Consider the following 55468-nt stretch of genomic DNA (forward strand, 5'->3'; position numbering starts at 1 on the left):
TCCGCAGATCGCCAATCCCCACTGGATCTATCCCGGTGACGTGCTGCACCTGAGCTGGGTCAATGGTGAGCCTCGGCTCGGCAAAGCCAGTCAGGGGGGCAAGCAGGTCATCCGTCTCTCGCCCAAGAACCGCTATGAAAACAAGGCCAATCCCATACCGACCCTGCCTCTGAGCGAAATAGCGCCCTTCCTGCAGACCGACCACATTCTGGCCAACAGCCAGCAGAGCAAGGACCTGCCCTATGTGCTCGGCAACAATGACAAGCATGTCGGGATGCTGGAGGGCGACATTCTCTATGTGAAAGGAGCCCTGAATCCGGGCCAGAGTTATGGCCTCTATCGCCCGGGGGTGGCATACAAGGACAAGCACACCGGCGAGTCGCTCGGTCAGGAGGCAATTTTTGTCGGCACGGTGCGGGCAGAGGAGTACCTTGCCCACGACACCACCAAAGTGACGCTGACCCATAACCGGCGTGAGGTGTATCAGGGCGACAAGGTGATGCCGCTGCCGTCGCAGGAGAGCATCTCTGCCGTGTTCATGCCAAAGGCGGCACCCTCCATTTCTCCCGGCTATGTGATCGAGCTGCCGAGCAAGGTGCATGGTGGGGGCAAATTTGATGTGGTACTCATCAACAAGGGGGAGCGTGATCAGGTGGCCCCGGGCGATGTGCTCGAGATCCTGCGCCCGGGAGCCGAGATGGTGGACAAGAATGGCAAGGTGTCATACCGGGAATATTCATCCGTCTATGACAAGGCGTTCTATTCTGCCGGCAAGTCATCGCTGCCTGCCGAGGCCGTTGCCAGAGTCATGCTGTTCAAGGTCTACGACAAATTGAGTTACGGTCTTATCCTGCAGAGTCAGGATCTGGTCGGCTCTGGTTATCAGGTCAGTAATTTCTGACGTGTCCTTGCCACTGGAGCGGTTGTCGCTATGGCTGACGCTGGATGCCGTTACAGGCATAGGCCCGGTCACCGCCGCTCGCCTGTTGGCGCATGTGGGTGGTGACATCACAACTCTGTTTGACTCAGACGATGGCGCCCTGCGAGCTCTTGGTCTGCAGAGTGCCCAGATTCAGCAGATGAGATGGCCTCTTCCTGTCGTGGAGCAGGGATTGAGCTGGGCCGCCGAGCCCGGCAATCACCTCCTCTGTCCCGATGACCCCGCATATCCTGCCCTGCTCAAAGAGATCCCCGGTGCCCCGCTCTTGCTCTACTGCCGCGGGAACGTCTCATCCCTCTCCCTGCCACAGTTGGCGATGGTGGGTACCCGCCACCCCACCTATGCCGGCAAAGACAATGCGACACGCTTGTGTGCCGAGTTGGTGGGCTGTGGTCTGGCGATCACCTCCGGCCTCGCGTTGGGCATCGATGGCGTCTGCCATCAGCAGGCGCTGGCATCGGGCGGAATCACCCTGGCGGTGCTGGGATCCGGTCTGGATTGTCTCTACCCCAAGCGTCATCAGGGGTTGGCGATGCAGATCCTCGAGCAGGAAGGTCTGCTTGTCTCCGAGTTGGCGCCCCAGCAAGGCCCCCTGGCTGAACACTTCCCTCGCCGCAACCGTATCATCAGTGGTCTGTCGCTGGGGACACTGGTGGTGGAAGCGGCAGAACAGAGTGGTTCGCTCATCACGGCCCGTTATGCGCTGGAGCAGGGCCGCGAGGTCTTTGCCGTTCCCGGCGCCCCGCAAAATGCACAGGCAGCAGGGTGCAACCGTCTGCTTCAACAGGGTGCCAAGCTGGTCTTGAATGCCGCCGATATCCTGGAAGAGTTTCCAAGGCTGGTCTTGCCCCCCGGACCCGCCAACGGTTCTTCCGAGGCGCAGCATAATAGCGAATTGCCTTATGCCGATTTGTTGGATAACGTAGATTATGAGACCACGAGCGTGGATACCGTTGCCGAACGGGCCCGGCTTCCTGTCGATGTCGTACTGGGCAGGTTGGTAGAGCTGGAGCTGGTTGGTGCAGTGATGGCGGTAGCCGGTGGATACGTCAGAGCGAGGAGGGCGAATCATGTTTGATGTATTGATGTACCTTTTCGAGACCTACATCCACAGCGATGCAGATGTGATGGTCGAGCAGGATGAACTCACCGACGAACTGAGCCGGGCCGGTTTCGACAAGGACGAGATCGAGAAAGCGCTCAACTGGCTGGAGCGACTGGCCAACCTGCACGACAGCGAGCGGGAAGTCTATGTCACCGCAAGCCAGCAGGGCTCTATGCGGATCTATGCGCCGCAGGAGCTGGTTCGCCTCAGTACTGAATGTCGCGGTTTCCTGCTGTTCCTGGAGCAGGCGCAAGTGCTGAATGCCGAAACCCGTGAAATCTGCATCGAACGGTTGCTCGAGCTGGACAAGCCGGACATCGAGCTGGACGATCTGAAGTGGGTCGTCATGATGGTGCTGTTCAATGTGCCAGGCAGCGAAAACGCCTACCAGCAGATGGAAGAGCTGGTGTTTGACGAGTCGGACGGCGTCATCCACTGACAGCCCGGTGCCGCGCTGGTAGAATTCAGGCCATCTGGATTTCAAGGCGCGGCCCATGTCAAAGATCGATCACCACCTCTTCTCTGCCCACGAACATGCCTTCGAGCGCGAGCCGTGCCCGCAGTGTGGTGCTGAACTGGTGATCCGCCAGGGCAAGCACGGTCCCTTCCTTGGTTGTTCAGCCTATCCCGCTTGCGATTACATTCGCTCCCTCACCCCCTCTGGCCGCGACATAGAGAAAGTGCTCGAGGGGTCGTCCTGTCCGGATTGTGGCCATCCACTGGCCATCAAGAAGGGTCGTTACGGTCTGTTTGTGGGATGTACCCAGTACCCGGCCTGTCAGCATATCGAATCCCTTCAGGAGAGTGACGATACCCAAATCCTCTGCCCGGAGTGTGGCAAAGGTCATCTGGTGAGCCGCACATCCCGTTATGGCAAACAGTTCTACTCGTGTGACGCCTATCCTCACTGCAAGTATGTGGTGAATGACAAGCCGGTTCCCATGCCCTGTCCCGAGTGTGGCTGGGGCATCATGGTCGAGAAGAAGGTGCGGGGAAACCTGCGCTGGGTCTGCCCGCAAAAGAAATGCTCCCACCAGATTGAGCGGGTATAATCTCGCCGCCCGTGATCAGGCAGGCGGATTGCTGGTCAGCGTGAGGTTGTGAGCAGATGCGCATCGCCCAAGTCGCCCTGCTCCTGATCGCCATCTCAAGCTCCCTGCGGTTGTTCGGTTCACTGATGCACGCAAGCGTCTGAGCCGAAATGCATGACTGAAGAGGAGCAGGGATATAGCCCATATCGCAGCAGTGATGGCCCCGATGCCGTCATGTCGGTTCAACATACAATCCAGTGATGAGAGGCGGCAGCGTGGCTGTCGCATGTGCTTATGCCAAATGAATTTGAACAAGCGGTTGCCGCCCTTCAAGGAGAAGGGGTTATCGCCTATGCCACCGAAGCCGTGTTTGGTCTGGGGTGTGATCCTGATTCCGAAGCCGCCGTGCAGCGGCTGCTGGCCATCAAGCAGCGGCCGGTGGAGAAGGGATTGATCCTGATCGCGGCAGATCTGGCGCAATTGCAGGACTACATCGACCTGAGCCAGCTCAGCGATGAGCAGCTTGCTCGCGTGCAGGCGAGCTGGCCTGGTCCCTTCACCTGGATCATGCCCGCTCGCGCGACGACGCCGTCCTGGTTGACCGGTCAGTTCGAGACCCTGGCGGTGCGGGTCACAGGCCATCCCCAGGTGCAAGGGCTTTGCCGGGCATTTGGCAAACCGCTGGTGTCCACCAGTGCCAATCTCACCGGTGAGGAGCCCGCTCGCCGGGTGGCTGATATTGGCGATCTGCTGGCAAGCCAGCTGGCTTACATTCTGCCCGGCGAAGTCGGGGGGCAAGCCAACCCGTCCGAAATCAAGGACGCCCGCACCGGGGCCATCATTCGCCCATCCTGAGTTGGGCGCGGCCCTGTTTCATGCAGGTTGTGCGATGAGGTCATGACATTACGAGAAGTGCAGGCAGTGCATGCATGATGCCTGTCTGACTGGAGATAAAATGAGCAAACCGGATGTGGCCCAGGTTAAAGCCTTCCTGCTGCAATTGCAGGATGATATCTGCCGTGGCCTGGAGCAGGCCGATGGATGCGGGCGCTTTGTGGAAGATGCCTGGAGTCGCGAAGGTGGTGGTGGCGGTATTACACGGGTGCTGCGCCAGGGGGCGGTGATCGAGCAAGGTGGGGTCAACTTCTCCCATGTCTATGGCGATGCCATGCCGGCATCCGCGACCGCACATCGTCCCGAACTTGCTGGGCGCAGATTTGAGGCCATGGGGGTGTCGCTGGTGATCCACCCGCATAATCCCTATGTACCGACCAGCCATGCGAATGTGCGGTTCTTCATCGCCGAGAAAGAGGGGGAGGAGCCGATCTGGTGGTTTGGTGGCGGCTTCGACCTGACGCCCTTCTATCCGTTCGAAGAGGACGTGAGGCATTGGCACCAGGTCTCCCGTGAGCTCTGTCAGCCGTTCGGCACCGACATTTATCCCGAGTTCAAATCTTGGTGCGATCGTTACTTCTTCCTCAAGCATCGGGGCGAGACGCGCGGGGTGGGCGGTCTTTTCTTCGATGACCTGAACCGCTGGCCCTTTGCCGACAGCTTTGCCTTTATGCGTGCAGTGGGTGAGGGTTACCTCGCGGCCTACTTGCCGATTGTCGAGCGACGCAAGGAGCTTGCTTATGGGGAGCGGGAACGGGCGTTCCAGCTTTATCGCCGTGGCCGCTACGTGGAGTTCAATCTGGTCTACGACCGCGGGACCCTGTTCGGACTGCAGACGGGGGGGCGCACCGAATCCATCCTGATGTCGATGCCGCCGCTGGCGCGCTGGGAGTACGACTGGCAGCCGGAGGCTGGCAGCCCGGAGGCATTGCTCTACAGCGAATACCTCAAACCGCGCGAGTGGTTGTGACCAGAGGGGCCACGATGGCCCCTTCTTATTGGCCGATATTCGGCTTGTTCCTTCATGAGAAAACCCGTTAAATCGGGATATTGCCCTCAAAAGGAACGCCTTGATGGATCGTTATCTGGTTTTTGGCCACCCCGTGCGCCACAGCAAATCTCCCTTCATTCATACCCTGTTTGCCAGGCAGACCCAGCAAGAGCTGGAGTATGGTCTGGCAGAACCGGCCGTCGATGAGTTTGCCAGCGCTCTGAACCACTTCTTCGCCGAAGGAGGGAAGGGGTGCAACGTGACTGTACCTTTCAAGGAGCAAGCCTTCGGGCTGGTGGAGCGGCTGAGCCCCAGGGCCAAGCGGGCGGGAGCGGTCAACACCATCAAACTGACTGATGATGGCGTGTTGCTGGGTGACAATACCGACGGCGCCGGGCTGGTCGCCGATCTCAAGGCTCACGGAGTGAACCTTGCCGGTAGCAGGATCCTGCTTCTGGGGGCCGGTGGCGCTGCTCGTGGCGCCCTGGCCCCCCTGCTGGCGGAAGCGCCGGGCGAGATTGTCGTGGTCAACCGTACCCATGCCAAGGCGGAACAGCTGGCTGTGGAATTCAAGGATCTGGGCAGCATCACTGCTCAATCCTATGAACAGCTGGTGGGGCCGTTCGATCTCATCATCAATTCCACCTCAGCCAGTCTGCAAGGTGAGTTGCCACCTTTGGCTCCAACCCTCATCCACCCGGACATCGCGATCTACGACATGATGTATGGCGCAACGGACACAGCCTTCATCGGCTGGGCCAAACAACATGGCGCGCGCCATACCATGGATGGATTGGGCATGCTGGTCGAACAGGCTGCGGAGGCTTTTACCGTATGGCGAGGGATCCGGCCCGGCACCAAGCAGGTATTGAGAGAGTTGCAGCGCAATCTGGGCGTCGTGTGAACCAGCTAGTGTGCTCTATTGGGCTGTCGGCAGATCTGATGTAGAGATTCTGCATCGCTGGATAGGGGGCATCCATCAGGATGTGGCACGACACGTGTGACGTGAAACGGTTGTTCTGTGGTGGGGGTGTGGCAGAACAGGCACCATTTTATAAAATCATTATCTAACAATAGGTTACTTTTAATTTGCCGTAGCGCGCAGAATTTTTTTGAGTTTTTTCTCAAAGCAGCGGAACTTCTGTAACGGACTGCTGACTAACTGGATAGTTGAGGAAGTGCTAGCTAGTCACCTTTATAACTCCCCGGTATTCGTACTGGGGATTTTTTTATCTGCATGAAAATTATGAATATTTTTTCTTTTTCCTACCCTTGAAACTAAATTACATAAATTACTTTCACTTTCTGCTGCTTTGCTGTACAGTTGTCGGCGTAGGGTACAGAGGTAAGATGTTCTATCTTTCAGACCTTTTATTTCACGTAATTGAATGTGGCTGAATAGCAGCCCCGATGAGTCATCGTCGGGGCGTTTTTTTATGAGTAACGTTTAGAGTAAATGCTTTAATTGTTGCCGTTCTTTGTTAGAATGAAGGCGTTTCTTGAGGAAAACCAATCGTCTTTGTTCTCGAGAACTCGCTTTTTCCCAAATTTTTGAACTCATTTCTTCAGGCCGGTTTGCAATGGCAAGACCGGCCTCATTTTTATCCCTATATTGCCTCATCGTGTAATTAAATTTCAGTTTCGTTTGTTACAGCCTTCAATTCTGATTTTTTACTCGATATCCATGAAAACGGTATCAGGTTGATGATTAGTTAATTCTTTTCGCGTCTAAACATGCTATCAGTATGATTTAAATATATTTTTTGAGGTTTTTCTTCAGAGGTGGCGAAGGCGGGGAGGGAGGGCTCGGAGATGGGGGGATCATGAAAGCCTTTCAATCAGCGGAGGTCCAACTCCGCCAATTGCAGCCAGGGAGAGGAGTTGTTTACTCCTCGTTCTGATGATCTTCGTCGTCTATCTGGGCGTTGTCTGCTTCGGACAGGTACCAGCCGCTCAGGGTCTGGGCCAGCTTCTCGACGCCGATATTGGTCAGAGAAGAGAATGCTTCAACCTGGATCTGTGGGCCCAGTTCTGCCACCGCCTGACGAACCTTGATCACCTGGTTGTTGCGGGGCCCCGGGCTTAACTTGTCCGCCTTGGTCAGCAACAGCATCACCGGCAGTTCACGGTGTGAACTCCATTCCAGCATGTTCATGTCGGTTTCCTTGAGCGGATGGCGGATGTCCATCAGGATTACCAGCCCTTTCAGGGACTCCCGTCGCTGCAGGTATTCAGCCAGTGACTTTTGCCACTTGAGCTTCATTTCCAGCGGAACCTGGGCATATCCATAGCCAGGCAAGTCAACCAGGCGTTTGCCCGGTTCCAGCTCAAACAGGTTGATCAGCTGAGTACGGCCAGGGGTCTTACTGGTACGCGCCAGGTTCTTGTGTTTGGTCAAGGTATTCAATGCAGACGATTTGCCAGCGTTGGAACGACCGGCAAACGCAATCTCGACACCCCCATCATTTGGCAGGTGGCGGATGTCGGGTGCGCTGGTCACAAAATGCACCTTATTGAAATTCAGAGTTTGTGTATCCAACGTAAATTCCCCATAGAGATAGAGGGTTATAGAGTTACTTTTTTGTGAAATAGTGTAAAATGGCGTCGCTTGAACGCGTTTATTTTAACATGCCTTCAGCGGCATGGGATCTGGAAGCCTAATAACGAGAAAGTTGGAACGCCATGAAGAACCTAGTCATTACACTTGCTCTGATGGTTGGCGTAACTGGGATGGCACAAGCCAAGGGCGATGCCGCTGCGGGACAAACCAAGGCTGCCGTCTGTGCGGCCTGTCATGGACCGGACGGCAACAGCCCAGTCGACATGTATCCCAAGATTGCTGGTCAGCACGCATCATATATCAAAAAACAATTAGTTGAACTGAAGGCTGCAGCTTCTGGCCAAACTGGTCGGGTTGCGCCCGTCATGGGACCCATGGCGTTGCCGTTGTCCGAGCAGGATATGGACGATCTTGCCGCCTATTTCTCCAGCCAGAAGGTGACGCCGGTTGCCGTGCCCGATGATGTGGTTGCCGCAGGCAAGGCGCTTTATATGGGGGGAGACATGGAGCGAGGCCTGGCCGCCTGTACCGCCTGTCATGGCCCACGGGGTTCCGGCGTCGAGCAAGCGAAGTATCCCAGCCTGTCAGGGCAGCATCCCGCCTATATCAAGGCCCAGCTCAGCGCTTTTCGTTCGGCGACCCGCGACAACGATCCCAATGGCATGATGCGGGATGTGGCCAAGAAGCTGACGGATCAGGACATCGAGGCGCTCTCCAAGTATGTGGCGGGGCTTCACTGATATAGCCTGTTAGTTATCTTGTTGAAAAGAACAGGGAACCATTGTGTTCCCTGTTCTTTTTTGAGGTTGTAGCGATCGCCCGTAAACAGCCTGCATTGCTGTAAGAGATCTTCTATATACGGGGCTGGTCGTGTCTGAAAGATTGCTCATGTATATTTAATTATTTTTTGTTTTTCAATGAATTAAGAAATAAAAAATCACTTTGTACCAGTTCGAAATGTGCTTTGGTTGATTGAGTCATCCAGCGAAGAAGTTACAGTAGGCAGCAAGGATTGGCCGGAGAGAGGGTGCAAGACCCGTCTTCGGTTTGACAGGATGTCGGCTCGGAGCATGCGATGAGCAATAGATGCAAAAAGCCAGGATGGTGACCGCCAGGGATGAGCGGGGCTGCGGGAGGCAACCACCCCGATGGGAGGCAGGATGTCGCCGGTTTGGGTTAGACAAACAAACACACGCACACTCAGGACTGGTCAATAAGGATCAGGATGATCCAACGAAATGATGCGCCGTGGTTCGCCCAGGGATAAGGCGATTGGCTACCAGGGAATGGAACTCGCATGATGGAAAAAGGCAGCTTCGGCTGCCTTTTTTCTATTGGGTCATTAACCCGCCAAGACATTCTGTGTCAAAATACCAGCAACATGCCCAGAGGATGCCGATCCTGCGGTGTTCAGCGACCCAAAGTGGTCGAATTGGTGCGGGATCCCACTCTTGTTCCATATTTACTGTTCCCCGCTTCAGCATCCTCCCCGGACGACACGCTCCGGGGGTTTCCATTCAGTTATTTGTCGGAGTCATTCATGTCGGCCAAACAACCCAACCGCAAGCCTACCGGCAAGCGCAAAGAATCAGATGCCAGTGCCCAGGAAGGTCGTGAGCGCAAGCGCGCCGCCAAGCGCAAGGGCCTGAAGGCGGGCTCCCGCCAACAGGTCGAGCAGGCGGGCAAAAAGAGCGGCTCCAAGCAGGCCAAGGATCCACGCATCGGCTCTCGCAAGCCCATCGCGCTGATTGCCGACGAGAAGGGTAGCAAGCCGGTGGCGACCAAGCCTGCGAAAGAGAAGCGGGTGGTGATGACCCCCGAGCAGGAGCTGGCGTCCATCGAGAATGATGATCGCCTCAATGCTTTGCTGGATCGTCTGGATGCCGGTGAAACCCTGGAGGCCGCAGAGCAGGCATGGGTCGATCAGCGGGTTGACCGTTATCAGGAGCTGATGGACGAGCTCGGTATCATCGACAACGACGATGACGAAGATGGCGACATGGATTTTGATGATGCCGATTTTGACGAGCCGAGTCAGCCTGCCTCCGAAGAGGAGCTGTGGGAACGTTTCTCTCAGGCAGACTACCAGCCTGAAGCCAAACCCGAGCCGAAGAAAAAGTGATGAGTGGATGGATGCTGGCCGCCCTGTTGGGTGGCCTGATTTTGCTGGGGCTTGCCGTCTATGCCGGCACCCTGATGGCGCGTCTCAAACGCCAGCAAGAGATGCAGCAGCACGCCATTGCGGCCCGCAACGAGCGGATTCTGGAGAGTGTCAGGGTGATCGCCCACGCGGTACGAGATGGTCAGTGCGACTACTCAGAAGGCGCCATCCGGCTGACCAATCTGCTGGATGCCTTGCAAATAAAGGGGGGCCGCGCCTTTGCCACCGAGTTCCCGGGGCTCTACGGCCTCTATGAGAAGGTGAAGGAGATGCCGACCCATGAGGCGAGGCGGGCACTCAAGCGCAATGAAGTGATGAAGATGGATCTCGAACGCAGCGGCTACGAGGCCGAGCTGGAGGCGCAGATCCTTGAGGATGTCGCCAGACTGAAGGATTTTCAGTTAAGCCGGTGAGCCCATGACAAAGACAGAGGAAGCAAGCGTGCAAGCAGAACAGATTGTGTGGGATCAGGCCCTGATCGAAAAATACAACTACAGTGGTCCGCGTTATACCTCCTATCCCACTGCGCTGGAGTTCAACGAGGGGTTCGGCTATCCGGACTTTGTCCAGGCAGCGGGCCAGTATCCTGCACGCAATCTGTCGCTCTACGTGCACATCCCCTTCTGTCACAAGCTCTGCTACTACTGCGGCTGCAACAAGGTCATTACCCGGCACCAGCACAAGGCAGATCAATACCTCGACTACCTCGAACAGGAGATCAAGGCCCAGGCCCCCCTGTTCAAGGAGAGACTGGTCACCCAGCTGCACTGGGGTGGCGGTACACCCACCTATCTGAGCGACCCCCAGACTCGTCGCCTGATGGCCATGTTGCGGGAGCACTTCCACTTCGCCGAGGAGGGGGAGATCAGCATCGAGGTGGATCCCCGCGAGATCGAATTGTCCATGCTGGATGTGCTGCGGGAGCTCGGTTTCAACCGCATCAGCCTCGGCGTTCAGGACTTCAACAAGACGGTCCAGGTCGCGGTCAATCGGGAGCAGGACAACGACTTCATCCGCGCCATGCTGGTCCGTGCCCGCGAGCTGGGGTTCCGCTCCACCAATCTGGATCTCATCTACGGTCTGCCGCACCAGAACCGGGAGAGCTTCCATCACACCCTGGAAGAGGTGCTCAAGACCGACCCGGCCCGCCTCTCCATCTTCAACTATGCCCACCTGCCGAGCCGTTTTGCCGCCCAGCACAAGCTGAAAGAAGCGGACATGCCGGCGCCGCAGGAGAAGCTGGCCATGCTGCAGGACACCATTGCCTTCCTGACCGGCCAGGGTTATCAGTTCATCGGCATGGACCACTTTGCCAAGCCCGATGACGAGCTGGCCGTCGCCCAGCGCGAGGGCAAGCTGCATCGCAACTTCCAGGGCTATACCACCCAGGGGGATTGCGATCTGCTGGGGCTGGGGGTCTCTTCCATCAGCATGATGGGGGATGCCTATTCCCAGAACCAGAAGGATCTCAAAACCTACTACGCCCAGGTCGAGTCACTGGGCCATGCCCAGTGGAAGGGGTGCTCCCTCAATCGGGACGATCTGATCCGTCGTGAGGTGATCAAGCGCCTCATCTGCGATTTTTCCCTGAACTTCGCCGCTGTGGAGCAGGCCCACGGCCTGGTGTTCAAGGAGTATTTTGCCGAGGATCTCAAGCTGTTGCAGACCTTCATCGACGACGGTCTGGTGCGCATGACCGAAGAGGGGCTGGAGGTGGTCTCCACCGGTCAGCTGCTGATCCGCAACATCTGCATGTGCTTCGATGTCTACCTGCGCAACAAGGCGCGCCAGCAGCAGTTCTCCCGGGTGATCTAGGCCGGGCAATGTCGTGGGACAATAAAAAAACCGCCTTTCGGCGGTTTTTTTATTGGGTTTTACCCCTGCTCAGCGTTGAGCCGCACGGGCACTCAGCTCGGCCTTCTCGGCTTCGCTCAGGAAGGCCAGGGTCAGGCCGTTCTGCTGGGCGGTGCGGATCTCGCTCACCGTCATGCCGGCAGCCGGGGCCGCCACCTCGTATTCATGGGGCAGGTCGATCCCCTCCACCGCCGGATCGTCGGTATTGAGGCAGGCCAGCACGCCGGCCGCCAGGAACTGGCGGATCGGGTGATCGGCCAGACTCGCCACCGTGGTGGTCTGGAGGTTGGAGGTGAGGCAGGACTCGATGCCGATGCGGTGTTCGGCCAGATAGGCCATCAGGGCCGGATCCTGGATGGCCTTGACCCCGTGGCCGATGCGCTCGGCTCCCAGCTCGCGAATGGCCTGCCACATGCTCTCGGGGCCGGCGGCTTCACCGGCGTGCACGGTGACCCGCATGCCTGCATCCCGCACCCGGCGGAAGTGGTCGGTGAAGAGATCGCCCGGGAAGCCCAGTTCGTCGCCGGCCAGATCGATGGCGACCAGGCGATCGCGATGAGCCAGACAGGCATCCAGCTCCTGCTTGCACTGCTCGGTGCCGAATGTTCGGCTCATGATGCCGATGAGATTGGTCTTGATGCCGAAGTCACGGCTGCCTGCGGCCACGCCGTCGATGATGGCTTCGACCACGCCCTGTGGGTGCAGTTTGTGGGTCATCGCCATGTAGGCCGGGCTGAAGCGCAGCTCGGCATAGTCGATCCCGGCACGCAGCAGATCTTCCACGTTTTCGTAGGCGACCCGGCGGCAGGCATCGTAGTCGGCCAGCACGGCCACGCCCCAGTCCAGTTTCTTCAGGAAGGCCACCAGACTCGGCTCGTTCTCGACGATCTGCACGTGCGGGCGCAGGGCTTCCAGCTCATCGGCCGGCAGTCGGATGTTGTGCTGACGTCCCAGCTCGAGAATGGTCTGCGGGCGGATGTTGCCATCCAGATGGCGATGCAGGTCGGTCAGGGGGAGGGATCTGTCAATCATGGGGCACCTTCTGCGAGTCGGGTTGGAAAGCCTGCCATTCTAGGCGGGGCGCCTGAAAAAGATACCCCGTTTGCAAGCAAACGGGGTGTGATTGGTCAGGCTTTCCCTCAAGGCGTGATGGGAATCGTTTTTCCCGCAGGCTCAGGGAATGTCGAGCTCCTTGAGCTTGCGGGTCAGGGTATTGCGGCCCCAGCCGAGCAGGCGGGCAGCCTCCTGCTTGTGACCATGGGTGTGATCCAGTGCCGTCTCCAGCATGATCCGTTCGAACTGGGGCATGGCATCCGCCAGGATATCGGTCTCCCCCAGCGCCAGCTTGGCGGCCACCCAGTCCTGCAACTGCTGCTGCCAGCCACCGGTCAGGGCGGGCTGGCCCGGCTCGGCGGTGCTAGTGATGGGAGTCAGCAGCTCGGTGGGCAGATCGCCTACCAGCACCTCCTGGCCCGAGGCCATCACCGTCAGCCAGCGGCAGACGTTCTCCAGCTGGCGCACGTTGCCCGGCCAGGGGAGGCGGCTGATGTAGGTCTGGGTATCCGGGTGCAGGCTCTTGGCCTCCACGTTCAGCTCCTTGGCGGCTCGCAGCAGGAAGTGCTGGGCCAGCTGGGGGATGTCCTCCCGGCGCTCCTTGAGGGCCGGAATATGGATGCGGATGACGTTGAGGCGGTGGAACAGGTCTTCCCGAAACTCGCCGTCGGCGACCCGCTTCTCCAGATTCTGGTGGGTGGCGGCAATGATCCGTACATCCACCTGCACCGGTTGGTGGCCACCAACCCGGTAGAACTGCCCGTCCGCCAGAACCCGCAGCAACCGGGTCTGCACGTCCAGCGGCATGTCGCCTATTTCGTCGAGAAACAGGGTGCCACCATCGGCCTGTTCGAAGCGGCCGTGACGAATGTTGTTGGCGCCGGTGAAGGCTCCCTTCTCATGGCCGAACAGCTCGGATTCGATGAGATCTTTCGGGATGGCCGCCATGTTGAGGGCGATGAAGTTCTTGTGGGCTCGGGGGCTGTGCTTGTGCAGAGCATGGGCAACCAGCTCCTTGCCGGTACCGCTTTGACCGTTGATGAGCACCGAGATGCTGGAGCGCGACAGCCGGCCGATGGCGCGGAACACTTCCTGCATGGCAGGGGCTTCGCCGATGATCTCCGGGGTGGTGGTGGCTTCCTGTTGGCGAGCCTTGCGCTTGGTACGTTGCTCCTTGAGGTGGTTCTCGGCTCGGCGTACCAGGGTGACCGCCTCGTCGATGTCGAACGGCTTGGGCAGGTATTCGAAGGCACCGCGCTGGTAGGCGTTGACCGCGCTGTCGAGGTCCGAGTGGGCCGTCATGATGATGATGGGCAGATCGGCCTGGCGGCGATGGATCTGCTCCAGCAGGCTCAGGCCGTCGATGCCCGGCATGCGGATATCCGAGAGGATCACGTCCGGTGAGCGCATCTCCAGTGAACTCAGCAGGGCTTCGCCGTCGGCGAAACTTTCGCATTCGAAGCCTTCGCTGCCAAGGGTGCGCTCCAGAACCCACCGGATGGAGCTGTCGTCATCGACGATCCACACTTTTGCTGTCATGAGGTTCCCTTACTTGCGAAGTGGTAAATAAATGGTGAATTCGGTGTGGCCTGGCCAGCTGATGCAGTCGATGCGACCCTTGTGCTGATCGATCAGGTTCTGGGCGATGGAGAGGCCCAGGCCCGTTCCCCCTTCCTTGCCGGTGATCATGGGGTAGAAGAGGGTGTCGCGAATGGCGTCGGGAATGCCGGGGCCGTTGTCGATGATCTTGATTTCGGCCGCCAGGCGATAGCGCTGGCCATGGATGGTGATCTGGAAGGCGGTGCGCGTCTTGATGCGGATGAGGCCGTCCTGATCCCCAAGGGCCTCGGCGGCGTTGCGCACTATGTTCAGGAACGCCTGTTGCAGCTGGTCCGATTCCATCTCGAATTCGGGGATGCTGGGGTCGTAGTCCCGCTCGATGCGGATCTGCGGCGGCAGCTCCAGGTCCACCAGACGGCGCACCTGCTCCAGCACGGAGTGAACGTTGTGCATCTGGTGACGGCCGGGACGCTGGGGACCGAGCAACCTGTCGACCAGCACCCGCAGGCGATCGGCCTGCTCGATGATGATGCCGGTGTATTCACGCAAGGCCGGGTCGGGCAACTCCTTTTGCAGCAGTTGGGCCGCGCCGCGCAATCCCCCCAGGGGGTTCTTGATCTCGTGCGCCAGGCCGCGCACCAGCTCCTTGGCGGCCTGCTGCTGGGCGTGTTGCTGCAGCTCCTGGCTGATCTTCTTCTGCTGATCGATCTTGCGCAGTTCTACCACCATCAGTCGCTGTTCATGATCGGCCATGGGGCTGACGCTGATCTCTACCAGCCTGGGCTCCCCCTCCACCACCAGGGTGACTTCGCTGTCGGTGAAGCCCTGCCCCGAAATGAGGCACTGTTTGAAACGCTGCAGATCGAGAGAGATGTGTTCCAGCAGGTGGGGCAGTTCGATGCCGATCAGTCGTCGTTCGCTGAGGGAAAGCAGCTGCTCTGCCGCCGGGTTGACGAATTGAATGCAGAGACGCTCATCCATGAGAATGACGGCGGTCAGCAGATTGTCCAAGAGTGTCTTGGCGTTGTCCGAGCGGGTTGGCACAGGTTTCTCCCTAAAACGGTGCTGTACACCTAGAATGCACCAATATAGTGCATCAAGTTTACCCGCATCGGTGCGTCACATCACCCCTAATTGGCCTTGGGGGCAGCTCTGGGAGCCTGATTCACCGACGCCCTGTGCAGGTAAAAGGTGGTTGGCTTAGATTTAGCAAGGATCGTACCGTCTTTGGCGAGCAACTCGAGCCGTGCCTCGTAAGCGCCCCTATCGAGGTTTTCCACCCTTATGGCCAGGCTGTTGTGAACCAGGGGCACCGCCTTGCCGTTCAGGATCAGGCGCACATCGTATTGCACCGGGACCTGGGGAGAGATCTCGCCCTGGAAGACGATGTTGCCGGTATTGTCGCGCAATGTGCTGCCCGGTTCCGGAGAGATGAGGTCGATCTCCAGGGGAGCCGCTTCCAGGGCTTTCCTGGCATCGACACCGGTCAGGCTGTTGAAGTTGTCCACCTGGACCGAGTGGGGGGCTGTGCCGATGAGCGGCGAGACCCGCAGGTCTACCTCTTTTGCGCTCTTGCCGGGAGGAGGGGCATCGGTGTAGTGGGTCACCCCCTGGGGATCGACCCAGGAGTAGACGCGGGCGGCCTGTGCGGAACAGGAGGCCATCAGCAGGAGGCTCAGCAGCCAGGGTACAGTGTTCATCCATCTCTCCTTGACGGGGTTCACCTTAATCCTATCAGAGAAAAACCACGGGGTCGGGGTGTGAACAGCCGAGGGTGGTACGGCTCCGTGAACGGGATCATCTTTCTGCACGATCGTGCCCGTTTGGCGGTATTTCCGTTGCCAGAATGAAAAAAAACCCGCCAGATGGCGGGTTTGTCATGGGAAAGCGGATTAGACGGAGTAGTACAGCTCGAACTCCAGCGGGTGCGGAGTCATGCGCACGCGGTCAACATCCTGCTGTTTCAGTTCTAGGTAGGAGTTGATGAAGTCATCGCTGAACACGCCACCACGGGTCAGGAACTCACGGTCTGCATCCAGTGCGGACAGCGCTTCGTCCAGGGAACCGGCAACGGTCGGCACTTCAGCGGCTTCTTCCGGCGGCAGATCGTACAGGTTCTTGTCCATGGCATCGCCCGGATGGATCTTGTTGATGATGCCGTCCAGACCGGCCATCAGCTGGGCAGCGAAGGCCAGGTACGGGTTGGCAGCCGGATCCGGGAAGCGTACTTCGATGCGGCGGGCTTTCGGGCTCGGCACGACCGGGATACGGATGGAGGCAGAACGGTTGCGGGCGGAGTAGGCCAGCATGACCGGTGCTTCATAGCCCGGCACCAGACGCTTGTAGGAGTTGGTGGTTGGGTTGGCGAAGGCGTTGATGGCCTTGGCGTGCTTGATGATGCCGCCGATGTAGTGCAGTGCCATCTCGGACAGACCGCCGTACAGGTCGCCTGCGAACAGGTTGACGCCGTCTTTGGCCAGGGACTGGTGGCAGTGCATGCCGGAGCCGTTGTCACCGAACATGGGTTTCGGCATGAAGGTGACGGTCTTGTTGTAGGCGTGGGCCACGTTGTGGATCACGTACTTCAGGACCTGTACTTCGTCAGCCTTCAGGGTGAGGGTGTTGAAGCGGGTTGCGATCTCGTTCTGACCGGCGGTCGCCACTTCGTGGTGGTGAGCTTCGACGACCTGGCCCATCTCTTCCAGCACCAGGCACATGGCGGCACGGATGTCCTGGGAGGAGTCAACCGGGGCAACCGGGAAGTAACCACCCTTGACGAATGGACGGTGACCCTTGTTGCCGTGCTCGTAGTCGGTACCGGAGTTCCAGGCAGCTTCTTCGGATTCGATCTTCACGAAGCTGTGGCCCATGGTGTTGGAGAAGGTGATGTTGTCGAACATGAAGAATTCCGGCTCCGGCCCGAACAGCACGGTGTCAGCGATGCCGCTGGACTTCAGGAAATCTTCGGCACGCTTGGCGATGGAGCGCGGATCGCGGTCATAGCCTTGCATGGTGGCGGGTTCAAGCACGTCACAGACGATGTTCAGAGTGGTCTCTTCGGTGAACGGGTCCAGTTTGGCGGAAGCCGGGTCCGGCATCAGCACCATGTCAGACTCGTTGATGCCCTTCCAGCCGCCGATGGAGGAACCATCGAACATCTTGCCGTCTTCGAAGAAGTCTTCGTCAACCTGGTGGGAAGGGATGGATACGTGCTGCTCTTTACCCTTGGTGTCGGTAAAACGCAGATCAACAAACTTGACTTCGTGTTCCTGGATCAGGGCCAAAACGTTCTGGGCTGACATGCTAAGTAACCTCCGGTGTTAAAACTCTTTGGGTGAATGCGTCGTCACATTCACATAAGCCAGTATCGTGCCAAGTTTGTGACAGCTTGATTTCAGGGCACTTGCACCGTTTCAGGCTGTCGAGAAACCCGTTCTCATGCCGGTTGCTGCATTAAAGTGGTGCAACCTTGGATCGTTTTGGTGCACCGAGATGGTGCGCCAGCGTATCCAGGCCATCTAAGCAGCCTTTTGCTGCGGGGTCCATGATCCTGATCCTTTGTTGTGCGTGAATGTGTTGCAATTCTGCTAGGCAGATCACAAAGGCGAGAGTACAATTAGCGCCCAATTTTACCCGGTGATTTGAGGCGAGAATGTTAGAGAATTTACGCAATATTGCGATTATTGCGCACGTTGACCACGGCAAAACGACTCTGGTTGATAAGCTGCTGCAGCAATCCGGCACTCTGGATCGCACCAGCGAAGGTCAGGAACGGATCATGGACTCCAATGATCTGGAACGGGAACGTGGCATCACCATTCTCGCCAAGAACACTGCGATCCGCTGGAACGACTACCGCATCAACATCGTGGATACCCCGGGTCACGCCGACTTCGGTGGTGAAGTTGAGCGCGTACTCTCCATGGTTGACTCCGTGCTGCTGCTGGTCGACGCCGTTGACGGCCCGATGCCGCAGACCCGTTTCGTGACCCAGAAGGCGTTCGCCCAGGGTCTGAAGCCCATCGTGGTCATCAACAAGATCGACCGTCCGGGTGCTCGTCCTGACTGGGTAATGGATCAGGTCTTCGATCTGTTCGACAACTTGGGTGCCACCGATGAGCAACTGGACTTCAAGGTTGTTTACGCCTCTGCACTGAACGGTTGGGCCACCCTGGATCAGGACGTCCCGTCCGAGAACATGGAACCTCTGTTCCAGGCCATCGTCGACAACGTGGAAGCCCCGAAGGGCGACGTTGACGGTGCCTTCCAGATGCAAATCTCCCAGCTGGACTACAACTCCTACGTGGGCGTCATCGGTATCGGCCGCATCACTCGTGGTCGCGTCAAGACCAACCAGCAGGTCACCATCGTCGGTGCCAACGGCAAACCGCGTACCGGCAAGGTCGGTCAGGTGCTGGGCTACCTGGGCCTGTCCCGTACCGAAGTGACCGACGCGCAAGCGGGCGACATCATCGCCATCACCGGTCTGGGCGAGCTGAAGATCTCCGACACCATCTGTGACAATAGTGCCGTCGAAGCCCTGCCGCCGCTCTCCGTTGACGAGCCGACCGTGAACATGACCTTCCAGGTCAACACCTCGCCGTTCGCTGGTAAAGAAGGCAAGTTCGTCACCTCCCGCAACATCCTGGAACGTCTGAACCAGGAACTGGTCCACAACGTGGCCCTGCGCGTGGAAGAGACCGAAGATCCGGACAAGTTCCGCGTCTCCGGCCGTGGTGAACTGCACCTCTCCATCCTGATCGAAAACATGCGTCGCGAAGGTTACGAACTGGCGGTGTCCCGTCCGGAAGTTATCCTGCGTACCGTGGATGGCGAACTGCAAGAACCGTTCGAAACCGTCACTGTGGACGTGGAAGAAGCGCATCAGGGTTCCGTGATGGAGCAGCTCGGCCTGCGTAAAGGCGAGATGACCAACATGACCCCGGATGGCAAGGGTCGCGTCCGTCTGGACTTCATCATCCCGAGCCGTGGCCTGATCGGCTTCCAGACCGAGTTCCTGACCATGACCTCTGGTACCGGTCTGCTGTACCACACCTTCGACCACTACGGTCCGCACAAGGGTGGCAGCATCGGTGAGCGTCAGAACGGCGTGCTGATCTCCAACGCCACCGGCAAGGCCCTGACCTTCGCCCTGTTCGGTCTGCAAGATCGTGGTCGTCTGTTCATCGGTCACGCGACCGAAGTGTACGAAGGCCAGGTGATCGGGATCCACTCCCGCTCCAACGACCTGACCGTCAACTGCCTGAAAGGCAAGCAGCTGACCAACATGCGTGCCTCCGGTACCGACGAAGCCCAGGTGCTGACTCCGCCGATCCGCATGACCCTGGAGCAAGCTCTGGAGTTCATCGACAACGATGAGCTGGTGGAGATCACCCCCAAGGCCATCCGTATCCGTAAAAAGCTGCTGACCGAACTGGATCGCAAGCGCGCCGGTCGTGCTTGATCGATAGCTGTTCATCGACAGACCAAAGAGAGGCCTTAAGGCCTCTTTTTTTATGGGCTCGACATGAGGGCGCATGGTGCCTGAGCTGGATGGAGGCGCATCCGGCCGGTCTGCGGGTGGCCAAATGACCACCCTATCTGACACAATGTCTGCATGATCACGCTTACGAGAAACAAGATGCAGCAGCAGATCCGCGGCCGTCTGGCCCATGCACTCTCCTTCTTGCGCCACGATGGTGCCCACTTCGCCCAGTTTGTCTGGGGCCGTTTCCAGCAGGACAGATTGACGGTGACCGCCGGTTACCTGGCCTATGTCACCCTGCTCTCCCTGGTGCCCATGATCGCCGTGGTGTTCGGCATGATGTCGGCCTTTCCGGTGTTCCAGAGCCTGAAGCAGGCGATGGAGCAGTTCGTCTATCACAACTTCGTCCCCACCGCCGGCGAGATGCTCAAGGAGTACATCGACGGCTTCGTGGCCAACGCCACCAACACCACGGCCGTCGGTATCGGTGCCCTGATCGTGGTGGCCCTGATGCTCATCTCGGCCATCGACAAGAATCTCAACTACATCTGGCGGTCCACCCGAAGCCGGCCCTTGGCCCAGGCATTCGCCATGTACTGGATGATCCTGACCCTGGGCCCCGTGCTCATCGGTGCCAGCATCGCCATCTCCTCCTACATTCTCTCGCTCAGGTTGTTCGCGGCTGACAGCCTGTTCGGTATCGGCTATCTGCTGCTGCGCAGCCTGCCGTTCCTCTTCTCCGTGCTCACCTTCCTGCTGATCTATACCGTGGTGCCCAACTGCCGCGTGCGGCTGACCCACGCCTTCATCGGTGCCCTGGTGGCGGCCACCCTGTTCGAGCTGGCCAAGCGCGGCTTTGCCATCTACATCACCAACTTCCCCTCCTACCAGGCCATCTATGGCGCCCTGGCGACCATTCCCATCCTGTTCGTCTGGGTGTATCTGAGCTGGCTGGTGGTGTTGCTGGGGGCCGAGACCACCGCCTGCCTCGGGGAGTACGAGAAGCCCGGTGCAGAGGAGCTGGCCTGACGCCGGCCGGCCATCACACCGGATCCCGCCACAAAGGCGTTGGCCCGGGCAGGGCATTTATTGGTAGCATCGACGACCGCTCATCCCGCAGGATGGGCGGTCGTGCTGTTTTGAGAGGAGAGGGATGTGATTGCACTGATTCAGCGGGTCAGCGAGGCCAGCGTAACGGTAGAGGGAGAGGTGACCGGGGCCATCGGCCAGGGGTTGCTGGTGCTGCTCGGGGTGGAGCAGGGGGATGACGAGGCCAAGGCGGACAAACTGCTGCACAAGGTGAGCGGTTATCGCATCTTCTCGGACGAGAACGGCAAGATGAACCTCAACGTGAGCCAGGTGAGCGGCAGCCTGCTGGTGGTCTCCCAGTTCACCCTGGCGGCGGATACCGGCAAGGGGATGAGACCCAGCTTCTCCGGTGGCGCCCATCCCGCAGATGCAGAGCGACTCTATGAGTACTTCGTGGCTCGCGCCAGGGAGAGCGGCGTGCCGACCGAAACCGGCCGCTTCGCCGCCGACATGAAGGTCAGGTTGCTCAACGACGGCCCCGTCACTTTCTGGCTGCAGGTATAAGGGTGGCAGGTAGGGCAGGACTCAGCGGAGGGCAGGACGCGATGCCTGCACACTTCGCAGGTTCTTCACCCTGCCGGTGCTCGCCCGCCCTGGCCATGCTGACGGGTCGCGTGCAGGATGACGTTGCGGTATCCGGGCACGTCGTGGACGTGGGTCGGGCCTATCCACTCCTCTGCCAGTCGCAGAGCCTGTGCCTGTTCGAGCCGGGTGCGGGGCAGCAGATTGATGATGAGGGTGCCGCTCAGGCGTTTAGCCAGCGCCTGATAGAGCGGAGCCTGGAACAGCAGCAGGGGGTTGCCGTCCTGGCTGAACAAATCCAGCAGCACCAGATCGTAGCTCTCCTGGCTCTGGTGCAGGAAATGCAGCGCATCGGCGTGATGCAGCCGAGGCGAGCCCCCTGACGAGGGGAGGAAGAACTGCTGGAACAGGGTGAGGATCTCGGCATCCAGATCCACGCAGTCGTGGTGGGCATCGGGCCAGCGTGCCGCCAGGTGACGGGTGAGATCCCCTCCGCCCAGCCCCAGCTCCAGGATCCGGCTTGCCTGCTTTGGCAACTGCTCCGCGATGCTCCGTTGATGAGGCAGACAGAGGCGGGCCGGCTGGTGGAGGCTCATGGCGGATTGCACCACGCCGTCCATTTCCAGCCAGCGATGACGGGCATTTTCAAGCACCGAAACGCGGCGTTCGGGTTTGGCACTGAGGTGCAATAAGTGATCGGCTTGGTACGCTTGCAGATTGAAGTCCATGAATTTGCACGGCAAGATGGCTTTCGACCAGTGTAACTCAAGGATGTTGTTATGTACCGGGTGGTCACCCCCCAAACGGCAGCCGAGCTGGATACCTACTACAGGCTGCGCCGGGAGATATGGTTGCGTCAGTCCTTCCATCTGCCAGTCGGCGCACACTCAAGGATCGCTTTATGTACCGGGTAGTCACCCCAGAAACACCAGCGGAGCTGGATGCTTACTATCAGTTGCGCTGGGAACTACTGCGCAAACCCTTCAATCTGCCCCTTGGCTCCGAGCGTGACGAGTACGATACCGTCGCCATTCACCGGCTGATGCTCTCACCCGACGGAACGCCCATCGCCGTGGGTCGCCTCTTTGTGGGCGGCGATGAAGCCCAAATCCGCTTTATGGCGCTGCGACCCGAATTTCGCGGCCAGGGGCTGGGCGCCCGCATGGTGGAAGATCTCGAGCAGCTTGCCCGCGACGAGAAGGTGAAACGGCTGGTGATGAACGCCCGCCAGGAGGCGGTGGAGTTCTATCGCCGCTGCGGCTTCCTCGAGGTAGGGGAAGGCCCCGTCTCCTTCGGCCGCATCCCTCACCGCCAGATGATCAAGTCCCTGAGTCCCATGCAGACCATCCAGTACCGTCCGGAGTGGTGCCAGGATCTCACCACCCGCTGGTCGCGGGGCATTCCCATCAGCGAGAAGATGGGGGTGCACATCACCCACTACGATGGCCAGACCTTCCACCTCAAGGCCAACCTGGCGGCCAATCTCAACGTCCACGACACCATGTTCGCCGGCAGCATCTACAGCCAGTGCGTGCTGGCGGGCTGGGGTCTCATCTGGTTGCAGCTCAAGGAGGCAGGGCTGGGAGGGGATACCGTGCTGGCCGAGGGCAACATCAAGTATTACCGGCCGGTGAGCGAAGAACCGGAGGCGCGGGTGGCCCGGGAGGGCATGCCCGCCGTGCTCGAGCCGCTGAGGGGCGGAGAGTCCGCCAAATTCAGCCTGCGGGTGCAGCTGTTCAGCGGCCGCAAGCTGGCGGTGGAGTTTGTCGGTCAGTACGTGGTACTGCCCATCAAGCGCGGCGCACGCTGATCCCTGATGTTCACAGCAACAAGGCCTCTTCGCGAGGCCTTGTTCGTTATTGGGCGGCCGGTGGCCGTGGGCGCCAGAGCGGGCCGCTTCGTCCCTGGGCGGGGTAGCGCACACCCGCCTCCCAGCCACAGGCGTCCTGTCCCGTGGGGAAACTCCAGCCCAGGTCGGGCGCATTGAGGGGGCCGCGCCAGCGGGCGAGCAGCTCGGCGCAGCGCCCCTTGTTCAGGACCCCGAGGTCGAGCTGCCACTGGTCTGCGGCCAGGTCGACACCCCCTTGCAGTGCCAGCAGGTGGGTGATGGTGGAGGCACCGCCTTGCTCGATCCGCACCTTGCCCTGCTCCGCCCTGGCATCCAGCCTGATCTGATAGAAGGGGGTGTCTCCGCGCTGCATCGCCTGCCACAGCGTCTGCGGTGTCAGATCGGGGGGGGTCTGCTCCCTGAACCAGTCATCCAGCAGGGGGTCGATGCCGACCTTGTCCCAGAAGGGATCCTTGCTCTCCAGGCTCAGGCTGCCCTGAAGGGTCCGGCGCCAGTTGGCCGTCTGCTCGCCGGGCTGCCCGTTGAGGTCGGCTTGCAGATCTGCCGCCAGATCCACCTTGCCCGCGAAGGAGACGGGGGAGTGCAGCAACTTGCCCCACTGCTCCAGATCCAGCTGCTTGCCTTGCAACTGCAGGCGGCTCTCCTGCCCGGGCGTCCTGCCCCACTGGCCGCTCAGGTTGAGGGAGCCCTCGTCGGGCAGGGAGGTGGTGAGGGTGTTGAGCTGCCAGGAACTGGGGGTCAGCTCGCCATCCAGGGTGCCGTTGCGAGCACTGAGACCGTCCCACACCAGCTCGAACCACTTGCTCTCGATGCGGGCACGTCCCAGCAGGGGGCCTGGCTGGTTGCCCCGCAGGGCGAGATCGTTCAGGTAGAGTTGCCAGCCGGTCAGGGAGAGGGGCAGGGTGTCGTCGAAAGAGAGCACCTTGAGCTTGTCGAAGGCCAGTTTGCGGATGTCGATCTGTTGCGGGCGCCAGCCCTGCCAATCCTGCCACCACCCCTGGGGCAAGCTGATGTCCATGCCGCTCAGGGCCAGATCCTTCAGGGTGAGCTTCTGCTGCTGGGTGTCGAGGGCCAGCTCGACGTTGAACTCCCCTTCGTATGCCTTGCCCCGCAGCTCGGCATCCAGCTGCCGGGGGGAGAAGGCGAGCTTGCCCTCGACGGCCTCAAGCTGGAACAGGCCGCGGCCCATGTCGCCCAGGGTGCCCGCCAGATAGCCGCTGGGCTGGCTGCCCGCCTGCCAGTCGAAGGCGGTGAGCTGGCCGTTGAAGTTGTTGAGGGAGAGCTCCTGATCGATGGCATTGATGCTCACCTGGGCAAGCTGGCCCCTGTCCAGGGTGATGCGGCGCAGGGGGAACTCGCCAGGGGGGATGTCACCAAGCTCGAGGCGCATGGCGCGGGCCTTGAGATCGTGCAGTTGCAGGCTGCGCTCTGGCCAGTTCAGCACCATGCCGGTCTCGAGCAGGCCGTCGAACAGGTTGGTGGTCAGTCTGTCGGTGCTGAGCACCTGCCCCTCCAGCCGCCCCTTGAGGCTGAGACGGGCCAGGGTGAACATGGGGGTCTCCAGCTGGTTGATGCCCAGGGTGAGGTTGGCCTGGGGCTGGCGTCTTGGGTCGATCAGTTCCCAGTCACTCAGGGACGCACTGAGGCCGCGCAGGGTCAGGGCCTCGCTCTGCAGGCTCAGGTTGTCGATGGTGCTGTCGCTGATGGTGAGGGAGTGAACCGGCAGGCTTGGCAACTGGTTGGGGAGCGGCAGCTTGATGACGGGACGGATGAGGTCCAGGTGGGCGATGCGCACATCCCGGTTCAACCAGTCGATGTGCTCGATCTCCAGATAGAGTTTTTCCAGCTGTACCGCATCCCCATAGCGCACCTGTTCCGCCAGCAGGGTGTAGGGGTGCAGCGGATTGAACACCAGCCGGCCAATGGTGACGGGCACCCCGGTCTGCTGGCTGAGCCAGTTGGCGATGGGGCCTTTGGCGCGCTCGGCATCGAACAGGCCGAGACCGACCCAGACAAAGAGCAGCAGGAAGGCAAAGGTGTAGAGCAGGCCGCGCAGCCAGGAATTCATCAGTGCTTTCCTCCTGTTTCTGTTGCTTGGTCAGGCATTCGAGTAGTGATCCCGTAGACCGAGCCAGCATCGTATCAAGGGTTCGACATGGCTCGGGTGTTTATTCATCAGGCAAGGTGACCCTCTTCTGCATCTGCCTTGGTCAAGCATTGGAGTAGTGGTCCCGCAGGCCCAGCCAGCGGCGGATCAGGGGCTCGACATGAGCCGGGTGTTTGTCCATCAGGCAAGGTGACCCTCTTCTGCATCTGCCTTGGTCAAGCATTGGAGTAGTGGTCTCGCAGGCCCAGCCAGCGGCGGATCAGGGGCTCGACATGAGCCGGGTGTTTGTCCATCAGGAAGCGCGCCATCTTCTGCACCTGAGGGATGAGCGGCTGGTCGCGCACCAGATCGGCGATCTTGAGATCGGCCAGGCCGGTCTGGCGGGTACCGAGCAGCTCGCCTGGGCCGCGCAGTTCCAGATCCCGCTGGGCGATGAGAAAGCCGTCATTGGTCTCCCGCAGTACCCCGAGGCGGCTCTGGGCGGTCTTGGACAAGGGGGCATGATAGAGCAGCACGCAGTGAGAGGCCACCGACCCCCGCCCGACCCGGCCGCGGAGCTGGTGCAACTGGGCCAGCCCCAGTCGCTCCGGGTTTTCGATGATCATCAGGCTGGCATTGGGCACATCCACCCCCACCTCGATGACGGTGGTGGCGACCAGCAGTTGCAGTATGCCCGCCTTGAACTCCTCCATCACCCGCTGTTTCTCGACGGGGCGCATCCGGCCGTGTACCAGGCCGATGTGCAGGCCGGGCAGCAGGGTTTGCAGCTCGGCGGCGGTGTCTTCGGCGGCCTGGCACTCCAGCACCTCCGACTCCTCGATCAGGGTGCAGACCCAGTAGGCCTGCTTGCCCTCCTCGCAGGCGAGCCTCACCCGCTCGATCACATCCTGGCGGCGACTGTCCGGCAGGGCGACCGTGGTGATGGGAGTGCGGCCCGGCGGCAGCTCGTCGATGATGGAGGTGTCGAGGTCCGCATAGGCGGTCATCGCCAGGGTACGGGGGATGGGGGTGGCGGTCATGATGAGCTGGTGGGGATGCACCCCTTCCCGCTCTCCTTTTTCTCGCAGGGCGAGGCGCTGATGCACGCCGAACCTGTGCTGTTCATCGATGATGACCAGGGCGAGGCGCTGGAATACCACCTGCTCCTGGAAGATGGCGTGGGTGCCCACCACCATCTTGACGCTGCCGTCCGCGATGGCGGCCAGCGCCTCTTCCCGCGCCTTGCCCTTCTGCTTGCCCGCCAGCCAGCCCACCTTGATGCCGAGCGGCTCCAGCCACCTGGCGAAGTTGATGGCGTGCTGCTCGGCAAGCAGCTCGGTCGGGGCCATCAGCCCCACCTGGCAGCCGTTGCCGATGGCCTGCAGGGCGGCCAGCGCCGCGACCAGCGTTTTACCTGAGCCCACGTCCCCCTGCACCAGCCGCATCATGGGGTGGCTCTGCTGCAGATCCCGGCCGATCTCCGCCACCACCCGGCTCTGGGCGCCGGTGGGGGTGAACGGCAGGGCGCCGAGCAGCTGCCGGACCAGCTCGGGAGCGGGTTTGAGGGCACGGGCCAGCTGGGTCTGTGCCTGGGCGCGTACCTTCAAGACCGAGAGGTTGTGGGCCAGCAGCTCTTCCAGTACCAGCCGCTGCTGTGCCGGGTGCTGGCCGCTCTCGAGCAGGGCCAGCGCCACCGAGGGAGGCGGGCGGTGCAGCAGCTTCAGGGCGGCGGCCAGATCGATCTGCTGGGGATAGAGGCCGGCAGGCAGCAGCTCCTCGACCCCGTAGAGGTCGAGCTGGGCCAGGGCCTGATCCGTGAGGCTGCGCAGGGTGAGCTGGCGCAGCCCCTCTGTGGTGGGGTAGACGGGGGTGAGGGCCTCTTCGGTCTGGCCGGCCTGCTCCTCACCGAGCAGCTTGTACTCGGGGTGGGCCATCTCCAGGCCGTACTTGCCGGGACGTGTCTCGCCGAAGCAGCGGATAAGGCGGCCCTGGGCCAGGCTGTTTTTCTGGGCAGCGGTGAAATTGAAGAAGCGCAGGGTCAGGCTGCCGGTGCCGTCGCTGATACGGCACACCAGCATGCGGCGGCGCCCCATCACCAGCTGGGTGTCCTGGATCTCGCCCTCGACGGCACCGTGCAGGCCGGGCGGCAGATCGCCGATGGGCCACACCTGGGTGCGGTCCTCGTAGCGCAGGGGGAGGTGGAACAGCAGGTCTTGCACCGTGGCCAGCCCCAGTCGCTCGAGTTTCTCCAGCATCTTGCTGCCGACACCCTTGAGGCTGTCGAGGGAGATTTTATCCAATTTCATCAATTAGATGCCCGAAAACACTGTAAATATGTCCAGATGATAGGGGGTGTTGCGGCCTCGATGCAAGCCGCGTTGTGCCGTTCCGGGCTGGTGGGCAAGGGAGCGGGGGAGGGTCATCCATGAAAAAGGCCTGCCGGAAACGGCAGGCCTTTTCACTGACGGGGCGTTCTGGCGGTCAGATGATGCGCTTGAGCAGGAGGTGAGCCTTGACCCTGTGGATCCGGGCCAGCAGCTTGCGCACCTGATCCGGGTAATCCTTGATCTGCTCTATCTGGTCGAAGTGACTGATGCGGCGGGTGTGGGCCAGGATGTTCTCCCGCTCCGCACTGAACTGCTCGCGCAGGTGATGGTGCTGGTCGTGTACCAGCAGGCCGTTCTCCAGATCCAGCGCCCAGGCTCGGGGATTGAGGTTGTTGCCGGTGAGCAGGGCCCACTCCTCATCCACGAAGATCCCCTTGAGGTGATAGGAGTTCTTCTCGCAGCACCAGAGCATGAGGTTGAGCCGGCCGTTGTCGATGTGGTGCTGGTTGCGCTCGGCAAACTTGCGCAGGTTGGTCTCGTAGAGATAGGGCAGACCGCCGATGGTGGAGAACTTCTCCTCCGGGGGGATGAAGAAGTCGTTGGCGGTCTTGTCGCCCACGACGATGGTCACCTTGCAGCCGCGTTTGAGCAGCGCCTCCACGTCCTTGTTCAACTCCTTGGGGGGGTTGAAGTAGGGGGTGCAGATGAAGATCTCCCGCTCGGTGGCCCGCACCAGGTTGCGGATCATCCGGTTGAGCTGGTTGCCCCGCTTGCCCAGGCCCACCATGGGGGTCACGGCGATCTCCCGATCGTTGGGCTGGATGCTCTCGAAGCGGTATTGGCAGAGGCGCAGACGCTGCTTGAAGCGGCGGATCGGTCCCTTGAGCTGCTTGGCGCCGGGGATGCTGGTGCGATCCAGCCGCTGGACGGCCTCGCTGCCGAGGAAGACGTCATCCACGTAGTTGACCATGCTGCGGGTCAGTGCCGGGCTGTGGATCTGGTGATAGCGATCGAAGCGGTAGCGCTCCTGCTGGTGCAGGTAGATGTCGTTGAGGCTGGCGCCGGAGTAAAGCAGGGTGTCGTCGAAGATGAAGCCCTTGAGGTGCAGCACCCCGAGCAGCTCGCGGCCCTTGACCGGCACGCCGTAGATCTCGATCTGGTGTTGGTGGCTGGCGGCCATGGCCTGGTACATCAGGTGGTTGCCCCCCTGCTTGCCCTTGCCGATCAGGCCGCGCTGGGCGCGGTGGAAGTCGACGAACACCTTGATGTCGAGAGAGGGATTGCGCTGCTTGGCGGCATAGAGGGCGGAGAGGATCTCCCGTCCCGCCTCGTCATCCTGCAGATAGAGCGCGATCAGATAGATGCGCTGGGTCGCATGGGCGATGAGCGACAGGATCCGGCTCTTGAAGTCTTTGGCGCTGCTGAGTATCTGGAACTGATCCGCGGCAACCGCGATCTGGGGTAAGCGGGTCAGCAACTGTCGATAATGTGCCGATGAATGCATAGAGAAGCCTGAAATCACGGGATGAAGCGTTCCACTCGGGGCGAAGAATAGGCAATTCTAGCAATCTGTGGCGATGGGCCCAAGCAAGAATCCGTAAAAAGTCGGTGCAATATCACATCGGGGCCGACGGATGCGGCCCCGATGTGTTTCCGTCAGAGGATGGCGCTGGCCGTGGCCACGATGAGGAAGGCGATGGTGCCGAGCAGCGTCTCCATCACGGTCCAGGTCTTGAGGGTGGTCTTCTCGTCCATGTTCAGGAAGCGGCTGACCAGCCAGAAGCCGGAGTCATTGAAGTGGGAGAGCACGGTGGCACCCCCGGCGATGGCAATGACGATGAAGGTCAGATCCAGTTCGCTCAGGCCGGTGGTGGCGGCCACGGTCGGCGCCATCAGGGCGGCGGTAGTGGTCAGGGCCACGGTGGCGGAACCCTGAGCGACCCGCAGCGCGGCGGACACCAGGAAGGCTGCCAGGATCACCGGCATGCCGGTATCGGAGAGCACGTCGGCCAGCGCGGTGCCGATGCCGCTCGCCCGCAATACGCCGCCGAACATGCCGCCGGCACCGGTGACCAGGATGACGGCGCAGACCGGGGCCAGGGCGTCGTTGCAGAACTTCTCGAGCAGCACCTTGCCCTGGCTCTGGCGGAACATCCAGAGGGCGTACAGCACGGTGATGAGCAGGGCGACCGGGGTCTTGCCGACCATGCGCAGCACGTTGACCCAGTCCGCACCCTTGTCGATGACGCCCATGACGCTCAGGGTGTTGAGGCCGGTATCCATGAAGATCAGCACCAGCGGCAGCAGCAGGATGGAGATCACTTGGCCGAAGCTCGGCGCCTTGTCGGAGAGTTGCTCGGCACTGGCGGTGAAGCTCGGGGGCAGGGGCAGCTCAAACTTCTTGCCGGACCAGAGCCCGAACAGGTAAGCACCCAGATACCAGGTGGGCAGCGCGACCAGCAGGCCCACGACGGTGAGCAGACCGATGTTGGCACCCAGCAACTCGCTGGCGGCCACCGGGCCCGGGTGGGGCGGCAGGAAGGCGTGCATCACCGCGAAGGCGCCGGCGGAGGGCAGGGCATACTTGAGGACGGAGCCGCCGAACTGCTTCGCCACGCTGAAGATGATGGGCAGCATGACGATGAGGCCGGCGTCAAAGAAGATCGGGAAGCCGAACAGCAGGGAGGCCACACCCAGCGCGAAGGGGGCGCGGTGGGAGCCGAAGCGGTTGATCAGGGTATCGGCCAGTACCTTGGCGCCCCCCGTCATCTCCAGGATCCTGCCTATCATGGCGCCGAGGCCGACCAGCAGCGCGACCGAGGCCAGGGTGCCGCCGAAACCGGTCAGCATGGTGGGGATCACCTGGTCATAGGTGACCCCGGTGGCCAGGGCCGTCAGCATGCTGACCAGGGTCAATGCCACGAAGGCATGTACCTTGAATCGCATGATCAGCACCAGCAACATGACAATGGCTCCGCCCGCTACCGAGAGCAGATAGGTGACATCGGGTGTGTTCATTGCTCCGTCCATAAAATTGTCCTCAAATGGTTCTGTTTGTTGTTCTGCACATTTCTGTGCTGCACTTCACATTGCGAAACGTTACCGGTAACATGTTACCGGTAACGTGGTAGCTTAGAACCCATCAGGCGAACGTTTTTTGAAAAGTGAGAGAGAGGTCAAATAATGGCGGGCAAGTGCATTATCGTGATGGGTGTGTGTGGCAGCGGCAAGTCCAGCATCGGCCTCAAGGTGGCCAATGCCCTGGGGGCCAAGTTCATCGACGGCGATGATCTGCACCCTCGCGCGAACATCCAGAAGATGGCGGCGGGCAACCCGCTCAACGATGAAGACAGGGCCCCCTGGCTGGAACGGATCCGCGATGCGGCCTACAGCCTGGAGCGCAAGAACGAGCTCGGCGTCATCGTCTGCTCGGCCCTCAAGAAGCAGTACCGCGACCAGATCCGCGAGGGCAACGACTCGGTGAGTTTCCTGTTTCTGGATGGCAGCCAGTCCCTCATTCTCGAACGGATGCGGGCACGGCAGGGCCACTTCATGCGCGAAGCCATGGTACAAAGCCAGTTTGATACCCTGGAGCGACCGGATGGCGAGCCCGGCGTGTTTCGCATCGATATCGACGGGACCTTCGAACAGGTGGTCGACCGTGCCGTCACCGCGCTGACGCAGGCGCAATGAGCCATGTCGCGCGCCCGGCTGCAGCCGACCGCGCCCGTATATAGAGTTGGAGAGAAAGCTATGACCCATCCCGTGATCACCCAGGTGACCAACCGCATCCGCGAGCGCAGCACCGCCCGCCGTGCCCGCTTCCTGGCCCGCATCCAGCGCCAGGCCGATCAGGGCAAGACCCGCGCCTCCCTCTCCTGCGGCAACCTGGCCCACGCCGTGGCCGCCTCGAGCTGTGACGAGAAGGGGCGGATCCTCGACATGACCCGCGCCAACGTGGCCATCGTCACCGCCTACAACGACATGCTGAGTGCCCATCAGCCCTATCAGGGCTACCCGGACATCATCAAGGGCGCCCTGGCGGAGCTCGGCCACAGCGCCCAGGTCGCCGGCGGCGTGCCCGCCATGTGCGACGGCGTGACCCAGGGCCAGCCGGGGATGGACATGTCCCTCTTCTCCCGGGATCTCATCGCCCAGGCTACCGCGGTCTCCCTCTCCCACAACACCTTCGACGCCACCCTGCTGCTCGGCATCTGCGACAAGATTGCCCCGGGCCAGATCATGGGGGCGCTCTCCCACGCCCACCTGCCCACCGCCTTCGTGCCTGCCGGCCCCATGGCGAGCGGCATCAGCAACGACGAGAAGGTAAAGGTGCGCCAGCAGTACGCTGCCGGTGAAGTGGGCCGCGACGCCCTGCTCAAGATGGAGTGCGGCGCCTACCACGCGGCGGGCACCTGCACCTTCTACGGCACCGCCAACACCAACCAGCTGGTGTTCGAAGCCATGGGCCTGATGCTGCCGGGCTCCGCCTTCGTGCATCCGCACAGCGAGCTGCGCCACGCCCTCACCGAAGAAGCGGCCCGCCGCATCAGCGCCATGATCCCGGGCTCCCCGGCCTATCGCCCCCTGAGTGCGGTGATCGACGAGCGCGCTCTGGTCAACGGCCTGGTGGCCCTGCTTGCCTCCGGCGGCAGCACCAACCACAGCATCCACATGGTGGCGCTGGCCCGCGCCGCCGGGCTGGAGCTGACCTGGGACGACCTGAGCGATCTCTCCGACGTGGTGCCGCTCCTGGTGCGCATGTACCCGAACGGCCCGGCGGACGTCAACGCCTTCGAACAAGCGGGGGGCGTGCCCGGCCTGATGCGTCGTCTGGCCGAAGAGGGGCTGATCCACATGGATGCCACCCCGGTCTTCGGCGAGATGCAGGACTACCTCAGCCGTCCGGCACTGGTGGATGGCAAGCTGGTGTGGCAACCGGTGGGCGAGAGCGCGGATCCGAGCGTGCTCTCCCCCTCTGGCAGCGAGTTCCAGGCCACCGGCGGCACCAAGCTGCTGGCGGGCAACCTGGGCCGCGCCGTGGTCAAGGTCTCCGCCGTCGCGCCCGAGTATCGGGTCATCGAGGCCCCGGCCCGGGTCTTCTCCTCCCAGCATGCGGTGGAGGCGGCCTACAAGGCCGGTGAGTTGAACCAGGACGCCGTCATCGTGGTGCGCCACAACGGCCCGGCCGCCAACGGCATGCCGGAGCTGCACAAGCTGATGCCGGTGCTTGGCAACCTGCAGAAGGCGGGTCACAAGGTGGCCCTGGTCACCGATGGTCGCCTCTCCGGCGCCTCCGGCAAGATCCCGGCCGCCATCCACGTCACCCCGGAAGCCCTGCACGGCGGGGCCATCGGCCTGCTCGCCGATGGCGACCTGCTGCGGGTGGATGCCGAGTCCGGCCGCCTCGACTGCCTGACCGATTTGAGTGGCCGTACCCAGGCCGAGATCGACCTCACCCTGGAACAAGAGGGGTGGGGCCGTGAACTGTTCAGCGTGATGCGTCGCGCGGTATCGAGCGCCGAGTGCGGCGCCACCATCTTTGACTAAGGAAGAGCTATGCAGAACTGGAAAGTGACCCCTGCCGAGGTGTTTGCCGCCTCCCCCCTGGTACCCGTGATGGTCATCAACGACCTGGATCAGGCCCTGCCCATGGCCAAGGCCCTGCTGGATGGCGGCATCTCGGTGTTCGAGATCACCCTGCGCACCCCGGTGGCGCTGGACGCCATCGCCCTCATCGCCAAGGCGATGCCGGATGCCATGGTCGGTGCCGGTACCGTGCTCAACTGCGCGCAGTTTGATGCCGCCGTCGCTGCCGGTGCCCGCTTCGTCATCTCCCCGGGCATGACCCCGGCCCTGCTGGCCCACGCGGCCAAGAGCACGGCGCCGCTGATCCCGGGCGTGGCCACCCCGTCCGAGGTGATGCAGGCGCTGGAAGCAGGCTACGACCACCTCAAATTCTTCCCGGCCGAGGCGAACGGCGGCACCAAGGCACTCTCCGCCATCGCGGCGCCCCTGCCCCAGGTGAAATTCTGCCCCACCGGCGGCATCGGCCCGAAAAACGTGGCCGACTACCTGGCGCTGAAATGTGTGGCCACCGTTGGCGGCTCCTGGATGCTGCCGGCAGACGCCGTCAAGAGCGGCAACTGGGAGGAGGTGACCCGCCTCTCCCGGGAAGCGGTTGAATTGGTTAAACGCTAAGCAAATATCGTTTAGAAAAATTAAACAGGCCACCCCCGGGTGGCCTGCTGTTTTTCCGCCCCCGGGGGGGGTGGGCCGTTTGCTTCCGGCCTCGCCCTGGCTTAAGGTCGGGGGCCGCCCCTCTCCCCTGGAGCCTTCATGTCCTGTCTGCATCCATCCTACCCGCAAGGGCACTTCACCGCGCTGCACTGCCACCCCCATGCCCAATACTGCTATCTGCACGACGGGGGCGGCATCATCACGGGGCGAGGGGAGGGAGAACTGCTGGTGGCGGGCCAGGTCTGCTTTATTCCGGCGGGGTGGGAGCACGAGTTTCGCGTGCTGCGCCGCTCCCGGCTCTCCCTCCTCTATGTGCCGACGTCGGCCCGCACCGCCTTCGGCCCCTTGCAGGCCAGCCCGCTGCTGGCGGGCCTCTTCGCCCGCCTGCCCGAGTTGGCCGAGGAGGAGGTGAAGGGAGCCTATCTGACGGTGCTTGGCCAGGAGCTGGAGCGCGCCGATCCGCTCGCGGCGCGCATTCCCCTCACCGGGGTGCCGGACCCGCGCCTGCTGCGGGTGCTGGACAGGGTGTGCCAGGCACCCGCCATCCATCTGACGCTGACGGCGCTGGCGGCAGATTGCGGCGCCTCGGTGCGCACCCTCAACCGGCTCTTCCTCCAGCAGCTGGGGTGCAGCTTTCGCCAGTGGCGGGAGCAGGTGGTGCTGGGACGGGCGCGCCAGTTGCAGCACCGGGGGCTCACGCTGGCCCAGATCGCCGATCGGCTTGGCTACGAGGATCCCGGTGCCTTGTCCCGCGCCCTCCAGCGCCTCGCCCGGCGCGAACCGGCGGCCTGAGGGCCCGTCGTCTGCCTTCCTGCCCGCCATGGCGGTGTCTGCGGGTTGCCGGCAGTCAGCGCCGTGAGCCGATATCCGCATCCTCCTTGCTGCCTGCCAGCAGACAGGTCACCTCGTCGGTATGGCAGATCCGATCGCCGCGAAAGGTGAAGAGGCCGCTCACCTTGCAGACCAGGGTGCCGCCGTCCTGGCGGGTGGCCCGCACCACATGGGTCGAGTGCACCCGCTCCCCCTGCGCCAGGGTGGAGACAAACTCGATGCTCGCCCCGGCCAGATGGCGGCGCAGTGTGGCGATGTGCTGGTGAAACGCCGGGTAGTCGAGCCGCTCGCCGTTCACCTCCTGGCAGTAGTCGGGGGTGAACCAGTCGTCGAGCTCCGCCAGGGGGAAGGCGGGATCGCAGATGACGCGCTGCAGGCAGGCTTTCAATCGTTCGGTGTGGTGCATGGTCTGCTCCTGACAGGGTGGATGGAGGAGCCAGCATAGGCCAGGGGACGGCGAGGGGAGAGGGGAGAAGGCGCCATCATGGCGGTCGAACGCGCCATGATGGCCAGGGATCAGCCGAGGCTTTCCCCCTCATAGAGGGAGAAGCCGATGTCCTTGCACCTGGTCGCCAGCGGCTGGCCGCCGAGGCGGGCCAGCAGCATGATGGCGGCTTCGCGACCTATGGTCTCGCGGGGGGTAACGATGCTGGCGAGCTTGGGGGTCATGGCGTGGCCGATGTCGAGGGCGTTGCTGCCGGCGATGGCCACCTGCTGGGGCACCGGGATCCACCTGGCCTGGCATTGCAGCAGGGCCCCCACCGCCAGGTCGTCGTTGGTGCAGAACAGGCCGTCGAGATCGGGGAAGCGCGCCATGGCCTGGGCCAGCAGCTCTCCCCCCAGGGTGAAGCTGGAGGATTGCTCCGTCAGCAGGTGCTGGCCGGTCAGACCGAAATCGGCCATCGCCTGGTAGTAGCCTTCCATTCGCAGCTGGGTGCGCACGTCGAGCCGGGCGCCGAGGTAGATCACCTTGCGCCGTCCCCGGCGCAGCATCTCTGTTACCATGGCCCGGGCGGCGGCCCGGTGATCCATGCCCACCACCATGTCGATGGGGGAGAGGGGCAGATCCATGGTCTCCACCACCGGGATGCCGGCGGTGGCGATCATCTTGCGGGTGCGCTCGGTGTGCTGGGTGTCCGAGAGGATGAGCCCGTCCACGTTGTAGGAGAGGAGCGAGGCGACCTGCTCCTCCTCCCGCTCCGGGCTGTAGCCGTAGTGGGCGAGCAGGGTCTGGTAGCCGGCGGGCCGGGTCACCGCCTCGATGCCGTGGATCACCGCCGAGAAGACCTGGTTGGAGAGGGAGGGGATCAGGATGCCGATCGCCTTGCTGGTGGCGTTCGACAGCATGTCCGGCGCCCGGTTCGGGATGTAGCCGAGCTCCTCCACCGCGGCGGCGATGCGCTCGCGGGTCCCTTCGGCCACGGCGGACGGGTCGCGCAGGTAGCGGCTGACGGTCATCTTGGTGACACCGGTCAGGTCGGCAATGTCCTGCAGGGTAGGGCGGCGCTTGCGGGTGTCGTTCATCTGGGGATCCGGCAAAAAATGTTACACGTAACATTACCGTTTTTGCACGGCAATGTCAGCATATGACGCCATCAATAGGGGGCAGGGGATGATCAAGGGCAGGTGTTTCGAGGGAGTCCACTTCGAGCGGCAAGAGGTGGAGGGGGAGCAGTTCCAGGGGTGCCGCTTCATCGGCTGCCACTTCTCCTGGCTCGATCTCGGGGAGAGCCGCTTCGTCGACTGCAGCTTCTATGACAGGGAACGGGAGCTGGGATGCCTGTTTCAGGGCTGCGATCTGAGGGAGGCGAGCTTCCTGCGCTGCGATCTCACCCTGGCGGACTTCGGCCGCAGCCAGTGTCTTGGGCTGGAGATGCGCGACTGCCAGGCCATGGGGATCAACTTCGCCCATGCCAGCTTCGCCAACCGGATCACCGCCAAAAGCTATTTCTGCGAGGCCCACCTCACCGGCAACAACTTCAGCTACGCCAACTTCGAAAGCTGCCTGCTGGAGCGGTGCGAGCTTGCCGGCAACCGCTGGCAGGGGGCCAACTTGCTGGGCGCCTCCCTGGCAGGCTCGGATCTCAGCGGCTCCGAGTTCGGGCAAATCGACTGGACCAGCTTCAACCTGCAAGGCTGCGATCTGCGCCAGTGCGATCTGCCCGGCCTGGATCTGCGCCGGGTCGACCTCGCCGGGGTGCGGATCAATGAAGATCAGCAGCAGGGGCTGCTGGAGCAGATCGGGCTGGTGGTCTTCCCCTGAGCGGGGTGGAAAAGAGGTAAGTTTTCATCATCGAGGCGGGCGGTGCCTCCCCTGCCAAGCAAAAAGCCTGCGCGATGCAGACTTTTTGTCAGGTGAAGTGGTAAACGACGCGGTGTTGCTGTCTTTTGCTCCCTGCTCCCCTCGCGGGAGAAGGGCTGGGGATGAGGTAGCGGACTCCGATCGGGCACCGCCAAGGCGGGCTTAGCGTCTGGCCAGCCACTTGGTCGGGTTGATGGCCTCGCCCTGATAGCGGATCTCGAAGTAGAGGCCGGAGCGCTCCTGTCCGCCGCTGTCGCCGACCAGGGCCACGGGCTCACCCTGCTCCACCTTTTGTCCCACCTGGCGCAACAGTGACTGGTTGTGGCCGTAGAGGCTCATGTAACCCTTGCCGTGGTCGATGACCAGCAGCATGCCGAAGCCGTCGAGCCAGTCGGCGTAGACCACCTGGCCCGGTGCCACCGCCTTGACCTGGGTCCCTTCGCTGGCGCCGATCAGGGTGCCCTTCCACTTCAGCTCGGCGGTACGCGGCGAGCCGTAGGAGATGAGGATGGGGCCCTGCACCGGCCAGCGCAGGTTGCCACCCGTGCTCAGACCGCCGTAGCCGTTGCTGCTTGCCTTGGCGCTGTTGCGGGCGGCTGCTTGCTGCTGCGCCACCTTGGCCTGCTGTTCGGCGACGCGTTGCTGCTGGGCCGCCAGCCGCTGCTGTTCGCCGACCTGGCGCTGCTGGGCGGCGATCCGCTGCTGCTCCTCGATGCGTTTCTGTTCGGCTGCCAGGCGCTGGGCCTCCAGACGGCGCTGGCGCTCCTGCTCGGCCTTGATCTTGGCGAGGCGCTCCCGCTCGGCCCGTTCGCGGCGTTCCTTTTCTTCCTGCTGACGACGCAGCTCTTCCAGCCGCGCCTTGAGCGCCTTCTCCGCCTTGACCAGCTTGTCGAGCTTCTGCTCGTCGGCCTGCACCGATTGCTGCAACTGGTTGCGCACCTTGGCACGGCTCTGCTGGCTGGCCAGCAGGCTCTGGTGATGCTCCTGCTGCTCGCCGAGCAGGGTCTGGAGGCGGTTCTCGGTCTCCCTGGTGGCCTGCTGGTTCTTGGCCAGCTTGTCACGGGTGGCGCGCAGGGCTTCGATGGCCTCGATACGGGCCTTGTTGAGGTAGTCGAAATAGTCGAGGGCGCGGCTCAGTTTGGCCGGATCCTGCTGGTTGAGCAGCAGTTTGAGGTAATCGTGGTTGCCCGCCTGGAAGGCGCTTTCCGCCTGCTTGGCCAGCAACTGTTTCTGATGTTTTGCTTGTTGCTCCAGTGCCAGCTTGTCCTGCTGCAGGGACGCCAGCTTCTGCTGGTTCTGCCGGAGTTGCTGTCTGGTCTGCTCGAGTTTGGCGGCGGCAGCCGAAATGGCCTGCTCGTCAGCCTTGAGCTGGGTGTTGAGCTTGGCAAGCTCCTGCTTGCTGAGCTTGAGGGTCTGTTGCTGTTCCTTGATCTGGGACTGCATGGCCCCCAACTGCTGGTTCGCAGCCTGGGCTGTGCCGGTACCGCCGATCAGGCAAAAAAACAGCGCGCCGGCCAACAGGCCGACGCGACTGGTTTTCTGTGAAATAATTTCGCATCCCCGCATGGGGCAGGATTATTTCAGAATCATCAGGGGCTTGCCAGTCATTTCCGGCGGCACCGGCAGACCCATCAGGGTCAGCATGGTGGGGGCCAGATCGGACAGTTTGCCACCTTCGGCGACCTCGGCTTTACGACCGAAGTAGATGAGGGGAACCGGCAGATTGGTGTGGGCGGTGTGGGCCTGACCAGTCTCTTCGTCCATCATCTTCTCGGCGTTGCCATGGTCTGCGGTGATGAGGCACTCGCCACCCACTTCCGCCAGGGCGTCGGTGACGCGACCGATGCAGTGGTCGACCGCTTCACAGGCTTTGACGGCCGCATCGAACACGCCGGTGTGGCCGACCATGTCGCCGTTCGGGTAGTTGCAGATGATGACGTCGTACTTGCCGCTCTTGATGGCCGCAACCAGCTTGTCGGTCAGCTCTTCGGAGCTCATCTCCGGCTGCAGGTCATAGGTGGCCACTTTCGGGCTCGCCACGATTTCGCGATCTTCGCCGCTGAAGCAGGCCTCTTCGCCACCGTTGAAGAAGAAGGTGACGTGGGCGTACTTCTCGGTCTCGGAGATGCGCAGCTGGGTCTTGCCCTGCTTGGCCAGCCACTCACCCAGGGTATTGACCAGGGCGGTGGGCGGATAGGCGCAGGCGGTTTTGATGTCGGCCGCGTATTCGGTCAGCATCACGAAGTGCAGGGCCGGGGTGGCGGTGCGGGCGAAGCCGGTGAAGTCGGTATCGACGAAGGCGCGGGTGATTTCGCGGGCGCGGTCGGCACGGAAGTTCATGAAGATCAGCGCATCGCCGTCGATCATCGGTACAGCGTCGCCGATGCGGGTGGCTTTGACGAACTCGTCGTTCTCGTCGCGGGCATAGGCGGCGGCCAGCGCGTCGGTGGCGTTGTCGGCGGTGAATTCGCCCTTGCCCTGGGTCATCAGGTCATAGGCCTGCTGCACGCGATCCCAGCGGTTGTCGCGGTCCATGGCGTAGTAACGACCGATCATGGAGGCGAAACGACCCTTGCCCAGTCGGGCAAACAGGGCGTCGAACAGCTCGATGGAGGACTGGGCACTGCGCGGCGGGACGTCGCGGCCATCTAGGAAGGCGTGGAAGTAGATCTGCTCGGCGCCACGCTTGGCGGCCATCTCGATCATGCCCATGATGTGCTCTTCGTGGCTGTGTACGCCACCCGGGGACATCAGCCCCATGATGTGCACGGCCTTGCCCTTGGTCACGGCAGCGTCGACAGCCTTGGCCAGCTCGACGTTCTGGAAGAAGTCGCCGTCCTGGATGTCCTTGGAGATGCGGGTCAGCTCCTGATAGACGACGCGACCGGCACCGATGTTGGTGTGGCCCACTTCGGAGTTGCCCATCTGGCCGTCCGGCAGACCCACGTCCAGGCCGGAGCCGGAGATCAGGGTGCTGGTGTAGTCACGGGCCAGGCGATCCAGGTTGGGGGTCTTGGCGGCAGCAACGGCGTTGTACTCTTGCTTGGTGCTGTAGCCCCAACCGTCCATGATGACCAGAACCAGCGGTTTCTTAGCTGTTGACATAAGGCTATGTCCTCTCGGATAGGAATGAATTGCGGGAAGTGAAACTAGCGTAATATTACTACATCTGCCGAAATAGTCACCTGATAGCCAAGTCCCTCTCCAGCCTCGCTTTTTAACTGTTATCCCGCTGTTTTAGGCATGTTGCCGGCTTGTCTGCCGCGGCGGGGTTTCCTCTGTTTCCCCCCTCTTTTCGGCATGGCACATCCTCTCGTTCTGCCCGGTTGGAGGAGGAAGAATCGGCAGCCATCCCTGATGGGAGCTTGCTCTCGCTTTGCCGCCAAGATGGCTGATCTTATGCAGGGCCCCATGTATACTCGGGCCCTTGTCTTGGTCCCTGGATAGTAGAAGATGCAAGAGTATTTGGATTTCGCGGCCCGCAATCCGCTGCTGACCGCAGCCTGGTTGGGCCTGGCAGGCACCCTGGTGTATACCACTGTGCGTGCTCGTTTTTCTCCGGTGAAGGCGGTCAACAACCACGCCGCTACCCTGCTTATCAACCGTGAAAATGCCACCGTCGTGGACATTCGCAGTCAGGATGAATTTGCCAAGGGTCATCTGGCCGGGGCCCATCACCTGCCGCTCGCCCAGATTCAGGCGAATAATCTGGGTCCGGTTGAAAAGCACAAGGATGCCCCCATCATAGTGGTGTGCGAGTCGGGGATGACCGCTGGTGGCGCGGGTCGCCAACTGAGCAAGGCCGGTTTCAAGCAGGTGTATGTGCTCAGCGGTGGCATGGCCCAATGGCGTGCAGACAATCTGCCGGTGACCAAAAAACGCTGATTTAAGGGCCTGCGCCCACTCATTATCTTAAAAAGGAATCAAACGAAATGGCTGACGAAATCAACAACCAGGAAGTGCAACCGGAATTCCACATCCAGCGTGTCTACACCAAGGATGTCTCCTTCGAAGCCCCGAATACCCCGCACATCTTCCAGAAAGAGTGGCAGCCGGACGTCAAGCTGGACATGGACACCAAGACCAATGTCCTGGCCGACAGCGTCTATGAAGTGGTGCTGACCCTGACTGTCACCTGCAAGCTGGAAACCGAGACCGCCTTCCTGTGCGAAGTGCAGCAAGCCGGCATCTTCACCATCGGCAACCTGCCTGAGCCGCAACTGGCCCACTGCCTGGCGGCCTTCTGCCCGAACATCCTGTTCCCGTATGCCCGCGAAGCGGTGTCCAACCTGGTGAGCAAGGGTTCCTTCCCGCAGCTGAACCTGGCACCGGTCAACTTCGACGCCCTGTTCGCCCAGCACATGGCGCAGGTACAGGCCCAGCAGGCGACTGCGGAAGCCTGATAATGGCCGACCAGATCGCAATCTCGGTCCTGGGGGCGGGGTCTTATGGCTCCGCCCTTGCCATTTCTCTGGCGCGCAATGGTCATCCGACCCTGCTGTGGGGTCACGACCCTGCCCATGTCGCCGAGCTGGAACAGGATCGCTGCAACAAGGCATTCTTGCCGGATGTCCCCTTCCCGGCCGATCTGCAACTGACGTCGGATCTGCAGGCGGCGGTGCAAGCCGCTCCCGTGCTGCTGCTGGTGGTGCCGAGCCATGTGTTCGGCCAGGTACTGGCCCGGGTCAAACCCTTCCTGCGCCCGGATACCCGGATCGCCTGGGCCACCAAGGGGCTGGAGCCGGACAGCGGCCGTCTGCTGCAAGAGGTGGCGCGGGAGGTGCTGGGGGATGCCATTCCACTGGCGGTCATCTCGGGCCCGACCTTCGCCCGCGAGCTGGCCGCCGGTCTGCCGACCGCCATCTCGGTGGCCTCGACCCACGACGACTTTGCCGACGATCTCTCCCACCTGCTACACTGCGGCCGCTCGTTCCGGGTCTATACCAATCCGGACTTCATCGGTCTGCAGCTGGGCGGGGCGGTCAAGAACGTCATCGCCATCGGTGCCGGTCTCTCTGACGGACTCGGCTTTGGCGCCAATGCCAGAACTGCGCTCATCACTCGGGGTCTGGTGGAGATGCAGCGTCTGGGCGCCGCCCTCGGGGCCGACGCCAAGACCTTCATGGGGATGGCGGGGCTCGGGGATCTGGTGTTGACCTGTACCGACAACCAGTCGCGCAACCGCCGTTTTGGTCTGGCGCTGGGAGCGGGCAAGTCGGTTGACACCGCCATGGCCGAGATAGGCCAGGTGGTGGAAGGCTATCGCAACACCAAGGAAGTACATCTGCTGGCGGCCCGCTGTGGCGTCGAGATGCCCATCTGCGAACAGATCTTCAAGGTGCTCTACGAGGGCAAGAACCCGAAAGAGGCAGCCATCGCCCTGCTGTCGCGAGACAAGAAGGACGAGTGATCTTCTGCCATCCGCAGAATGCAAAAGGCCCCGCCAGCTGGCGGGGCCTTTTCTTTGCCGCAAGGGGGCAAATCAGTAGTAGGAGTGGTCGCCGCGCTGGTGCTCGGTGGCATCCTTGACGCCGTTGAGCTCGCCCGGGAATTTCTCCAGCAACTGCTTCTCGATCCCCTCTTTCAGGGTGTAGTCGACCATGGAGCAACCGTTGCAACCGCCGCCGAACTGCAGGATGGCCAGTTTGTCGTCGGTCAGCTCGACCAGGGTGACCTTGCCGCCGTGACCGGCCAGCATGGGGTTCACCTCGGACATCAACACGTATTCGATACGGTCGATCAGCGGGGCGTCGTCGGCCACTTTGCGCATCTTGGCGTTGGGGGCTTTCAGGGTGAGCTGAGAGCCCATCTGATCGGTGACGAAGTCGATGGTGGCATCCACCAGGAAGGGGGCGCTCAGGGGATCGACCAGGCAGTCGAAGCCGCTGAAGGGCAGGTGCTGATCTTCCGGATCGACCGCGTCGGGTGGGCAATAGGATACGCCGCACTCGGCATTCTGGGTTCCCGGATTGACCACAAACACCCGGATGTTGGTGCCATCAGGCTGCTTCTCCAGCAACTTGCGGAAGTGGGCCTGGGCGGTGTCGGAAATGCTGATCATCACTATCCTCATAAACCTGAGTGTACGACTAGGGTATTCATGATAACTCGCTTGGCGGGGCTTGGGTAGCGTGCCGATGGCGAGCCTGTGAGCCCGGGCGTATCGGAATCATGCCGCCAGCGGTCTCCCAGGCCGGATCCCTGCCCGGTTATTTCAGGTGTCTGAGGGTACGGCAGATGGCCCACACCTCTACCGTGGTGACGCCGTGCTCATGAAGCAACCGGGTGAGCTGACCTGCGGTGGCGCCCGTGGTGACCACATCATCAAGCAGTGCCACATGCCGGTAGTGGTGAGGTGCCATTTCGAAGGCGCCACGCAGATTGCGTCGCCGCTGGCCGGCACTGAGCCGGGTCTGTTGCGGGGTCGACCTTGTCCGGCACAGTACGCGGGTGTCGCAAGGAATACCGGTGAGTGCGCTCAGGGCATGGCCGATTTCTTCTGCCTGATTGAAGCCTCGCCACCACTGGCGCCACCAGTGCAGGGGAACCGGAATGATGACCTGCGGCGGGTTGGCGAGGTCCAGATGGTCTGCCAGCAGGCGGGCAAGCAGCGGCGCGAGCAGGATCTGACCGGAATACTTCAGCCGGGGGATGAGTTGGGCATAAGGTGCCTGATAATCGCCGATCACCTGCAAACGCTCCCAGGGGGCGGGTCTGCGCTGGCATCGTCCGCACAGCAGTTCGCTCTCGCGATGTTGCTCCGGCAGCGGTACTGCGCACATCAGGCATCGTCTGTCGTGTTGGCGCTGGGCGTGGCGGCACCAGGAGCACAACAAGGGCGTCTCGTCACAGGGTTGGCGACAGAGCAGGCACAGACCGAGCCAGTCGGACTGGGTGCCAAGGATCGGACTTGCTTTGGCGAGCAGCCGCTTTAACATGCAGGCTCCAAGCAGATAAACAGGGATCTTGAGTCTAGATGAGCGTATCGGTTGAGCGGTTTGGCCAGGGCCCGGACCTGGTGTTGTTGCATGGCTGGGGCATGAACGGGGCCGTCTGGCACGGTATTGCCCAAGAACTGGCTGCCCACTATCGGCTGCATCTGGTGGACCTGCCCGGCTTTGGCAACAGCCCCCTGCAAGCAGGGACAGACTACACCCTGCCCTGGCTGGCAGAGCAGGTGGCGGCCATATTGCCTGAAAAATGCCATCTGCTCGGCTGGTCCCTCGGTGGTCTGGTGGCGAGTCAGTTGGCGCTGACCATGCCTGAACGCCTTCACTCTCTCATTACCGTAGCCAGTTCTCCCTGCTTCATGGCCCGCGACGAGTGGCCCGGGATTGCCCCCAAGGTGCTGTCGGGGTTCAACCAGATGCTGGCCGGCGACTTCATGCAGACCATAGAGCGCTTCCTCGCGATCCAGGCCATGGGCAGCGAGCATGCCAGAAACGACATTCGCCAGTTGCGTCACTGGCTGGCGGAGCGACCCGCTCCCCGGCTTGCGGCCCTGGAGGCGGGTCTGGGCCTGCTGGCCGAGGTCGATCTGCGGGATGAACTGATCGGCCTGGATCTGCCCTGGCTGCGTCTTTACGGCAGGCTGGATACCCTGGTGCCGAAGGCGGCGATCCCCTTGCTGGATGCGCGCTACCCTGCCAGCCACAGTCTGGTGCTGGAGAAGGCATCCCATGCCCCCTTCATCTCCCATCCAGAGCAGTTCATCACCCTCCTGCGGCGGTTCATTGACTGAGATTTGAGCGGCAGGCTTCAATAACTCGTCAGGTTGGTGGATAATTAGCCAACCCTACAGAGGAGTGTGCCAATGCGTATCGAATCAGCCATGACGGCGGGCGTGCAGGGGTTCCAACGGGCCGAGCAGTTGGCCGGACAGGCGTCCAGCCAGATCGCCCGTCTCAATACGCCAGCGGGTGATCAGGTGCAGTTGCCGGATGAACTGGTGAATCTCAAGGTGGCCGAGCTGCATGCCGGGGCATCCGCCAAGGTGATCCAGACGGCCAGCGACATGCTGGGCACCCTGATCGATATCCGGGTGTGACATGAACATCAACGTCAGTCTGCCGACCATCATTCCGAATCAACTGCAGCCGCAGACGGAATCGGCACAGACTGACAACCGCCGTGCAGAACTGGTGCCCCCCAGCCGCCAGAGCGAAGCGTCCAACGCCGAGTCCGGCGTCGGTTCCCAGAAAGAGAGATCCCGGGCCGCCCAGGCCAATCCCGCCACCCCATCCTCGTCCACGAAAGAGAACGGCCAGACCGGCCCCGTGATGGTGGCGCACCGTTTTGTCGAGGCAACGGGGGAGGAGGGGGAGCGTCGACAACGTCAGGAGGGTGAACAGCAGGAGCAGCAAAAGCAGCAGCGTCAGGTGGCTGCGCTGGTCGAACGGGATCTCGAAGTTCGCAAGCACGAGCAGGCTCACCAGGCAGCCGGCGGCGAGCATGCGGGGAGCCCTACCTACCAGTTTTCCCGTGGGCCGGATGGCAAGCGTTATGCCACCGGGGGGGAGGTGGTCATCGACATGGGGACCATTCCCGGGGATCCCGCCGCGACCATCGCCAAGATGCAGCAGGTGCGTGCCGCTGCGCTGGCTCCCGATGAACCATCGTCACAAGACATGAGTGTGGCCCGTGCCGCCTCTGGCAAGGAGGCACAGGCCCGCAAGGATCTGATGACTCTCAGGCAGGAAACCACAGGCCCGCTCGGTGCTTATATGGACAATCGAAACCAGGTGATTGCCAGGCACTATCAGCAAGCGGTGAGGCCAGCCTCCCCCCATAGCCTGAGTCAGGACGTTTGATCCCGCTCCGTGCAGGCATGAAAAAGCCCCTTTCGGGGCTTTTTTGCATTCTGGAGGCTTATTTCTTCAGTTTCGACAGGGCAGCCGCGAAGGCATTGCCCATGGCACCCTCGGTCGGAGCGTTCTGACGGGGCGCCTGTTTCGGTCGGGCGTTGCCGGTGTGACGCGGCTCGGCCGGTTTGCGTGCAGGCTGGCCGGCTTTTTCATCCAGACGCATGGTCAGACTGATGCGTTTGCGCGGTACATCGACTTCCAGCACCTTGACCCGGACGATGTCACCGGCCTTGACCACCTCGCGGGGATCCTTGACGAAGCGATCGGTGAGGGAAGAAATGTGCACCAGCCCGTCCTGATGGACGCCGATGTCGACGAAGGCGCCGAAGTTGGTGACGTTGGTGACCACACCCTCCAGCACCATCTCGGGCACCAGATCGCTGATTTTCTCCACCCCTTCCTTGAAGGCGGCGGTCTTGAATTCGGGACGAGGGTCGCGGCCTGGCTTGTCCAGCTCGCCGATGATGTCGGTGACGGTAGGCACCCCGAACTGCTCGTCGGTGTAGTCGGTGGGCTTGAGGGTGCGCAGCAGGCTGCTGTTGCCGAGCAGGCTGCCCACGGTCTGCTCCAGCTTGGCGAGGATCCGCTCCACCACAGGGTAGGATTCCGGGTGCACCGCCGAGCCGTCCAGCGGGTTGCTGCCGCCCCGAATGCGCAGGAAGCCGGCGCATTGCTCGAATGCCTTGGGCCCGAGTCGGCTTACTTTCAGCAGCTGCTGACGATGCTGGAAGGCGCCGTTCTCATCCCGGTAGGCGACGATGTTCTGGGCCAGGGTCTGGGAGAGGCCGGAAACCCGGTTGAGCAGGGCGACCGAGGCGGTATTCACATCCACCCCCACCGCGTTCACGCAATCCTCGACCACCGCGTCGAGGCGGCGGGCCAGCTGGCTCTGGCCGACGTCGTGCTGGTACTGGCCCACACCTATGCTCTTGGGGTCGATCTTGACCAGCTCGGCCAGGGGATCCTGCAACCGGCGGGCGATGGAGACGGCGCCGCGAATGGAGACGTCGAGATCCGGGAATTCCTGGGAGGCGAGCTCGGAGGCGGAGTAGACCGATGCCCCCGCTTCACTGACCACGATTTTCTGCGCCTTGGCGGCCGGGTAGCGCTCGAACAGATCGCTCACCAGGCGGTCGGTTTCCCGGGATGCGGTGCCGTTGCCGATGCTGATGAGCTCGACCTTGTGCTTCTGGCACAGCTCGCTCAGAGTCTTGAGACTCTGGTCAACCTGGCGCTTGGGTTCGAACGGATAGATGGTCGCGTGATCGACCAGCTTGCCGGTGGCATCCACCACCGCCACCTTGACCCCGGTGCGGATGCCGGGATCCAGCCCCATGGTGCAGCGCATGCCGGCCGGTGCCGCCATCAGCAGATCCTTGAGGTTCATGGCGAACACCTTGATCGCCTCCTCCTCTGCTGACTCGCGGATGCGGCCGATCAGCTCGGTTTCCATCTGCAGGGAGAGCTTGATCTTCCAGGTCCAGCTCACCACCCCCTGCAGCCACTTGTCGGCCGGGCGGTGTTGCAGGTTGAGTCTGAGGTAATGGGCGATGATCCCTTCGCAGGGGCTGGTACCCTCATCCTCGCCGGTGACCAGCGCCAGGTTGAGGATCCCCTCGTTGCGGCCGCGCAACATGGCCAGCACCCGGTGGGAGGGTGCCTTGTGCAGGGGTTCGTCGTGTTCGAAGTAGTCCTTGAACTTGGCCCCTTCCTGCTCCTTGCCGGCCACCACGCGGGCACGCAGGGTGGCGTTGTGCCACAGGTAGTCCCGCAACTTCTCAAGGAGATCGGCCTGCTCGGCGAAACGCTCCATCAGGATGTAACGGGCACCGTCGAGGGCGGCCTTGCCGTCGGTGATCCCCTGCTCTGCATTGAGGAAGCGAACCGCCTCCTGTTCGGGATCCTTCATGGGGTCACCCAGCAGCAAATCCGCCAGTGGCTCCAGCCCCGCCTCGATGGCCATCTGCCCCTTGGTGCGCCGCTTGGGCTTGTAGGGGAGGTAGAGGTCTTCCAGCCGGGTCTTGCTGTCGGCCTCGTTCAGCTCGCGGGCCAGCTCGGGGGTCAGTTTGCCCTGCTCTTCGATGGAGCGCAGGATCACCTGGCGGCGATCCGCCAGTTCACGCAGGTAGCCGAGGCGGCTCTCCAGGGTACGCAGCTGGCTGTCGTCCAGACCGCCGGTCACCTCTTTGCGGTAACGGGCGATGAAGGGAACGGTCGCGCCTTCGTCCAGCAGGCGAACGGCTGCCTGCACCTGTTCCGGGCGGGCATTCAGCTCACCGGCGATCTGATGTTCTATTACGTGGCTTTGCATCGAGGGTCTCTTGGTCGGGTCCTGTCTAACTGGCCAGCGTGGGGCTATGTCGCCAAACAGGGGGTCTGTCCTGGCGATACTTGAGATACCTGCCAGGTCACTGCCGCGCGGGCCGGTTGGCGCCGCAAGGCGCCGGGTGTGAGCACTATATGGGGTCGGGCAGCAGGATGCCACCCCGGCAAAAACGACGCTTGTCATACCCGGTGGGCGGGCATGCTCGGTCTCTCCTGGCCTTGTCAGCCGATTTGGCAGTGAGGGTCGGCCTGGCTTATTTGGGATAGCTGATCTCATTGATGTACCAGCAGGCGTCACCCACTGGCGTACGCACTATGGCCTCGTCCCCCACCTCTTTCTTGAGCAGGGCACGGGCCATGGGAGAGTCGATGGAGATGTAATCCTTGCGCTCGAAGATCTCGTCATAGCCGACGATGCGAAAGCGCTTGGTCTCTCCCTCTTCGTTTTCCACCTCGACCCAGGCGCCGAAGAAGACCTTGCCCTCCTGGGAGGGGGAGTAGTCGACTATGGTCAGCTCTTCCAGGCACTTGCGCAGGTAGCGAACCCGGCGGTCGATCTCCCGCAGGCGTTTCTTGTTGTACTGGTAATCGGCATTCTCGCTGCGATCACCCAGGCTCGCCGCCCAGGCCACTTTTTTGGTGACATCGGGCCTCTCCTCCCGCCAGAGCATGTCGTGCTCCTGCCGGAGCCTGGTGTAGCCTTCACGGGTAATGAGTTTGGTTTTCATGGAGTTATCACTCCCTCGCCAATTGCATCCGGTTGCTCGGGATCTTAGTCATTGTCGCCGCGCTGTCGAGCAAAAAGCAGAGCTGGCCATCCATCCTTCCCGGCTCCGGGGCCGAATGAGGGCAATAACCGGTAACATATTTATGTTTTGTGGTTGCAGGGGGCGGCTCTAGTATGAGGGGAGACAGAAAAGAGAGGTGGCAATGAGTCAGCAATACAAGGTCCTGGTGGTGGACGACGATCTGAAACTGCGTTCCTTGCTGGAGCGCTACCTCACCGAGCAGGGGTTTGTAGTGCGAGGTGTCGCCAACGGGGAGCAGGCAGATCGCCTGCTGACGCGTGAAAACTTCAGCCTGATGGTGCTTGATCTGATGCTGCCGGGGGAAGACGGCCTCTCCATCTGCCGCCGCCTGCGCGAGGCCGGCAACCAGCTCCCTGTCTTGATGCTCACCGCCAAGGGGGACGAAGTGGATCGCATCGTCGGTCTGGAGATGGGGGCCGACGATTATCTGCCCAAGCCGTTCAACCCCCGTGAGCTGCTGGCCCGGATCCGCGCCGTGCTGCGCCGCCATACCGTGGAGCTGCCCGGCGCCCCTTCCGCGGCGGAGAAGATGGTGAGTTTCGGGGCCTACCAGCTCAATCTGGCGACCCGTGAACTGAGCCGTGATGGCGAACCGGTTGCCCTGACCAGCGGGGAGTTCGCCGTGCTCAAGGTGCTGGTGAGTCATCCTCGCGAACCGCTCTCCCGTGACAAGCTGATGAACCTGGCCCGTGGTCGCGAGTACACGGCCACCGAGCGCAGCATCGATGTGCAGGTCTCCCGCCTGCGCCGCCTGCTGGAACAGGACCCGGCCCAGCCCCGCTATCTGCAGACCGTCTGGGGTCTGGGGTATGTGTTCGTACCGGACGGTGAGAACGCATGAAGAAAGTGGGCAGCATGTTCTCCCGCATGCTCTGGTTTCTGGCTGCCGTGCTGGTGGTCTATCAAGTCGTCTCCTACGTTACCTTCTACAACTACTTGCTGGCGCCGACCGTCAAGCAGATCAGCCACCTGCTGGCAAACCAGGTCAAACTCATCTTCCCGGTGGACAACAACCAGCTGGCGCTCAGTGAAGATGCCGAGGCGCTGGTCTATGTGGCGACCGGAAGCGACATCTATACCCAGAGCGAGGCGGAGCAGCACGGGCTGAATGATTCCAAGCCCTACCCCTATCTGGAGCAGAGCATCAGCCGCGAATTGAAAGGGGATACCAGGGTCAGGGTTGAAATCCAGGATCACTACATTATCTGGATTCAGCCTCCCCAGGCCAGCCAGATGTGGGTGCGCATTCCCCTGACGGAAATTGAAGATGACGACATCGAACCGCTCATCCTCTATATGAGCGTCTTGCTGGTGGTGACCCTGTTTGCGGCCTGGCGTTTTGCCCGTCAGCTGGTGCGGCCGCTGGAGGATCTGGAAGCGGGGGCCGTGGCGGTGGCGCGCGGCAACTTTCCCGATGCCCTGGGGGAGCAGGGCTCGCGGGAGGTGCGCCGCCTGACCCGCACCTTCAACCACATGTCGAGCTCCATCAAGGGGCTGATCGAGGAGCGCAACCTGATGATGGCCGGGGTATCCCACGATTTGCGCACCCCTCTCACCCGCATTCGTCTCGCAACCGAGATGATGTCCTCGGGGGATGAGTACCTCAAGGAGAGCATCAATGCGGACATCGATGAGTCGAACGGTATCATCGATCAGTTCATCGACTACATTCGCCCGAACGAGGGGCTCGATGCCCGGCCCGTCGACCTGACCCAGCTCATTCACGATGCGTTGCTGATGCAGACCGATCAGGGACTGGAAGTGGAGCTGCTCCTGCCGGAGGAGGCGGTGCGTGTGGCCTGCCATCCCATCAGCATTCGCCGTATCCTCAACAATCTGTCGGGCAACTCCCTGCGCTATGGTGCTACTCGGTTGCAGGCCGAGCTCAGGGATGATGGCCACTGGGTGCGGCTGCGACTCTCCGACAATGGCCCGGGGATTGCAGAAGAGGACTACTCCCGGGTGCTCAAGCCCTTCACCCAGGGTAATGTGGCGCGCACCGGTGGCGGCAGCGGGCTGGGGCTGGCCATCGTTGCCAAGATAGTCTCCCAGCATCACGGCACCATCAGGTTGGGGCGTTCCGAACTGGGGGGCTTGCAGGTGGAGATCCGGCTACCCAAGAACCAGCCTCTGGAGTGGATGGATTGAAAGCAGGGCATATCGAGGGATACGCCCTTTGTCTGTCAGGGGTGGGGGTCGCTCACCTTGCGGTAGCGCTTGCCATATTTGAGTTGCTGGATAAGCAGGGCGGCGACGATGAGAACCAGCCCGATGGGGGTTGCCGGGTGAATGGTTTCGCCGATCAACAGGTTGAGCAGCACCAAAGAGGCAAACGGCGAGATGAAGATGAGGTTGCTGATGGGGGCCGTGTTGGTGGCGTGGCGCAGGGCCATCAGCCAGAGCACGAAACCGAAACCCATCTCGAACAGCCCCACATAGATGGCGCCAGCCCATCCCTGCCAGGCGGTCATGGCAAAGTCCGAGAGCAACCAGGTCGCCACGATGATGAAGGGCAGGCTGATGAGGAAGCCGAGCAGCAGGCTGACGACGGGGTCCCCCTGATTGCGGGTGTTGAGGATCCAGTAACCGGCCCAGATCAGGGTCGACACCAGCGCCAGCGTGACGCCGAGGGGGCTGTCGAACTGCAGACCGAACACGTCCCCCCTGGTGGCGATCACCAGGGCGCCGAAATAGCCGAGCACGATGGCGACGCCATCGCGGCGGCGCAGCTTTTGACCGAGGAAGGGAACGGCCAGCAGGCTGAGGGTGATGGCCCAGGTGTAGTTGAGAGTCTGTGCCTGCTGGGCGGGCAGCAGATCATATGCCTTGAACAGCAGCAGGTAATAGAGAAAGGGGTTCAGGACCCCGAGAGCGAGGTAGTAGAGGGGGCGACTCTTGATGTAGTCGAGCAGTAGTGGCAGTTTGCCCTGACAGGCCACAATGCACCCCAGGGTCAGGGTCGAGGTGCAGGCCGCGACCAGCAGCAGCTGTACCGGTTCAAAGTAGGCGAGGGAGATCTTGAAGGCGCTGGCCACCGTGGACCAGAGGGCGACGGCACAGAGCCCGTACTGGTAGGCTTTCTTCTGATTCTTGAGCATGGGATGGGTTCCGCAGACAGGGGCGAGGGCGCAGTCTATCAGCCTGTTTGCAACATTGTCGTTACCCCTGCCAGGCAAGGGCTTGCCCAGCCGTTGGCGAGATCCATCTGTCACATAAAATTGCGCACAATCTGTCCGCCTTCACTTGCGTGAGTGGAAAAAATCCGTATAATCCTCTCCGCTTGCCCATGAGGCAGCCAGACGATATGTCTGCTTGCTGAGCTTCCCGTTTACGAGTTGCCAGCCATACAGTCCTCCCGATATGGGAGGAAACGTGAAAAATCACACCTCTGGCGGGAGTAGTCCCGGTCGGGCGGTGTTGATTTATGTTCTTTTATCTATTGGAGCTCTGTCAATGCAGAACCAAAGAATCCGTATCCGCCTGAAGGCTTTTGATCATCGCCTGATCGATCAATCCACTGCGGAAATCGTTGAAACTGCTAAGCGCACTGGCGCGCAGGTTCGCGGTCCTATCCCGCTGCCGACTCGCAAAGAGCGTTTCACCGTTCTGATCTCCCCGCACGTCAACAAAGACGCGCGTGATCAGTACGAGATCCGCACTCACAAGCGTCTGGTAGACATCGTTGAACCGACTGACAAGACCGTTGACGCTCTGATGCGTCTGGATCTGGCAGCTGGTGTAGACGTCCAGATCAGCCTGGGTTAATTACGGAAAGAGGTTGATAACAATGACAATCGGTCTTGTAGGTCGCAAAGTGGGTATGACTCGCATCTTCACTGAAGATGGCGTTTCTATCCCGGTGACTGTTATCGAAGTTGAAGCTAACCGTGTAACTCAGGTCAAATCTGTAGAAACCGACGGCTACAACGCTATTCAGGTTACCACTGGCGCCAAGAAAGCCAGCCGCGTAACCAAGCCGGAAGCTGGCCACTTCGCCAAAGCTGGTGTAGAAGCCGGTCGCGGTCTGTGGGAATTCCGCCTGAACAACGGTGAAACTTTCACTGTTGGTAGCGAGCTGAAAGTAGATCTTCTCGCTGACGTTAAGCTGGTAGACGTTACCGGCACATCCAAGGGTAAAGGTTTTGCCGGTACTGTTAAGCGCTGGAACTTCCGTACCCAGGATATGACCCACGGTAACTCCCTGTCCCACCGTGTACCTGGCTCCATCGGTCAAAACCAGACCCCGGGCCGTGTATTCAAGGGCAAGAAGATGGCTGGTCACATGGGTGCTGAGCGTGTAACGACTCAGAACCTGGAACTGGTTCGTGTTGACGCTGAACGCAACCTGCTGCTCATCAAAGGCGCAGTACCGGGTGCAACCAACGGCAACGTGATCGTCAAACCTGCCGTCAAAGCGTAACGTCTGAGGAGATAGTAATGGAATTGGTAATGAAAGACGCCAAGAGCGCTCTTGAAGTTTCCGAGACTACCTTCGGGCGCGAATTCAACGAAGCTCTGGTTCACCAGGTTGTCGTTGCATATGCCGCTGGTGCCCGTCAGGGTACTCGTGCGCAGCTGACTCGCTCTGAAGTGTCTGGTGGCGGCAAAAAGCCGTGGCGTCAGAAGGGTACTGGTCGTGCCCGTGCTGGCTCCATCCGTTCGCCCATCTGGCGTTCCGGTGGTGTGACCTTTGCTGCTAAGCCGCAAGATCACAGCCAGAAAGTAAACAAGAAGATGTACCGCGGCGCTATCCGTAGCATCCTGTCCGAGCTGGTACGTCAAGAGCGCCTGATCGTTGTTGAGAAGTTCGGCATCGAAGCGCCGAAGACCAAAGAACTGATCGCCAAGCTGAAAGAAATGGAACTGACTGACGTTCTGATCGTGACTGCTGAAGTCGATGAGAACCTGTTCCTGGCTGCTCGTAACCTGTACAAAGTTGACGTGCGTGACGTTGCCGGTATCGACCCGGTCAGCCTGATCGCTTTCGACAAGGTTCTGATGACTGCTGACGCAGTTAAGCAAATCGAGGAGATGCTGGCATGATCCGTGAAGAGCGTCTGCTGAAAGTTCTGAAGGCTCCGCACATCTCTGAAAAGAGCACCATGGTCGCAGAAAAGCAGAACACTATCGTGTTCAAAGTTGCTGTTGATGCCACCAAGGCGGAAGTCAAAGCTGCAGTTGCGAAACTGTTCGAGGTCGAAGTTGAGACCGTCCGTACCCTGAACATGAAGGGTAAGACCAAGCGCGCAGGTGCACGCGTAGGCCGTCGTTCCGATTGGAAAAAGGCTTATGTGACCCTGAAAGCTGGTCAGGACATCGACTTCATGGGCGCAGCCGAGTAAGAGGAGTTCTGAAAAATGGCAATCGTTAAGTGCAAGCCTACTTCTCCGGGCCGCCGCCACGTCGTCAAGATCGTCAACCAAGAGCTGTACAAGGGCAAGCCCTTCGCCGCTCTGCTGGACAGCAAAAGCAAGTCCGGTGGCCGTAACAACAACGGTCGTATCACCACTCGTCACATCGGTGGTGGTCACAAGCAACACTACCGTCTGATCGACTTCAAGCGCGACAAAGACGGCATTCCGGCCAAAGTTGAGCGTCTGGAATACGATCCTAACCGTACCGCAAACATCGCCCTGGTGCTGTATGCAGACGGTGAGCGTCGTTACATCCTGGCTCCGAAAGGCCTGAAAGCTGGTGATGCAATCGCCTCTGGTGCTGATGCTGCCATCAAGGTAGGTAACACCCTGCCGATGCGCAACATCCCGGTCGGTTCTACCGTTCACGCCGTAGAGATGAAGCCTGGTAAAGGTGCCCAGCTGGCTCGTTCCGCTGGTACTTTCATCCAGATCCTGGCTCGTGAAGGTAACTATGTAACTCTGCGTCTGCGTTCCGGCGAAGTACGTAAAGTTCTGGCCGAGTGCCGCGCTACCATCGGTGAAGTGGGTAACTCCGAGCACATGCTGCGTCAACTGGGTAAAGCCGGTGCTAACCGCTGGCGTGGTATTCGTCCGACCGTTCGCGGTATGGCGATGAACCCGGTTGATCACCCGCACGGTGGTGGTGAGGGTCGTAACAAGGGCATGCAGCCTGTGTCCCCATGGGGCCAGAAGGCTAAGGGCTTCAAGACCCGTAAGAACAAGCGTACCGACAAGTACATCGTACGTCGTCGTAACAAGTAATTGTTAACATAGAGGAATCACCATGCCACGTTCTCTCAAGAAGGGTCCATTTATCGACCTGCACTTGCTGAAGAAGGTAGAGAAAGCGGTGGAAAGCGGGGATAAAAAGCCGGTTAAGACCTGGTCCCGTCGTTCAATGATCATCCCGAACATGATCGGTTTGACCATCGCTGTCCATAATGGTCGTCAGCACGTTCCGGTTTTCGTTACCGAAGAAATGATCGGTCACAAACTGGGTGAATTCGCACCGACTCGTACTTATCGCGGCCATGCTGCTGATAAGAAGGCTAAGAAGCGCTAAGGGATAAATGATGGAAGCTATCGCTAAACACCGTTATGCCCGTACTTCTGCCCAGAAAGCTCGTCTGGTAGCCGATCAAGTACGTGGTCTGTCCGTAGACAAGGCTCTGA

The 55468-nt window shown here is 61.3% G+C and carries 55 protein-coding genes (2 of these 55 running past the window's edge); 35 read left to right on the forward strand and 20 right to left on the reverse strand.

What is annotated here, in order from left to right; genetic code table 11:
- From PG879_RS09115 to aroE, 7 genes are all read left to right on the forward strand, one after another.
- On the forward strand, positions 1 to 901 hold the 3' portion of the coding sequence (locus tag PG879_RS09115) for a LysM peptidoglycan-binding domain-containing protein (protein ID WP_041214093.1). 188 nt of this gene lie to the left of the window's left edge; the window shows 901 of its 1089 coding nt (coding positions 189–1089); the start codon falls outside the window, past its left edge; the stop codon is at positions 899 to 901.
- A 1-nt stretch (position 902) separates the two neighbouring features.
- Positions 903 to 2018, forward strand: coding sequence for a DNA-processing protein DprA (gene dprA / locus PG879_RS09120; RefSeq protein WP_042882248.1), 1116 nt, complete (start codon positions 903 to 905; stop codon positions 2016 to 2018).
- On the forward strand, positions 2011 to 2484 hold the full coding sequence (locus PG879_RS09125; RefSeq protein WP_010672510.1) for a DUF494 family protein: 474 nt from the start codon (positions 2011 to 2013) through the stop codon (positions 2482 to 2484). Before dprA ends, PG879_RS09125 begins: the two co-directional genes overlap by 8 nt.
- 55 nt (positions 2485 to 2539) lie before the next feature.
- On the forward strand, positions 2540 to 3097 hold the full coding sequence (locus PG879_RS09130) for a DNA topoisomerase family protein (protein WP_041214092.1): 558 nt from the start codon (positions 2540 to 2542) through the stop codon (positions 3095 to 3097).
- 273 nt (positions 3098 to 3370) lie between these two features.
- Entirely contained in the window at positions 3371 to 3931 is a 561-nt protein-coding gene (locus tag PG879_RS09135) for a Sua5/YciO/YrdC/YwlC family protein (RefSeq protein ID WP_039039520.1), read from the forward strand.
- Between the two features lie 100 nt (positions 3932 to 4031).
- A complete protein-coding gene (gene hemF, locus PG879_RS09140; protein ID WP_270830047.1) occupies positions 4032 to 4940 on the forward strand; it encodes an oxygen-dependent coproporphyrinogen oxidase in 909 nt (302 codons plus the stop codon).
- 103 nt (positions 4941 to 5043) lie between these two features.
- Positions 5044 to 5865, forward strand: coding sequence for a shikimate dehydrogenase (gene aroE, locus PG879_RS09145; protein ID WP_226043625.1), 822 nt, complete (start codon positions 5044 to 5046; stop codon positions 5863 to 5865).
- A 981-nt stretch (positions 5866 to 6846) separates the two neighbouring features.
- Here aroE and yihA read toward each other — a convergent pair.
- Positions 6847 to 7500, reverse strand: coding sequence for a ribosome biogenesis GTP-binding protein YihA/YsxC (gene yihA / locus PG879_RS09150; RefSeq protein ID WP_042864600.1), 654 nt, complete (start codon positions 7498 to 7500; stop codon positions 6847 to 6849).
- A 143-nt stretch (positions 7501 to 7643) separates the two neighbouring features.
- On the opposite strand from yihA, the gene PG879_RS09155 reads away from it, so the two are divergent.
- The 4 genes from PG879_RS09155 (at position 7644) to hemN (ending at position 11497) form a co-directional block, all read left to right on the forward strand.
- Positions 7644 to 8261 carry a c-type cytochrome gene (locus tag PG879_RS09155; RefSeq protein ID WP_039039516.1) on the forward strand — a complete coding sequence of 206 codons (618 nt, stop codon included), beginning with the start codon at positions 7644 to 7646 and terminating at the stop codon, positions 8259 to 8261.
- Positions 8262 to 9061: 800 nt separating this feature from the next.
- Positions 9062 to 9643: a Der GTPase-activating protein YihI gene (yihI, locus tag PG879_RS09160; RefSeq protein WP_039039515.1), complete on the forward strand. Its 582-nt coding sequence runs from the start codon at positions 9062 to 9064 to the stop codon at positions 9641 to 9643.
- A gap of 11 nt (positions 9644 to 9654) precedes the next feature.
- The gene (locus PG879_RS09165; protein WP_039039514.1) at positions 9655 to 10095 is read left to right on the forward strand and encodes a DUF2489 domain-containing protein; all 441 of its coding nucleotides are present in this window, start codon (positions 9655 to 9657) and stop codon (positions 10093 to 10095) included.
- Between the two features lie 28 nt (positions 10096 to 10123).
- Positions 10124 to 11497, forward strand: a complete 1374-nt coding sequence (gene hemN / locus PG879_RS09170; protein WP_180911316.1) for an oxygen-independent coproporphyrinogen III oxidase — start codon at positions 10124 to 10126, stop codon at positions 11495 to 11497.
- A gap of 69 nt (positions 11498 to 11566) precedes the next feature.
- On the opposite strand, the gene add is transcribed toward hemN, so the two are convergent.
- From add to glnA, 5 genes are all read right to left on the reverse strand, one after another.
- Positions 11567 to 12568, reverse strand: coding sequence for an adenosine deaminase (gene add / locus PG879_RS09175; protein WP_041212164.1), 1002 nt, complete (start codon positions 12566 to 12568; stop codon positions 11567 to 11569).
- Between the two features lie 141 nt (positions 12569 to 12709).
- Positions 12710 to 14128: a nitrogen regulation protein NR(I) gene (gene glnG / locus PG879_RS09180; RefSeq protein ID WP_010672523.1), complete on the reverse strand. Its 1419-nt coding sequence runs from the start codon at positions 14126 to 14128 to the stop codon at positions 12710 to 12712.
- 9 nt (positions 14129 to 14137) lie between these two features.
- Positions 14138 to 15193, reverse strand: coding sequence for a nitrogen regulation protein NR(II) (gene glnL, locus PG879_RS09185; protein ID WP_010672524.1), 1056 nt, complete (start codon positions 15191 to 15193; stop codon positions 14138 to 14140).
- A gap of 86 nt (positions 15194 to 15279) precedes the next feature.
- Entirely contained in the window at positions 15280 to 15849 is a 570-nt protein-coding gene (locus PG879_RS09190; protein ID WP_010672525.1) for a DUF4124 domain-containing protein, read from the reverse strand.
- A 192-nt stretch (positions 15850 to 16041) separates the two neighbouring features.
- Positions 16042 to 17451, reverse strand: coding sequence for a glutamate--ammonia ligase (glnA, locus tag PG879_RS09195; RefSeq protein ID WP_010672526.1), 1410 nt, complete (start codon positions 17449 to 17451; stop codon positions 16042 to 16044).
- Positions 17452 to 17801: 350 nt separating this feature from the next.
- On the opposite strand from glnA, the gene typA reads away from it, so the two are divergent.
- The 3 genes from typA (at position 17802) to dtd (ending at position 21227) form a co-directional block, all read left to right on the forward strand.
- The gene (gene typA / locus PG879_RS09200; protein ID WP_039039512.1) at positions 17802 to 19613 is read left to right on the forward strand and encodes a translational GTPase TypA; all 1812 of its coding nucleotides are present in this window, start codon (positions 17802 to 17804) and stop codon (positions 19611 to 19613) included.
- A 177-nt stretch (positions 19614 to 19790) separates the two neighbouring features.
- On the forward strand, positions 19791 to 20663 hold the full coding sequence (locus PG879_RS09205; RefSeq protein ID WP_039039511.1) for a virulence factor BrkB family protein: 873 nt from the start codon (positions 19791 to 19793) through the stop codon (positions 20661 to 20663).
- Between the two features lie 126 nt (positions 20664 to 20789).
- Positions 20790 to 21227 (forward strand): D-aminoacyl-tRNA deacylase, encoded by a 438-nt coding sequence (gene dtd, locus PG879_RS09210; protein ID WP_010672529.1) that lies wholly within the window; start codon positions 20790 to 20792, stop codon positions 21225 to 21227.
- A gap of 65 nt (positions 21228 to 21292) precedes the next feature.
- Here the strand turns inward: dtd and PG879_RS09215 are convergent, their stop codons facing one another.
- Positions 21293 to 21973, reverse strand: a complete 681-nt coding sequence (locus PG879_RS09215) for a methyltransferase domain-containing protein (protein ID WP_103259330.1) — start codon at positions 21971 to 21973, stop codon at positions 21293 to 21295.
- 173 nt (positions 21974 to 22146) lie between these two features.
- Between PG879_RS09215 and PG879_RS09220 the strand changes: the two genes are divergently transcribed.
- Positions 22147 to 23055 carry a bifunctional GNAT family N-acetyltransferase/hotdog fold thioesterase gene (locus PG879_RS09220; protein ID WP_010672532.1) on the forward strand — a complete coding sequence of 303 codons (909 nt, stop codon included), beginning with the start codon at positions 22147 to 22149 and terminating at the stop codon, positions 23053 to 23055.
- Between the two features lie 46 nt (positions 23056 to 23101).
- Here the strand turns inward: PG879_RS09220 and PG879_RS09225 are convergent, their stop codons facing one another.
- The 4 genes from PG879_RS09225 to PG879_RS09240 form a co-directional block, all read right to left on the reverse strand.
- The gene (locus PG879_RS09225; protein WP_104452036.1) at positions 23102 to 25162 is read right to left on the reverse strand and encodes an AsmA-like C-terminal region-containing protein; all 2061 of its coding nucleotides are present in this window, start codon (positions 25160 to 25162) and stop codon (positions 23102 to 23104) included.
- A gap of 254 nt (positions 25163 to 25416) precedes the next feature.
- Positions 25417 to 27486 carry an ATP-dependent DNA helicase RecG gene (gene recG / locus PG879_RS09230; protein ID WP_048209245.1) on the reverse strand — a complete coding sequence of 690 codons (2070 nt, stop codon included), beginning with the start codon at positions 27484 to 27486 and terminating at the stop codon, positions 25417 to 25419.
- A 175-nt stretch (positions 27487 to 27661) separates the two neighbouring features.
- Positions 27662 to 29011 carry a CDP-diacylglycerol--serine O-phosphatidyltransferase gene (gene pssA, locus PG879_RS09235; protein WP_039039506.1) on the reverse strand — a complete coding sequence of 450 codons (1350 nt, stop codon included), beginning with the start codon at positions 29009 to 29011 and terminating at the stop codon, positions 27662 to 27664.
- A gap of 152 nt (positions 29012 to 29163) precedes the next feature.
- Positions 29164 to 30525 (reverse strand): GntP family permease, encoded by a 1362-nt coding sequence (locus tag PG879_RS09240; RefSeq protein WP_270830049.1) that lies wholly within the window; start codon positions 30523 to 30525, stop codon positions 29164 to 29166.
- Between the two features lie 165 nt (positions 30526 to 30690).
- Between PG879_RS09240 and PG879_RS09245 the strand changes: the two genes are divergently transcribed.
- The 4 genes from PG879_RS09245 to PG879_RS09260 all read left to right on the forward strand — a co-directional run bounded on the left by PG879_RS09245 (position 30691) and on the right by PG879_RS09260 (position 34539).
- The gene (locus tag PG879_RS09245) at positions 30691 to 31200 is read left to right on the forward strand and encodes a gluconokinase (protein WP_039039504.1); all 510 of its coding nucleotides are present in this window, start codon (positions 30691 to 30693) and stop codon (positions 31198 to 31200) included.
- Between the two features lie 60 nt (positions 31201 to 31260).
- The gene (edd, locus tag PG879_RS09250) at positions 31261 to 33057 is read left to right on the forward strand and encodes a phosphogluconate dehydratase (protein ID WP_039039503.1); all 1797 of its coding nucleotides are present in this window, start codon (positions 31261 to 31263) and stop codon (positions 33055 to 33057) included.
- A gap of 9 nt (positions 33058 to 33066) precedes the next feature.
- Positions 33067 to 33708, forward strand: a complete 642-nt coding sequence (locus PG879_RS09255) for a bifunctional 4-hydroxy-2-oxoglutarate aldolase/2-dehydro-3-deoxy-phosphogluconate aldolase (RefSeq protein WP_221436185.1) — start codon at positions 33067 to 33069, stop codon at positions 33706 to 33708.
- 138 nt (positions 33709 to 33846) lie between these two features.
- Positions 33847 to 34539 (forward strand): helix-turn-helix domain-containing protein, encoded by a 693-nt coding sequence (locus PG879_RS09260; RefSeq protein WP_270830050.1) that lies wholly within the window; start codon positions 33847 to 33849, stop codon positions 34537 to 34539.
- A gap of 55 nt (positions 34540 to 34594) precedes the next feature.
- On the opposite strand, the gene PG879_RS09265 is transcribed toward PG879_RS09260, so the two are convergent.
- Positions 34595 to 34984: a nuclear transport factor 2 family protein gene (locus PG879_RS09265; protein WP_042881919.1), complete on the reverse strand. Its 390-nt coding sequence runs from the start codon at positions 34982 to 34984 to the stop codon at positions 34595 to 34597.
- Between the two features lie 110 nt (positions 34985 to 35094).
- On the reverse strand, positions 35095 to 36102 hold the full coding sequence (locus PG879_RS09270; protein WP_039039499.1) for a substrate-binding domain-containing protein: 1008 nt from the start codon (positions 36100 to 36102) through the stop codon (positions 35095 to 35097).
- Positions 36103 to 36190: 88 nt separating this feature from the next.
- On the opposite strand from PG879_RS09270, the gene PG879_RS09275 reads away from it, so the two are divergent.
- Positions 36191 to 36841 (forward strand): Qnr family pentapeptide repeat protein, encoded by a 651-nt coding sequence (locus tag PG879_RS09275; RefSeq protein WP_270830052.1) that lies wholly within the window; start codon positions 36191 to 36193, stop codon positions 36839 to 36841.
- Positions 36842 to 37042: 201 nt separating this feature from the next.
- Here the strand turns inward: PG879_RS09275 and PG879_RS09280 are convergent, their stop codons facing one another.
- Both PG879_RS09280 and gpmM read right to left on the reverse strand, forming a co-directional pair.
- Complete coding sequence (locus PG879_RS09280; protein WP_039039497.1) at positions 37043 to 38446, reverse strand: peptidoglycan DD-metalloendopeptidase family protein; 1404 nt, start codon at positions 38444 to 38446, stop codon at positions 37043 to 37045.
- 9 nt (positions 38447 to 38455) lie between these two features.
- Positions 38456 to 39985 (reverse strand): 2,3-bisphosphoglycerate-independent phosphoglycerate mutase, encoded by a 1530-nt coding sequence (gpmM, locus tag PG879_RS09285; protein WP_039039496.1) that lies wholly within the window; start codon positions 39983 to 39985, stop codon positions 38456 to 38458.
- 348 nt (positions 39986 to 40333) lie between these two features.
- On the opposite strand from gpmM, the gene PG879_RS09290 reads away from it, so the two are divergent.
- From PG879_RS09290 to gpsA, 3 genes are read left to right on the forward strand one after another with little or no spacing between them, the layout of a single operon-like run.
- Positions 40334 to 40765: a rhodanese-like domain-containing protein gene (locus tag PG879_RS09290; RefSeq protein ID WP_010672546.1), complete on the forward strand. Its 432-nt coding sequence runs from the start codon at positions 40334 to 40336 to the stop codon at positions 40763 to 40765.
- A 47-nt stretch (positions 40766 to 40812) separates the two neighbouring features.
- Entirely contained in the window at positions 40813 to 41283 is a 471-nt protein-coding gene (gene secB, locus PG879_RS09295) for a protein-export chaperone SecB (RefSeq protein WP_010672547.1), read from the forward strand.
- A 2-nt stretch (positions 41284 to 41285) separates the two neighbouring features.
- A complete protein-coding gene (gpsA, locus tag PG879_RS09300; RefSeq protein ID WP_010672548.1) occupies positions 41286 to 42290 on the forward strand; it encodes an NAD(P)H-dependent glycerol-3-phosphate dehydrogenase in 1005 nt (334 codons plus the stop codon).
- A gap of 72 nt (positions 42291 to 42362) precedes the next feature.
- Here the strand turns inward: gpsA and nfuA are convergent, their stop codons facing one another.
- The gene (gene nfuA, locus PG879_RS09305; protein ID WP_010672549.1) at positions 42363 to 42941 is read right to left on the reverse strand and encodes a Fe-S biogenesis protein NfuA; all 579 of its coding nucleotides are present in this window, start codon (positions 42939 to 42941) and stop codon (positions 42363 to 42365) included.
- Positions 42942 to 43089: 148 nt separating this feature from the next.
- Positions 43090 to 43818, reverse strand: a complete 729-nt coding sequence (locus PG879_RS09310) for a ComF family protein (protein ID WP_270830054.1) — start codon at positions 43816 to 43818, stop codon at positions 43090 to 43092.
- Positions 43819 to 43856: 38 nt separating this feature from the next.
- Between PG879_RS09310 and bioH the strand changes: the two genes are divergently transcribed.
- The 3 genes from bioH (at position 43857) to PG879_RS09325 (ending at position 45690) form a co-directional block, all read left to right on the forward strand.
- Positions 43857 to 44621: a pimeloyl-ACP methyl ester esterase BioH gene (gene bioH, locus PG879_RS09315; protein WP_270830056.1), complete on the forward strand. Its 765-nt coding sequence runs from the start codon at positions 43857 to 43859 to the stop codon at positions 44619 to 44621.
- Positions 44622 to 44693: 72 nt separating this feature from the next.
- Positions 44694 to 44927, forward strand: a complete 234-nt coding sequence (locus PG879_RS09320) for a hypothetical protein (protein WP_010672552.1) — start codon at positions 44694 to 44696, stop codon at positions 44925 to 44927.
- A 1-nt stretch (position 44928) separates the two neighbouring features.
- Positions 44929 to 45690: a putative metalloprotease CJM1_0395 family protein gene (locus PG879_RS09325; protein ID WP_042015263.1), complete on the forward strand. Its 762-nt coding sequence runs from the start codon at positions 44929 to 44931 to the stop codon at positions 45688 to 45690.
- A gap of 58 nt (positions 45691 to 45748) precedes the next feature.
- Here PG879_RS09325 and PG879_RS09330 read toward each other — a convergent pair whose 3' ends face one another.
- Complete coding sequence (locus PG879_RS09330) at positions 45749 to 48055, reverse strand: Tex family protein (protein WP_270830058.1); 2307 nt, start codon at positions 48053 to 48055, stop codon at positions 45749 to 45751.
- A 268-nt stretch (positions 48056 to 48323) separates the two neighbouring features.
- Positions 48324 to 48797, reverse strand: coding sequence for a transcription elongation factor GreB (greB, locus tag PG879_RS09335; RefSeq protein WP_270830059.1), 474 nt, complete (start codon positions 48795 to 48797; stop codon positions 48324 to 48326).
- Positions 48798 to 48999: 202 nt separating this feature from the next.
- Here greB and ompR point away from each other — a divergent pair, with 202 nt between their 5' ends.
- Together ompR and envZ are read left to right on the forward strand one after the other, a co-directional pair.
- Complete coding sequence (gene ompR, locus PG879_RS09340) at positions 49000 to 49719, forward strand: osmolarity response regulator transcription factor OmpR (protein ID WP_270830061.1); 720 nt, start codon at positions 49000 to 49002, stop codon at positions 49717 to 49719.
- Positions 49716 to 51026 carry a two-component system sensor histidine kinase EnvZ gene (envZ, locus tag PG879_RS09345; RefSeq protein WP_164882882.1) on the forward strand — a complete coding sequence of 437 codons (1311 nt, stop codon included), beginning with the start codon at positions 49716 to 49718 and terminating at the stop codon, positions 51024 to 51026. The genes ompR and envZ overlap by 4 nt, the downstream gene beginning before the upstream one ends.
- A gap of 35 nt (positions 51027 to 51061) precedes the next feature.
- On the opposite strand, the gene PG879_RS09350 is transcribed toward envZ, so the two are convergent.
- Positions 51062 to 51976, reverse strand: coding sequence for a DMT family transporter (locus PG879_RS09350; protein WP_041214072.1), 915 nt, complete (start codon positions 51974 to 51976; stop codon positions 51062 to 51064).
- A 355-nt stretch (positions 51977 to 52331) separates the two neighbouring features.
- On the opposite strand from PG879_RS09350, the gene rpsJ reads away from it, so the two are divergent.
- The 7 genes in view from rpsJ to rplV are tightly spaced (at most 22 nt apart) and all read left to right on the forward strand, a layout consistent with a single transcriptional unit that may run on beyond the window.
- Positions 52332 to 52643: a 30S ribosomal protein S10 gene (gene rpsJ, locus PG879_RS09355; RefSeq protein WP_005307944.1), complete on the forward strand. Its 312-nt coding sequence runs from the start codon at positions 52332 to 52334 to the stop codon at positions 52641 to 52643.
- A 22-nt stretch (positions 52644 to 52665) separates the two neighbouring features.
- Complete coding sequence (gene rplC, locus PG879_RS09360) at positions 52666 to 53298, forward strand: 50S ribosomal protein L3 (protein WP_010672559.1); 633 nt, start codon at positions 52666 to 52668, stop codon at positions 53296 to 53298.
- Between the two features lie 17 nt (positions 53299 to 53315).
- A complete protein-coding gene (rplD, locus tag PG879_RS09365) occupies positions 53316 to 53921 on the forward strand; it encodes a 50S ribosomal protein L4 (RefSeq protein ID WP_005340616.1) in 606 nt (201 codons plus the stop codon).
- Positions 53918 to 54220, forward strand: a complete 303-nt coding sequence (rplW, locus tag PG879_RS09370; RefSeq protein ID WP_005307955.1) for a 50S ribosomal protein L23 — start codon at positions 53918 to 53920, stop codon at positions 54218 to 54220. Before rplD ends, rplW begins: the two co-directional genes overlap by 4 nt.
- A 15-nt stretch (positions 54221 to 54235) precedes the next feature.
- A complete protein-coding gene (rplB, locus tag PG879_RS09375) occupies positions 54236 to 55057 on the forward strand; it encodes a 50S ribosomal protein L2 (protein WP_010672560.1) in 822 nt (273 codons plus the stop codon).
- A gap of 22 nt (positions 55058 to 55079) precedes the next feature.
- Complete coding sequence (gene rpsS, locus PG879_RS09380; RefSeq protein WP_005307960.1) at positions 55080 to 55358, forward strand: 30S ribosomal protein S19; 279 nt, start codon at positions 55080 to 55082, stop codon at positions 55356 to 55358.
- Positions 55359 to 55368: 10 nt separating this feature from the next.
- Positions 55369 to 55468: the start of a 50S ribosomal protein L22 gene (rplV, locus tag PG879_RS09385; protein ID WP_010672561.1), read on the forward strand. 245 nt of this gene lie beyond the right edge of the window; only the first 100 of its 345 coding nucleotides appear in the window; its start codon is at positions 55369 to 55371; its stop codon lies off the right edge, out of view.

The sequence above is a fragment of the Aeromonas sp. QDB63 genome, from assembly GCF_027707425.1.
Lineage (GTDB): Bacteria > Pseudomonadota > Gammaproteobacteria > Enterobacterales > Aeromonadaceae > Aeromonas > Aeromonas caviae.

Bases quoted from the DNA above. Each gene is read 5' to 3' on its own strand.
- PG879_RS09125 (WP_010672510.1), top strand. From the start codon at position 2,011: ATGTTTGATGTATTGATGTACCTTTTCGAGACCTACATCCACAGCGAT.
- PG879_RS09130 (WP_041214092.1), top strand. From the start codon at position 2,540: ATGTCAAAGATCGATCACCACCTCTTCTCTGCCCACGAACATGCCTTC.
- PG879_RS09135 (WP_039039520.1), top strand. From the start codon at position 3,371: ATGCCAAATGAATTTGAACAAGCGGTTGCCGCCCTTCAAGGAGAAGGG.
- hemF (WP_270830047.1), top strand. From the start codon at position 4,032: ATGAGCAAACCGGATGTGGCCCAGGTTAAAGCCTTCCTGCTGCAATTG.
- aroE (WP_226043625.1), top strand. From the start codon at position 5,044: ATGGATCGTTATCTGGTTTTTGGCCACCCCGTGCGCCACAGCAAATCT.
- PG879_RS09155 (WP_039039516.1), top strand. From the start codon at position 7,644: ATGAAGAACCTAGTCATTACACTTGCTCTGATGGTTGGCGTAACTGGG.
- yihI (WP_039039515.1), top strand. From the start codon at position 9,062: ATGTCGGCCAAACAACCCAACCGCAAGCCTACCGGCAAGCGCAAAGAA.
- PG879_RS09165 (WP_039039514.1), top strand. From the start codon at position 9,655: ATGCTGGCCGCCCTGTTGGGTGGCCTGATTTTGCTGGGGCTTGCCGTC.
- add (WP_041212164.1), bottom strand. From the start codon at position 12,568: ATGATTGACAGATCCCTCCCCCTGACCGACCTGCATCGCCATCTGGAT.
- glnG (WP_010672523.1), bottom strand. From the start codon at position 14,128: ATGACAGCAAAAGTGTGGATCGTCGATGACGACAGCTCCATCCGGTGG.
- PG879_RS09190 (WP_010672525.1), bottom strand. From the start codon at position 15,849: ATGAACACTGTACCCTGGCTGCTGAGCCTCCTGCTGATGGCCTCCTGT.
- glnA (WP_010672526.1), bottom strand. From the start codon at position 17,451: ATGTCAGCCCAGAACGTTTTGGCCCTGATCCAGGAACACGAAGTCAAG.
- typA (WP_039039512.1), top strand. From the start codon at position 17,802: ATGTTAGAGAATTTACGCAATATTGCGATTATTGCGCACGTTGACCAC.
- PG879_RS09205 (WP_039039511.1), top strand. From the start codon at position 19,791: ATGCAGCAGCAGATCCGCGGCCGTCTGGCCCATGCACTCTCCTTCTTG.
- PG879_RS09215 (WP_103259330.1), bottom strand. From the start codon at position 21,973: ATGGACTTCAATCTGCAAGCGTACCAAGCCGATCACTTATTGCACCTC.
- PG879_RS09220 (WP_010672532.1), top strand. From the start codon at position 22,147: ATGTACCGGGTAGTCACCCCAGAAACACCAGCGGAGCTGGATGCTTAC.
- PG879_RS09225 (WP_104452036.1), bottom strand. From the start codon at position 25,162: ATGAATTCCTGGCTGCGCGGCCTGCTCTACACCTTTGCCTTCCTGCTG.
- recG (WP_048209245.1), bottom strand. From the start codon at position 27,486: ATGAAATTGGATAAAATCTCCCTCGACAGCCTCAAGGGTGTCGGCAGC.
- pssA (WP_039039506.1), bottom strand. From the start codon at position 29,011: ATGCATTCATCGGCACATTATCGACAGTTGCTGACCCGCTTACCCCAG.
- PG879_RS09240 (WP_270830049.1), bottom strand. From the start codon at position 30,525: ATGAACACACCCGATGTCACCTATCTGCTCTCGGTAGCGGGCGGAGCC.
- PG879_RS09245 (WP_039039504.1), top strand. From the start codon at position 30,691: ATGGCGGGCAAGTGCATTATCGTGATGGGTGTGTGTGGCAGCGGCAAG.
- edd (WP_039039503.1), top strand. From the start codon at position 31,261: ATGACCCATCCCGTGATCACCCAGGTGACCAACCGCATCCGCGAGCGC.
- PG879_RS09255 (WP_221436185.1), top strand. From the start codon at position 33,067: ATGCAGAACTGGAAAGTGACCCCTGCCGAGGTGTTTGCCGCCTCCCCC.
- PG879_RS09260 (WP_270830050.1), top strand. From the start codon at position 33,847: ATGTCCTGTCTGCATCCATCCTACCCGCAAGGGCACTTCACCGCGCTG.
- PG879_RS09265 (WP_042881919.1), bottom strand. From the start codon at position 34,984: ATGCACCACACCGAACGATTGAAAGCCTGCCTGCAGCGCGTCATCTGC.
- PG879_RS09270 (WP_039039499.1), bottom strand. From the start codon at position 36,102: ATGAACGACACCCGCAAGCGCCGCCCTACCCTGCAGGACATTGCCGAC.
- PG879_RS09275 (WP_270830052.1), top strand. From the start codon at position 36,191: ATGATCAAGGGCAGGTGTTTCGAGGGAGTCCACTTCGAGCGGCAAGAG.
- PG879_RS09280 (WP_039039497.1), bottom strand. From the start codon at position 38,446: ATGCGGGGATGCGAAATTATTTCACAGAAAACCAGTCGCGTCGGCCTG.
- gpmM (WP_039039496.1), bottom strand. From the start codon at position 39,985: ATGTCAACAGCTAAGAAACCGCTGGTTCTGGTCATCATGGACGGTTGG.
- PG879_RS09290 (WP_010672546.1), top strand. From the start codon at position 40,334: ATGCAAGAGTATTTGGATTTCGCGGCCCGCAATCCGCTGCTGACCGCA.
- secB (WP_010672547.1), top strand. From the start codon at position 40,813: ATGGCTGACGAAATCAACAACCAGGAAGTGCAACCGGAATTCCACATC.
- gpsA (WP_010672548.1), top strand. From the start codon at position 41,286: ATGGCCGACCAGATCGCAATCTCGGTCCTGGGGGCGGGGTCTTATGGC.
- nfuA (WP_010672549.1), bottom strand. From the start codon at position 42,941: ATGATCAGCATTTCCGACACCGCCCAGGCCCACTTCCGCAAGTTGCTG.
- PG879_RS09310 (WP_270830054.1), bottom strand. From the start codon at position 43,818: ATGTTAAAGCGGCTGCTCGCCAAAGCAAGTCCGATCCTTGGCACCCAG.
- bioH (WP_270830056.1), top strand. From the start codon at position 43,857: ATGAGCGTATCGGTTGAGCGGTTTGGCCAGGGCCCGGACCTGGTGTTG.
- PG879_RS09320 (WP_010672552.1), top strand. From the start codon at position 44,694: ATGCGTATCGAATCAGCCATGACGGCGGGCGTGCAGGGGTTCCAACGG.
- PG879_RS09325 (WP_042015263.1), top strand. From the start codon at position 44,929: ATGAACATCAACGTCAGTCTGCCGACCATCATTCCGAATCAACTGCAG.
- PG879_RS09330 (WP_270830058.1), bottom strand. From the start codon at position 48,055: ATGCAAAGCCACGTAATAGAACATCAGATCGCCGGTGAGCTGAATGCC.
- greB (WP_270830059.1), bottom strand. From the start codon at position 48,797: ATGAAAACCAAACTCATTACCCGTGAAGGCTACACCAGGCTCCGGCAG.
- ompR (WP_270830061.1), top strand. From the start codon at position 49,000: ATGAGTCAGCAATACAAGGTCCTGGTGGTGGACGACGATCTGAAACTG.
- envZ (WP_164882882.1), top strand. From the start codon at position 49,716: ATGAAGAAAGTGGGCAGCATGTTCTCCCGCATGCTCTGGTTTCTGGCT.
- PG879_RS09350 (WP_041214072.1), bottom strand. From the start codon at position 51,976: ATGCTCAAGAATCAGAAGAAAGCCTACCAGTACGGGCTCTGTGCCGTC.
- rpsJ (WP_005307944.1), top strand. From the start codon at position 52,332: ATGCAGAACCAAAGAATCCGTATCCGCCTGAAGGCTTTTGATCATCGC.
- rplC (WP_010672559.1), top strand. From the start codon at position 52,666: ATGACAATCGGTCTTGTAGGTCGCAAAGTGGGTATGACTCGCATCTTC.
- rplD (WP_005340616.1), top strand. From the start codon at position 53,316: ATGGAATTGGTAATGAAAGACGCCAAGAGCGCTCTTGAAGTTTCCGAG.
- rplW (WP_005307955.1), top strand. From the start codon at position 53,918: ATGATCCGTGAAGAGCGTCTGCTGAAAGTTCTGAAGGCTCCGCACATC.
- rplB (WP_010672560.1), top strand. From the start codon at position 54,236: ATGGCAATCGTTAAGTGCAAGCCTACTTCTCCGGGCCGCCGCCACGTC.
- rpsS (WP_005307960.1), top strand. From the start codon at position 55,080: ATGCCACGTTCTCTCAAGAAGGGTCCATTTATCGACCTGCACTTGCTG.